This is a genomic window from Thioalkalivibrio sp. ALJ7 (genome assembly GCF_000376865.1).
Lineage (GTDB): Bacteria > Pseudomonadota > Gammaproteobacteria > Ectothiorhodospirales > Ectothiorhodospiraceae > Thioalkalivibrio.
Genome location: NZ_AQXQ01000005.1, coordinates 1 through 57,400 on the forward strand (window position 1 = coordinate 1; position 57,400 = coordinate 57,400).

A 57,400-nucleotide genomic window follows, 5' to 3' on the forward strand; every position below is an offset into this window, starting at 1 on the left:
CTGGACGGGGCGCTGACCCAGGTGAACAGCCTGCGTGCGGAGCTGGGTGCGGTGCAGGTGCGGTTCGAGTCCACTATCGACAACCTGAGCGTGAGTTCCGAGAACCTGTCGGATGCGCGTTCGCGGATCCGGGATGCGGACTTCGCGGCGGAGACGGCGGAGCTGACCCGCGCCCAGGTGCTGCAGCAGGCGGGTACCTCGGTGCTGTCGCAGGCCAATGCGGTTCCGCAGAACGTGCTGGCCCTGCTGCAGTAAGCTCGATCACTCGGGCTTCTGGTTGAGGGTGGATGGCGAGGTCGCCATCCACCCCTTCTGAAGAGGACAGCGATATGAGTGATGGAATCGGCAGTATCACATCACCGCTGGTGGCAGTGAACCCGCGCGGGGGCGAGGGGGCGAAGGCCCCAGGTCCCGGTGCGGGTCCTGTTCGTGGCGAGGGTCGGCCGGAGGCCGTCTCGCGTGCGGGCAGTGTCACGGAATCATCAGCTCCTAGTTCCACCGGACCTGCGATCGAGGCCATGGACATGGACGAGGTCAATCAGGTGGTGGAGTCGATCAATTCCTACCTGCAATCCACCAAGCGGGCGCTGGAGTTCAGCGTGGACGACACCAGTGGCCGCACGGTGATCACGGTAATGGATGGTGACCGGGAGCAGGTAATCCGGCAGATCCCGCCAGAGGCTGTGCTGGCCCTGGTGGAGCGCTTCCAGAGTGATCAGGAACTGGGTGGTACAGGCCTGGTGGATCAGGCCTGATGCCGTCCGGGGCGCGCCGCCCCGGTACGCATGACGGTGGCCAGAAGGGCCGGTCCCGGGTTCGGGGTCGGCCCTTTTTGGTTGTGTTGGCGGAGGGTTGCCGGACGCACGGCAAACAACTGCCGGCTGAGTCTAAAGCTGCGGGTTTTCCGGCCGTTACAGGCGCATAAAGAGGGCTAATCGAGCCCTCATTGCCTCAGCTTACGGGGCTTACAGGGAGGGGATAATGTCCCAGATCATCAACACCAATGTTCTGTCGCTGAACGCGCAGCGCAATCTGGGGAATTCCCAGGGTGCGCTGGCCCAGAGTCTGGAGCGTCTGTCCTCGGGCCTGCGGATTAATAGCGCCAAGGATGACGCGGCCGGTCTGGCCATTTCCGAGCGTTTCAGCACTCAGATTCGCGGTCTGAACCAGGCGGTGCGCAATTCCAACGACGGGATTTCGTTTGCGCAGACGGCTGAGGGCGCGCTGGGGACCGTGGGTGATGCGCTGCAGCGGGCACGCGAGCTGGCGGTGCAGGCGGCGAACGATTCCAACTCGGCCTCGGACCGTCAGGCGCTGAACGACGAGGTTCAGCAGCTGATGTCCGAGGTCTCGCGGATCGCCAACAGCACCGAGTTCAACGGTGGCCGTGTACTGGATGGCAGTGTGCAGGACCTGTTCTTCCAAGTGGGCGCGAACCAGGGCCAGACCATTGCGGTCAGCGGCGTGGACTCGAGGACCTCCGAGCTTGGTACAACCGAGGCGATCTCCGCCGCGCGATTCAGCCAGGAGCAGATCGAAGATGGATTCCAGTTCGTCGGACCTTTTGAGATCGTTCTTAACGAAGACGGGGCATTCACCGGTGAGGTGGTTACAGCGAGTTTTACTGGGCCGACCACGCTGGACGAGGTAGTGCGCGAGATCAACAGCGCGATCCAAGATGCCGCAGCAGGGAATAGCACTATCACCGATGCCGGCTTGAGTGCGGCTCTGCGCGTAGACAATGAGGGCAATACGGGGATCGTGATCAACGGGGCCTTTGATGCTGAATTCGACGTGCGCGATGACATTACGGTCACGGATTTGGACGGAGGTGCCCTGGCATATCCGGTCTTCGGTGATCCGGTGCCTGCAACCCAGGTCAACCTGAACGACATCGACGTAATCACCCGCGAGAGCGCTAGCCAGGCGATCGGTGCGCTGGACGGTGCGCTGACCCAGGTGAACAGCCTGCGTGCGGAGCTGGGTGCGGTGCAGGTGCGTTTCGAGTCCACCATTGACAACCTGGGTGTGAGTGCCGAGAACCTGTCGGACGCGCGTTCGCGGATCCGTGATGCCGACTTCGCGGCGGAGACGGCGGAGCTGACCCGCGCCCAGGTGCTGCAGCAGGCGGGTACCTCGGTGCTGTCGCAGGCCAATGCGATTCCGCAGAACGTGCTGGCCCTGCTGCAGTAAACGGGGCCGTGCGGGCCTTTGAATGATGGCCCGCACGGCCCCGGCACCGCTGGCGCCAGTCGAGAGCGCTGCCCCGGTTTCTATAGGCCGCATCCAAACGGGTGTGGCCTTTTGGTGTTGCAGCGGCGAAGATTTTTCGAAGTAGGGGATCAAGATTTGCGCTAGGCTGTCGTTATAGAAGGTGTACGTGCACAGAGGCGGTCGAGACGTCGACCTGCGAGGAGCAATACGATGGCAATCAGTGCGATGGGTGTGGGGTCCGGCCTGGATCTGAACCAGATTGTAGGCGACCTGCTGAACGCCGAACGCGTTCCCAAGGAGGAGCGCTTCAACCAGCGCGAAGAGCGTATCGAGGCGCAGATTTCGGCCTTCGGAAACCTGCGCAACGGGATCGAACAGCTCCAGGGTTCGCTGCTGTCTCTGTCTGGATTCGAACTGAATCAGACGGCCTCGATCTCCGACGAGAGCGTGGCAACCGTGAGTGCCGATGGCACCGCCGACAATGGCGCCTTCTCGCTGCAGGTGAACCAGCTGGCGCAGGCCCAGGCGCTCGCCACCACCGCTGGGGATTTTGCGGACGGTGATGCCGAGGTCGGGGCTGGGCAGCTGCAATTGCAGCTGGGGGATAGCAGCCCGGTGACGATCAATGTCGAGGAAGGCGACACGCTGCGCGATGTGCGCGATGCCATTAACGAGGCCGGCGCGGGCGTGCGTGCGTCCATTGTGAACGATGGTAACGGCGCGCGGCTGGTGCTGAACGCCTCCGAGACGGGGGCGGACAACACGATCTCGCTGACCGCGACCGAGGACCCGGCCGGTAGTGGCCTGTCGCGCCTGGATGGCAGCAACTTGGTCGAGACACGTGCGGCGCAGAATGCCGAGGCGGTAATCGACGGCGTGACCGTGACTAGCGCCACCAACACCCTGGACGACACCATCGAAGGCGTCACGATCGAATTGCAGGGCACCTCCGCGGCGCCGGCTACAGTCTCGGTGCGGGAAGATCAGAGCGCACTGCGAGAGGCTCTGCAGGGCTTTGTCGAGCAGTACAACACGCTGGTCGGACAAACCCGAGAACTGACGTCCTACAACGTGGAGGACGACGAGCCGTCGGTGTTGACGGGTGACAGTACCGTACGCGGCGTGCGCAGCCGCTTGAGCGAGGCCCTGCTGCAGCCGGCCGGAGTGCCGGATTCTGGGGTGCAGACGCTGGCCGAGCTGGGGATCGTCTCGAATCGCGATGGGACGCTGAATTTCGACACCAGTCGCTTTAATCAGGCGATGGATAACAACGACTTCGAAAGTATTTCGGAGGTAGTGCGTGAAGTCGGCGGGCGCATGGAAGAGGTCACCCGGACCTTCGTCGCACCGGATGGGCTGATCGGGAACCGTACCGACGGGCTGCGTGGCGACCTGGAGCGCATCGAACAGCAGCGGGAGCGGCTGGATGTCCGTCTCGAGCGTATGGAGAGCCGCCTCGTGGCACAGTTCTCGCGCATGGATACCGCCGTCGCGCAGATGCAGAGTACGGGTGACTTTCTGACCAGCCAGCTGGCGAATATGCCGCTGGCCCAGAACAATTCTCGTCGATAGTCGCGCCGCTTGGGCGAACGGATAACGGAGAGCAACACATGTACGGACCGGGCATGAATCGAGCGGTGAACCAGTACCGGCAGTCGGGCGCGCTGGCCGAGGCCCAGGTAGCGGACCCGTACCGGCTGATCCAGATGCTATTCGAGGGCGCGCTGGAGCGGATTGCCGTGGCCAAGGGTGCGATGCAGCAGGGCAATGTGGGCCTGAAAGGCGAGAAGATTGGCAAGGCGATCGATATCGTTGAGTCGCTGCGCGCGGTCCTGGATCACAAGCACAACCCTGAACTCTCCGGAAATCTGGATGCGCTCTATGAGTACATGAGCCGCCGCCTGTTGGAAGGCAATGCCCAGAACGATCCGGCCGCGTTGGACGAGGTGGCGAAATTACTCCGTGAGATCAAGTTCGGCTGGGATGAAATCCCGCCCGAACAGCGTCAGCGCAAGGCCGGGTGACGTTGAAGGTGTTGACCGAACCTCTTGCGCGTGCTGTCGTGCACTGATGACGCTGACACACGATTCCGATTCAGAAGCTGACAGCGCAACGCTGGAAGATGCAGTCGAAGCCGTCCATCGACTAATGGCTCAGGCGGTTGAGGAAGAGGAATGGGACCGCCTCGAAGACCTTGACCTAAAGGCTCGCATACTGATCGATCGTGCTTTCAGTGCGGAGCCGGTCCCGCTTCGTGATGACAGCGGGCTGACCCTGCGCGAGGCGTTAGAAGCGCTTTCTCGCTTTTATCAGGAAACCTTGCCTGAGCTAGCCGACCGCCGCAGTAATGCGGGGCGTCAGTTGCGCGAGTTGCGGGCCGGGCGGCGGGGTACCGACGCCTACAAAAGCACGCGCCAGCACTCCATGCGCTCTGGGCCCCTAAAGCCCGGTGAGTGAACGGCATCCGAGCGCCGTATGGCGTTTCTCTATGGCGTTGGCCATAGCCCTGATCAACGGTTCGCGTTGAGGGGACGCCTGACCCCGTCGTTCCTGCTGACTTTCCCAGCGTTATAACCTATATCCCGGACCGAAGGCACGAGGAGGAGAAGAGCCATCGTGTTGAGGTGCGCGTGTCGACGGGTGAATGCGGTCTTGGTATCAGACACCGTGGTTGGCGCGACGGACGGTTTGGACGCTGGGGAGGGATTGGAGGCGGTCGAAGAGGTTACTGAGTTCGCCGAGGTCGCTGTATTCGGCTTCCAGTTCCATGCGGACGCTGCGGTCGTCGCGGTCGGTGCGGGTGTTGACGCGGAGCAGGTTGATGCCGCATTCGGAAAAGGCGCTGCCGACCTCGCCGAGCAGGCCGGGGCGGTCATGGGCTTCCAACTCGAGCGTGATGAGTTCGCTTTCAGGCTCGTCACCCCAGGAGACAGGGATCAGGCGGCCGCGCTTTTCGTCCGGCAAGTGAAGGATATTGACGCAGTCGCTGCGATGGACGGAGACGCCCGCACCGCGTGTGATGAAGCCAACGATGGGGTCGCCAGGATGCGGATCGCAGCAGCGCGCGCGGGTGGTTAGCAGGCCGCCAACGCCGCGGATTCGGATGTCGTCCTGTGCCTCGCGTGGCCCCTGCGGTGCTGTGTGCGTTTCCTGCTTCGGTGTGGCGGGTTGTCCTTCTGGCTCCGTCGCCGCTTTTGCTCGGGCCTCGCGGAGCTGTTGGGCGATCCGTCCGGCGATCTGTGCCGTGGTGATGTCACCAGCGCCCAATGCGATCAGGAGCTCGTCGAACGTCTGGTACTTCATCGCGCCGGCCAGGGCGTCCCGGTCGAGATCGGCGCCGCAGCCAAGGCGGTGGCATTCGCGATCGAGCAGGTGCTTGCCAGTGGCCAGGTGTTCGTCCTGGTGCTGCTGGCGGAACCAGGTGCGGACCTTGGAGCGGGCGCGGGCGGTATTCAGATAGCCGAGGTTGGGGTTGAGCCAGTCACGGCTGGGGCCGCCCTCCCGGGTGGTCAGGACCTCCACGCGTTCGCCTGATTTGAGCCGGTAGGTGAGGGGGACGATGTGGCCGTCCACCTTTGCGCCGCGGCAGCGATGGCCGACCTCGGTATGCACGGCGTAGGCGAAATCCAGGGGCGTCGCGCCCTGGGACAGGTCCAGAACTTCGCCCTGGGGGGTAAGAACGAACACGCGCTGGTGCAGGGGCTCGCTCTGGATCTCGTCCAGCAGGTTCTGGTCGGAGCTTTCCGCCGATTCCAGCAGCTGGCGCAGGTTGGCAATGGCGCGGTTGAGGGCCTGATCCTCGCGCCCGCCTTCCTTGTAGCGCCAGTGGGCGGCGACCCCGAGCTCGGCGAAGTCGTCCATCTCGCGGGTGCGGATCTGCACTTCGACGACCTTGCCCTCGGGGCCCACCACGGCGGTATGGAGCGACTGGTAGCCGTTGGCTTTCGGATTGGCGATGTAGTCGTCGAACTCGCTGGGCAAATGGCGCCAGTCGTTATGCACGATACCGAGCACGGTATAGCAGGTCGCCAGCTGTTCGACGATCACGCGGGTTGCGCGTAGGTCGTAGAGTTCGGAGAGCGAGGTCCGCTTGCGCTGCATCTTCTTCCAGATGCTGTAGATGTGCTTGGGCCTGCCAAATACACGAGCTTCGATCCCTTGGGTCTTCAGGCGGTCCTGAAGGGTTTGGGCGAACTGTTCGACGTAGGTCTCGCGCTCGGTGCGGTTTTCCTCCAGGCCCCGGGCGATATCCCGATAGGTTTCCGGCTCCAGGATTCGCAGGGCGAGGTCCTCCATTTCCCACTTGAGCTGGCCGACGCCGAGCCGGTTGGCAAGTGGGGCGATGACATCCAGGGTTTCCTGGGCCAGGACGCGAGCGTTGTCATCTGGTTCGCGCACCAGCAGTCGAAGGTGTTGGACGCGGAACGCCAGCTTGATCAACACGGCACGTACGTCGTCCACCATGGCCATCAGCATTCGCCGCAGGCGTTCCGCTTGCTCGGGGCGACCGGCCGGTGTTTCGAAGCGACGACGGACCAACGCCGCGACGTTTGTCGTCAGCCGGGCAATGGCCGTTCCGAAGCGCTGCTCGAGCTGGGCAGGCTTAAGCGCATCCGCGAGATAGACCGGGACCAGCAGCGTTGCAATCAGCGTTTGGCGATCCACGTTGAGGTGGCGCAGGATCTCGGCCACATCCAGGGGGTGCGACTCGAGGCCGGAGGTCTCCACCGTTTCGAGGGCCCGATCCAGTGCCTCGGCCAGTTGTTCGCCGGAGGCGTCTTCCAGGGGTTGATGGCCCGCGAAGTGTCGCAGCAATGCGTCTCGGTCGAGCCCCTGGAGATCCGTGTTGGTCAGCAGCGAATGGCGCATGAAGGTTGTCGTCGGAGCGAAGGGAGAGTCGTATTGTACGGAACCCCGAAGCCTGGTGAGTGGCTTGCGAAGGAGAATGGCGGCGGTCAGGATCGGGGGTATGGTCAATCTGTTCAAGATTCTGCTTCTCTTGGGGCTAGGCTACGCCCTGGTGGTCGGGCTGATGTTCGTGACCCAGGACCGCCTGGTGTATATGCCCTCCAGCACGATTTCCGGTACACCCGAGCGCGTGGGGCTGGACTATGAAGATGTTCACCTCACTGCGGAGGATGGTGTGCGCCTTCATGGCTGGTTCCTGCCCGGGCCCAATGATGATTCGCCGGCACTGCTTTTCCTGCATGGCAACGCCGGCAATATCGGGCATCGGCTGCACTCGCTGCAGCAGTTCCACGAGCTGGGCATGGCGGTATTGATTATCGATTATCGCGGCTATGGGCGAAGTGCCGGGCGCCCTGATGAGCAGGGGACCTATGCCGATGCGCGTGCAGCCTGGCGCTACCTGGTAGAGGAACGCGCATTCCCGTCCGAGGCGGTAGTCCTGTTCGGGCGCTCGCTGGGTGCGGCTGTAGCGGCGGACCTGGCGACGGAGGTGCAGCCGGGTGCGGTGATCCTGGAATCCGCGTTTACCTCAGCGGCGGACCTGGGTGCCCGCCACTACCCCTGGCTACCCGTTCGGGCGTTGCTGCGTCACCAGTACGACGCCCTGGATCGTGTGGAAAGGATCAAGGCACCCATTCTTCTGGCCCACAGTCGAGAAGACGAAATCGTCCCCTTCAGTCACACCGAAAGGCTGCAGGCTGTAGCGCCGGATGCCCGGGTACTGGAGATGCAGGGTGGTCACAACGACGGGTTTTTGGCCACTGGCGAGGCCTATATCGAGGGACTTCGCACGTTCTTGCAGGAAGCGGGGCTCTCACTTGCCAGCCCCTGAAAGGTGTCATGAACGGGGCCCGTGTCTCCGGCGCAGGAGATTGGTAGACTTCGCGGCTGTTTTGGTCGGAATGGATGCCCCTGGCGCCACGGAATGAGCGAACCCACCGTAACCAGCCCGTTGAAGGTGACGTATTGCCGAGACGATTCTCCGGAATCGGCTACGGCATCCGTGGTCATACGGTTTGGGGCGGCCAGTGGTGTCGAGTGCCTACCCGAGCGGATAGAGATTCAAGTTGGGTTGCAGCCGTTGGGGCGTGATACCGATTGGTTGGAATGCTGGTCACTACCGCACGGGGCCGCTTGCGATACGGGGGAGATCGGTGCGCTGACCTACCTCCGAAGCGGGGGGTGCCTGATTGGATGTTGGTTTCATGCCCTGGATGCCACGACCGACCCCGAACCTCTGACCGAGCGCGCCTACCAAGAGATTCTGGCAGGTTGCCAGGCGTTGGGCTTCGAGCACCTGGTGCGGGTCTGGAACTACTTTCCCGCGATCAATGAACCGGTCGCCGAACAGGAACGGTATCGAGGATTCTGCAGCGGCCGTGCACGGGTGTTCGAGTCTCTACCGGAGTACGAACGAAATCTCCCAGCGGCGACCGCCATCGGTACGCATGCCGACGGTCTGCTGATTTACTTCATTGCCACTCAGGAGGCGGCGGCTCGCATCGAGAACCCGCGCCAGGTGAGCGCCTACCGCTATCCGCGACAGTATGGTCCGCGCAGCCCGTCATTCGCGCGTGCCAGCCTATGGCAGTCGGGTCCCGAGTCGGCCGAACTGTTCATCTCGGGCACGGCGAGTATCGTAGGACATGAGAGCCGTCATGCTGGCGATCTAGAGGCGCAGATTGATGAGAGTCTGCGCAATATCGGGGTGCTGTTGGAGGAGGCTGCGACGCACCATCCTGTCGGCGTCGAAGGGCCGAAAGCGCTCTCGATGCTCAAGGTTTATCTGCGTCATGCCAAAGATGCGCCTGCCGCCGAGCGCCACCTGCGTACCCGTCTCGGTGATGACGTACCGTGCCTGTTGTTACATGGCGATATCTGCCGAGAAGAATTGCTGGTCGAGATCGAGGGCCTTTACTCCGAGCATCGTCCGGAACCACTGGCGTCGCCCTGAAGCGCCGCAGTCCCCTCAAACATTGATGTCGGATGGGTTGTGCGCGCCGCTGGGGCCGCAATAACCGGTCCCAAGCCTGGGAGCATATGGAATGCCGCAATCGACGAAGAAACCACATCCGGTCCTGAAGGATTACTACGGGGACGAGGAGAGTCGTCGCGCGTACGTCGACGACCTGTTCGACCGTACCGCGCCTTACTACGATCGAATCCTGCGCGTCGGTTTCTTTGGTACGGGGCAGGCCTACCGTCGCTTTGTGCTGAAGAAATCCGGGTTGAAGGCCGGGATGAAGGTGCTGGATGTAGCCACCGGGACCGGGCCGGTGGCGCAGGAGATCCGCAAGGTCGTCGGCGACGATCATCTGACCTGTGTGGATCCCAGTCGCGGCATGATGGATATCGCCCGCACCAAGATGGATGCCACCTTCATCCAGAGTCTGGGCGAGCAAATGCCCTTGCCAGAACGCGAATTCGACCGGCTATACATGGGCTACGGGCTGCGCCACGTGCGCGATCTGCACGAGTTGTTCAGCGAATACTTCCGGGTGTTGAAGCCCGGTGGTCGCTGCACGATCCTGGAAGTCTCGCGCCCACGGACCAAGCGCCAGTTTGCGCTCGCGCGTTTTTACTTTCGTGACTTTGTCCCGTTCGTAGGCAAGGTCCTGACTCGAGATCCGGACGGGCACCTGCTGATGCGCTATTTCTGGGACACGATTGATCAGTGCGTGCCGCCGGAGGAGATCCAGGACACCCTGCGCGCGGTCGGCTTTGAGGATGTCCAGCGCGACGTCCAGCTCGGCGTGTTCAGCGCTTATACGGCCACACGCCCGGCCGAATGATCCAGGTGGTCCGTTGGCATGTCTGAAAGTGAAGGCCGCACCGGGTTTCAAGCGCAACGCGATCGGTGCCTGGATGGGGGAGGCGCTTAAGCGGCAGGCGCAGGCTCCACCGGAGAAAGGTCGTGCCAATCAGGCAGTGTTGAGCGGCTGGCAAGCGAACTGGGAACTTCCAAGACGGCCATCCAACTCGTGGCCGGTGCGCCGCCGCGCATCAAGACCGTGTCGGTGGATGGCGGGTCTGAGGCGGATCTTCGCCGCGCGCTATCCTGAACCTGAACCCCTATTGCTGGGTACCGCCAACTTCGACAGGAATTACGGATGAATCGACTGACGATTACTCGACCGGACGATTGGCACCTGCACCTACGCGACGGGGATGTGCTGGCGTCGGTGTTGCCGGATACCGCGCGTCGCTTCCACCGCGCGATCATCATGCCTAACCTGAAGCCGCCCGTGACCACGGTGGAGGCGGCCGCGGACTATCGCGACCGGATCCTGGCGGCCCTGCCGGATGAGGCCGATTTCGAGCCATTGATGACGCTGTACCTGACCGAGGGCACCACGCCGGAGATGATCGAGGCGGCGAAGGCCTCGGGTTTTATTCATGGCGTGAAGTTGTACCCCGCTGGGGCCACCACCAATGCGGCCAGTGGCGTGACCGATATCCGGCGTTGTTACCCCGTGTTCGAGGCTATGCAACGGTTGGATCTGCCTTTGCTGGTTCATGGTGAGGTGACCGATCCGGATGTGGATATCTTCGATCGGGAGGCGGTGTTCATCGAACGCCATCTGGAACCCCTGATCCGTGATTTTCCAGACCTGCGGGTTGTGCTGGAGCACATCACCACTGAATCGGCCGTGCAGTTCGTCCAGGATGCGCCCGCGAACGTGGGATCCACCATTACGCCCCAACATTTGCTATACAACCGCAATGCGCTGTTTGCAGGTGGTATGCGCCCGCATCACTTCTGCCTGCCGATCCTGAAGCGTGAACGCCATCGCAAGGCTCTGGTGGAAGCAGCGACCAGTGGACACCCGCGTTTCTTCCTGGGGACCGACAGCGCACCGCATCCGCGTCACGCGAAGGAGTCGGCCTGTGGTTGTGCGGGCATCTATTCGGCCCACGCAGCCATCGAGCTGTATGCCGAGGTGTTCGCGGCAGCGAACGCCCTGGACCGCCTGGAAGGGTTTGCCAGCCACTTCGGCGCGGACTTCTATCGCCTTCCGCGCAACACCGACACGCTAACGCTGGAACGTGCGCCCTGGACCGTGCCCGAGGCCGTCCTGTTCGGGCACGATCCCGGCGTGCCGTTACGCGCGGGGGAGTCGATCGGTTGGCAGCTAGCCCGGTAGCTGGGCGAACGAACCCTGTTCGCCATGGATGGTCAGCAGAGATAGACAAGTGAATTGAAACAAGAGGATGGACACATGACCGAACCCAATGTGCAACGCGGAACCCTGTGGTTCTGGATGGCCATCAGCTTGGGTGTGGCTCTACTGATTGTCGCACTGGGCGTCGGGCTGGAACCGGCCGGTGCCGCCATCCTGCGCGCGCCTCTGAGTTCGCCGGCCGCCGGAGCGCTGGGCTTTGGCCTGCTGATGGTCTGGGCGGCGTATGCCTATGCCTTGTCCGCGGGGCGCGCCGCGGGTAGCCAGGAGATGGGGGTGGTCATCCTCAACCTGGGGCTCCCGGTGGCGCTGATCCTGCTGTGGCGGGCTGAACTAAACGCCCTGGCGTTTTTCGTGGCGCTGGGTTGGGCGCTTACGCTGGGTGGCATGGCCATGCGCCTGTTCCGCCGAGAGGCCCTCGCGGGAATCATGATGCTGCCACTGATCGGTGTCAGCATGACGGCGATCCTGTTGTCCTTGACGCTTTGGATGGTGCCTGCTGCGACCGGGAACACCTGAAGTCTAAACGGACCGCTCTGGATGTTGCTGACCGAGGTACAAAGCGAGGCTCGATTGGCCAACGCTGCGCAACGCGGCGAGTTTGACGGCTTGCCCGGAGCCGGGCGGCCCCTGGTGCTGGATGACGATAGCGCAGTGCCGAAAGAACTGCGCATGGCCTATCGGGTGATGAAGAACGCGGGCTACGTTCCCGAGGCCGTACGCCTGCGGGGCGAGGTGGCCTCGGCTGAGGCCATCCTGCAGGCTGCGGATGATGACGCGGCGCGCCAACAGGCCGCGCGCCGCCTGCGTCTGTTGCTGGATCGCCTGAATCGCAGCGAAGAAGGGCGCGGGATGATCTCCGAATCGGGCTATTTCCAAGCCCTGTGTGAACGGATGGATGGTCCCGAGCGATGATGAGTCCGCTCCACGGCCCGGTGCGGGGTCGGGGCGCGACCATCGACCCAGATGCCCGCTTTGAACCGACCCGCCGCGAGGCCTTCGACGACGGTTGGGTAGGCGACGATGATGCCCCAACACCGCTGCGCACTGAGGTCACGGTCGAGCATCCGCGCAGGGTCCTGTCGTGGAATCAGTCGCCGGATGTCCCATTCGAACTGTCGCTTAACCCGTATCGGGGCTGTGAGCATGGATGTTCCTACTGCTTTGCGCGCCCTGCGCATGCCTATGTGGGGTTGTCACCCGGTCTGGATTTCGAGAGCCGGTTGTTTGCAAAAGTCGGTGCCGCCGACTGTCTGCGGCGAGAGTTGGCGCGGCCATCGCACCGTGTAACGCCCCTGGCACTGGGGATTAACACGGATGCCTACCAACCCATCGAACGCGAATGGCGGATCACGCGAGAGATTCTCGAAGTGCTGGCCGCCACCAGGCACCCGGTTTCCATTGTCACCAAGTCCGCCTTGGTGGAGCGCGATCTCGACCTGCTGGCGCCGATGGCCGAACGCGGGCTGGCGCAGGTCGCCATCTCGGTAACCACGCTGGACCGCGGACTTTCGCGCCATCTTGAGCCGCGCGCAGCCGCGCCCCAGCGACGCCTGCAGACAATCGAACGCCTGACGGCAGCTGGAGTGCCTGTGAGCCTTCTGGTCGCGCCCCTGATTCCGGTGCTCACCGATGGTGAACTGGAAACGCTGCTGGATGCGGGGGCAGCGGCGGGCGCGGTGGGCGCGGGCTATGTCCTGTTGCGTCTGCCCCGCGAGGTGGCACCAGTGTTCGAGGACTGGTTGCGGACCCACTATCCGCTAAAGGCCGAGCACATCCTGCAGCGTCTGCGCGAGGCGCACGGAGGCCAACTGTATGATTCGACCTTCGGGCACCGGATGCGTGGCGGTGGTCCCTATGCCGAGGTCCTGCGCCAACGATTTCGGTTGGCACGGCGGCGGGCCGGTCTCGCCGGGCGCCTGGTCGAGCTCGACTGCACCCAGTTCGAGCCGCCCATCGACAGGGCCAATAGACGCGACGACAACCAGATGGATCTATTCTGAGACCGATCGTGGGCGGGCCGATTTCGACGTAACCGGCAGCGTCTTGCGGCCAATCTGGTTTACAGTAAGTACCTCGCGAACAAAGAACGAGTCATGCCGGACACGACCATAGCTAAAAATCGCAGCGTGGCTTGGTGGGGGCGCCGGGCCCTTTCTTCAGGTCAGCACGGACGCTGGTCCATCGGGCCGCTGGACTTGTGGCTGCTCCACGGGCCACAGGAGTGGCAAATGGTGACGGAGCGTCCTCGTGACCCGGCCGATGCGACCCTCGCGGTCGATGTGCCGTGCGCGGATGAGTTTCCCGCCGATGCAAAGGGGTTGCTTCGCTTCGCGGGCGCCGCGGCCGATGTGAAGCCGGAGTTGCGAGTGGCACTGGCCGATCGGCCCATGGTGAGTCGGCCGCAGAATCCGTTTTATGTCCCCGCGCAGGGGCAGGTCACGCTTTACCTGAGCTCGCCCGTCTGGGTGCAAGTGCATCTGGGTGATGCCATGGTGCAGGAATTTCCCGTCTACACGCCCTCGGATACCTGGTTCGGGCCAAGCACCGTGAATGGGGAGCTTTGTTATGCGACCCGTACCCAGGCCCGGCTTGAGTTGGCCGATGTACCCGAGCGGCCGCATCGTGTCGTCACGCCCCTGACGGTGGTGAACAAGGCGCCCGATGCCTTGTTTCTGGAGCGAGTCAATCTGCCGGTGCCGCGGTTGCCGGTCTATGCCGACGACCATAATCGGCTGTGGACACCGGCGGTCCGGATGGAGCGGGAGGCCGACCGCGACATGGCGGCGATGAAGATCGACTCCACCCCCCCCGCGGCGGCGAGCGGGGCCCAGCGTATTGCCGAGCCCCGAGAGATCGGGGGGCGGCACTTGATGGTCCGGGCGTTTAGCGCCCTGTTCCAATAGGGAGCATTCGGCTGCGATGAACGAATGGCTGCAAACCATCCAGGCCTTTGTTACTAGCGAGGCCTTTGTTGCCACGCTGAGGGCGGCGGTCTACCTGCTGGTGGGGCTCCTGGTGGCACGACTGGTGTCGCGCGGTCTGGGCCGTTTGCTAGAGGACAAACTCGACGCGCAGCAGATCATGCTGGTGCGACGCATCAGCTTCTACCTGATTGTGCTGCTGGTGCTGGCCTCGGCGATGCGCGAGTTGGGCTTCGATCTGACGGTGCTCCTGGGGGCCGCGGGGATCCTCACGGTCGCACTCGGCTTTGCATCCCAGACTTCGGCCTCGAACCTGATCTCCGGGTTGTTCCTGATCGGGGAACGACCGTTTTCCGTGGGGGATGTCATCAAGGTCGGGGATGCGACCGGGGAGGTGTTGTCGATAGATCCGCTGTCGGTGAAGTTGCGCACCTTCGACAACCTGATGGTGCGCGTGCCTAACGAAAGCCTGGTCAAGTCCCAGCTCACCAACCTCAGCCGTTTCCCGATTCGCCGCCTGGATATGCAGATTGGCGTGGCCTATCACACTGATCTCAAGCAGTTACGGGATGTTCTGATGGAGGTCGCGGAAGGCAACCCGGTGTGCCTGGAAGAGCCTAAACCGTTGTTCATCTTCCTTGAATACGGCGACTCCGCGTTGAAGATTCAACTTTCGGTCTGGGCACGACGGGAGAAGTTTCTGGACCTGCGCAATTCCATGCATCTGGATGTGAAGGCGGCCCTCGACGCGGTCGGTATCGAGATCCCGTTTCCGCAGCGCACACTGGGCGGGCTTTCCGCCGGTGCGCTGCCGGTGCGAATCGTGGATAACGTCCCCGAGGCGGAGCTGCCGGATGCAGTAGCCGATCCTGATGCAGCGGACACGCCCAGCGCCAGCAATCGAGACTAGGCCGTCCTGTTGAGAGACCGGGTTCGGGTACCGGTGGCCGTTTGCAGGGAAATCAAGGGTTGGGACGGGGTGTTGTGTCCAGGTTTAGGTCGACCCACACTGGGTCGTGGTCCGAGGCCCGCCAGGGGCCGTCCGCGGGACGACGGCCGTCGAATCCCAGGAATACCGGTTCATCCGCGTTCACCCTCCAGGTGTCGCCGTCCTGTACCCGTTCGTGCATCGGGGCTGGGCCCAGTAGGTAGTCGAGTTGTCCGGCCTTGCCTCGGAAGACATAGCTGTAGGCTTGTGTGGGGTCGGAGTGAACAAGATCCCGTTTGCCCGCCCGATGCAGCACTTGTAAGGGGTCTTCGGCGGCGTAGGCGTTGAGATCGCCCAGGATCAGGACCGGTACTTCGGAAAATTCACCGCGTTGTTGTTCCTCAATCCATTGGATCAGCCGTTCGGCTTGTTCCGTGCGGCGCAGATTCCAGCATCCCTGGCCACGATCGATGTCACCCGAGTCAGGGCAACCGCTCTTGGCCTTGAAGTGCACGGCTACTGCCCCAAAGCGCAGTTCGCTTTCCGCATGTTCGAACCAGCCGAGCAACGGCGGGCGGTGATGGACGGGGTCCTCATCCGCGGTTGTATCAAGCAGCCGGACTTGCTCGGGCCGATAGAGGAGCGCGACCTTGATGGCATCCGTCCCGGGAGCGGGGTGGGCAATGGCCGAATATTCGCCGCGCGAACGCGTTGATGCGTTCAAACGCTCCAGGAGCCCTTCCCGGGCGGCGGTGGCGTTCTCCAGTTCCACTGCGGCCAGCAGGTCCGCATTCAATGCATGAATCAGGGCATCCAACTTGGCAGTCTGGCGCTCACGTTCGGACGGGTTGCTTGCACCGCGTTCACCGAGCGTCACGAAGTCGTTCTCCAGGTTGGCGGTGGCGATGCGCAGCCGGTCCAGCGCGGGCGCCGGGGGCGGATCGGGGCGCTCGCCGGAGTTCCAGGCGGGCGTTGCGGTGGGATGAATGCGATGTCGGCCGAAGGCGTGCGTCAGGATGCCCTTCAGGCCCTCGACCGTGCTGCCGGTGCGGCGAGTGCCATACTCGTCCAGATAGGGGATGGGATCCGGCTGCGCTCGATAGCTGCCGTCGTCGAGCTCAATGGTCCGATTGCGGTGGGATGGCCCTGTATCTTGGCCGGTTTGCCCCGGATGCCGCAGGCGGCCATCGGCGGCAAGCGTAAGGGTCCCGTAGCGCGCCAGTTCGCGATTGGACGTCACCGTCAGCGTTTGCGGAAAACGGACCTTCAGGTCCGAAAAGGTCTCCAGGCGATGCGCATCCTCGGGCAAATGCAGTTCAATCGGTTCGGGCCGGCCTTCGTAACCACAGGAATGGACGGCGTTCACATGCGAGATCTGCGGGCGCTCGTGATGGCGGTTGAATTCGCCGTGCACCTGCAGCCGCTGTCCCGGACGCACGGGTGTCTGGCGGGGGGCGTAGACGAACAATCCGGTGGCCTCCTTCCCGGTGCTTTGCTGGAGGTAGAAGCCACCCAGCTCGTCTTCGTCCATGAACACGCCGGAAGCGATGCCTTCCGCTACTACGGGTTCACCTTCGGAAACGATCCCATCGCGTAGGTCGGAGAGGTCTTGGAGAGGGGCCGCCGTGGTAGGGCAACTGACGCGGGCATCGGCCATCGCCGCGCCCGACAGGAGCAGACCAATGGACGCAAACACCAGGGCGTGGCGGGTGCCACTGGTTGGCGTGGGGGAGGTTGCTGAGTGCGGCCGATCCATGGCGCTTTCGCTTGTTTGTCAGGCGCTCTTGTCGGGATTGAGCAATTGGAACAAGTAATCAGGCGATTGCGTGACGTCCGCGATTGTATACCCGTCCAGCACGGCGAGAAAGGCATCGCGTGCGTCGTTCAGGACGCCCCGCAGCTGGCAACCGGGGAGAATCGGGCATATCGGGTTCTCGCACTCCACCACGTTCAGGTTGGGCTCCATGTCCTTCACCACGCTTCCGACGTTGATCTCGGCCGGCTCGCAGGCCAGCGAGATTCCTCCACCTTTGCCGCGGCGCGTAATGATGTACCCCTTCTGGCCAAGCTGATGGACGATCTTGACCAAGTGATTGCGAGGGATCGTGAACTGCTCGGAGATGTCGCTCACGGTCACGCGTTGGTTACGCGGTTGCACCGTGAGGTACATCAGGACGCGGAGGGAGAAGTCGGTGTAGCGGGTGAGCTGCATAGGTTTGGCGTCGTCAGATAGTGTGAGAGTTGAAGAATATGCTGGAACGTATATTTACAAGAACCTTAATGGTTCCGGACCCCCGTCACAAGGTCGTGCGTTCACGCGGCGTGAGAAGCGCACCTGAAGATGCCTCTTCAGAATGGCGCATCCAGGCCCGAGCCCGCCGCGATCACGGACACAGAGGGGATGGTATGGAACAGGGTACTGGGTGGTTGAGCCGGCTTTCTCTCGCCGGTCGCTTTTCGCTGGCATTGAGCGGCATCGTCGGCGTCTTCTTTCTGATCGCGGCCACGGCTGTGTTCTGGCATACGGCCGCGCTAAAAAGCGGCATGGAACACACCCTTGCTGGGGTGATGCAGGGACATCCCACCTCCCCGGCGTTGGAGGCCGATGTGGCCGAGCAGGTGGAGCGATTGCTGACCCTGGCAGCCTGGCAGGTCAACGCGATGATGTTGGGCGTGGCGATCGGCGTGATCGTGGTGGTCTATCTCCTGTTTCTACTTATGATTCGTCGGCGCCTGGCGGGCCTGGCCACCCAATTCGGGTCGGTATCAGAGGGTGAGGGTGACCTGCGTCAAAGGATTGCAGCGCCACGCAACGACGGGATCGACCGACTTGCGCGGCTGTTCAATGCCTTTATCGAGCGCCTGCAGCGCATGGTCTCGGAGATGGTCGAGCATGCCCGTGAGTTGGGCGACTCCGTGGGCACGCTGCACCGGGTAGCGGAGGAGACCAACCAGGAGGTACAGCAGCAACAGGCCCGCTTGGGGCAGGTTGCGACCGCGATGAACCAGATGACGGCCTCGGCCGAAGAAATCGCACGGAACGCCCGCACCGCATCGGAGGCGGCCGATCAGGCCGAAACCGAGACCCGTGCCGGTTCCGATGTGGTGGATTCGACGGTACGCACCATGCGTGAGCTTGCGGACGAGATCGGCACGGCGAACGAGCAAGTGGCGAACCTGCAGGCCGAGTCCGACCGTATCGGTTCTGTCCTTGACGTGATCCGGGGGATTGCCGAACAGACTAACCTCCTGGCCCTGAATGCCGCGATCGAAGCGGCACGCGCGGGTGAGCAAGGCCGCGGATTCGCTGTGGTCGCGGACGAAGTGCGCACGCTTGCGAATCGCACCCAGGAGTCCACCACCGAGATTCAGGCCATGATCGAGCGCCTGCAGGCCGGTGCCCACTCCGCTGCCAGCGCAATGGAACGAAGCCGAGAGCGTGGAGTGGCGGGTGTCGACGAGGCCGCCGGCGCCGGTGAGGCCCTGCAGGCCATTCGTTCCGTGGTGGAGCGCATCCGTCATCTAAACAACGAGATTTCTGGCGCCGTATCGCAGCAGGCGGAGGTGGCGCGCGAGGTGGATAGCACGCTCACTGAGGTCAGCCAGGGTGCGCAGATGACCGCCAGCAATGCCGAAGCCACTGCGACCGAGACGGATGCTCTGGTCGGGCGGATCGAGCGCTTGCGGGGCCTGACGACCCAGTTTCGCGTCTGATCCGCGTCTGCGTCGGGTTGCGACGCGGGTTCCGGCGTCGCATTAGCGGTTTGCGTATACTGCGGCCCGCCTCGAGATTACGGAGCTGCACCTGCAATGACAGTCTGGGTCGCCACCCTGCTCGGGATCGTGCAGGGCATATTTATGTTCCTGCCCGTCAGCTCGACGGCCCACCTCGTCCTGACCCAGCACTGGCTCATTCGCCAGGGCGAACCGCTCCCGCCGCCGGAAAGCCCGGAGATGATTCTGTTCGACCTGGTCGTGCACGTGGGCACGCTGGTCTCGATTATCTTCGTGTTCCGGCACAGCCTGACCCGTCTGACCGGTGGGATTGCGCGCGAAAGTTGGCAATGGGCGTCCGCTCGCGGTTCGGCGGGACGCGAGATGCTCTTTCTCCGCTTGGCCCTGTTGTGCGGGCTTTCAGTGTTCGCGACGGCGGTGGTGGGTTTTACCCTGAAGGCTGGATTCGAGCAGGTGTTCGCGCACCCGACGCTGATTGCCGGAACGCTTAGCCTGACCGGGGTTCTTTTGTGGTGGACCGACCGCCTCCAGCGGCGCCCGCTGGGCCTGCGCCAATTGAGCCCAAAAATTGCCATGATTATCGGCGTCGCCCAGGGTTTCGCCTTGATTCCGGGACTGTCCCGCAGTGGCATGACCATCACCTTCGCCCTGTTCTCGGGCCTGAAGCGGCGCTGGGCGGCCGAATACAGCTTCTTCCTGGCGATCCCGACCATTCTCGCGGCGACCGCCGTGCAATCGTTGGATGTCCTGAACGGGGAGGGCCTGGGCGAACTGAACTGGACCGTTCTGGCGGTTGGGTTTGTCGTGTCGGCCGTGGTCGGGGTCATCTCCTTGAAGATGGTCCTGTTCTTCCTGTATCGAGCCAATCTGAAGGTCTTCTCGTTCTACCTCTGGGCGCTGGCTCTGCTGGTCCTGTTCGGTTTCCTCGACGTCGATATCATGTACGGCTAGAGCGGGCCGGGGCGAATGCGGAAAGACTACGCATCGCCTATTCCGGCCCGCGCAGCACGGCCAGTGGTGCCTGATCGAGGACCCGACGGGTTCCTAGCCAGCCCGCCAGGGCGATTCCCAAGGTGCCACCGCCAATCCCGTAGACGAAGGTTAGCGGGTTGATGCTGTATTCGAACTCGAACACCTGCCACGCGAGCAGGGCCCCGACGGCGGTGGCGATGATCGAGGCGAGTAGCCCGGCCAGGAACCCTAGCGTGCCGAACTCGGCCAGAAGACCATTGCGGATATGGTCACGGCGTGCCCCCAGGGTGCGCAGCAGTGCGGTCTCGCGTCGTCGCACGTCACGGGTGGCCTGTACGGCGGCATAGAGCACAGTCAAGCCCGCGATCAGCGTAAACAGGAAGACGTACTCCACTGCCCGTGTCGCCTGGTCCATCACGTCGCGGACCTGCGCCAGTATGGCGCTGACATCAATCGCCGAGACCGCCGGGAATTCCCGCAGCCACTGGTTCTGTGCGGAGCGCTGGTCCTCGGGCACATGCATCGCGGTGATGAACGTCCTGGGTTGTTCGTCCAGCAGGGCAGGGGGCCCAATCACGAAGAAGTTGACCTGGAAGCTGTCCCAGTCCACCTCGCGAACACTGACAATGGGACTTCGGATTGCCTGGCCTCCCACCCGGAAGGTCAGGTAATCCCCAATGGACAGATCGAACCGTTCCATCAAGCCGGACTCCACCGACCAGCCGGTATCAGGGCCCTCTCGGCCCTCCCCGAACCAGTATCCATCCACCACTCGGTTATGTTCGGGTGGGGTGTCGGCATAGGATAGATTGAACTCCCGGTCGACCAGTCTTCTGTCGCGATCATCGTCGTAGTCCTCTGGACGCACGCGTTCGTCGTTGATCTCGATCAGACGCCCTCGGATCATCGGGTCCAGTTGCGGGCGTTCGAGTCCGGCCTCCTCAACACGATCGGCAAAGGCCTGTTCTTGCCCCGGCTGGATATTGATGAAGAATTGATTTGGCGCATCCTCCGGAATGCTGGCATCCCAGGCCTGCAGCAGATCGACCCGAACGATGGCCAGCAAGAGCAGCGCGAGGATGCCGATGCTGAACGCGACCAGTTGTACCGCGCTCAGACCACCACGCCGGGAAAGATTCGCCAGACCAAAGCGCAATGCCATACCACCCCGGTTGCGCAGAGGGCGCAGGGCGAGCACCAGGCCCATTCCGAGTACGGCCAGCACCGCGATCGCAATGGCCGTACCCACCAACACCCAGGCGGCCAGGCGTGGGTCCGCCGCCTGCCAGTACAGCAGACCGCCGAAGGCCACGATGGCCAGCGCCCCGGACAGCCAAACCGAGGTTGGGGGAAGGCCCAGCTCGCGGCGCAGCACGCGCAGCGGGGAGACCTGTCCAATGCGCAAGAGGGCGGGCAGGGCAAAGCCCACGGCGGTAATGAGCCCGACGCCGAGGCCGGCGATCACCGGGCGTGCCCCCGGCGGCGGCAGATTGCCGTCCAGCCAACCCCCCAATAGAGATGCGAGTACAAACTGTGCAGCAAAGCCGATGGCCAGGCCTGCAGCGGAGGCCAGCACCGCCACCACCACGACACGCCCGAAATAGGTCAGCAGGACCTGGCGTCCACTGGCGCCGAGCGCCCGCATCACCGCGGCTGGGTCAGCCCGTCGTTGCGCAAAGTGGTGGGCGGCGACCGCAATGGCGGCACCGGCCAGCAGTACCGCCATCAGCGACGCAAGCCCCAGAAAGCGTTCGGCGCGTTGGATGGCCGTGCGCAACTCCGGGTTGGCGTCTTCCAGCCCCAGCAAGCGCTCACCAGAATCCAGGTGCTCCTCGAGCCAGCCACGGAACGATGCAATCTCACCGCCAGACCCGGCGGCAAAGAATTCATAACGGACGCGGCTGCCGGGTCCAACCAGTCCGGTAGCCTCAAGGTCTTCGAAGGCGAGCATGACCCGCGGCGCAATATCCAGAAGATTACTGCCTCGATCCGGCTCGTGGGTGATGACGCCCGTGACTTCGAGATCGATATCACCGACTTCGATGCGGTCACCGATTTCGATCCCGAGGGTCTCGAGTAATGCCGGTTCCAGCCAGGCGGTTCCGGGCTCGGGACCGTGTTCACGGGTGATCTCCGGGGACTCCCGGTCGGGCCGAATCCGGGCCTCACCCTTCAGGGGCCACGTCGCCTCCACCGCGCGCAATGCCGCCAGGCGCGACGCGTCAGCCTCGGTAAAGACCACGCTGGGAAGCGAGGCGGTTTGGGCGGTTTCGAGACCGCGGTTGGTCGCCTCCTTGGCCCACTCGCCGGGCAGTGGGTTATCGCTGACTACGGCCAGATCGCCGCCCAGCAAAGCGGTGGCCTGCTGAGCCATGCCGCGATCCACTCGATCGGTGAAGAATCCAACGGCCGCAACGGCGGCCACCGCAACGACGAGCGCTGCCGCGAGGACCCGCAATTCGGCGGAGCGCCATTCCCGCCACGTCCCCCGAAAAAGGGCACGTAGCGGGCTGCGGCGCGGGGTTCGGGCGCCGGTCATGCGAGCACACCGTCCTGAATGGAGATGATTCGATCGCATTGATCCGCCAGTTCCGGGTCATGCGTCACCAGGACCAGCGCAGTCGCCGGACCGGCTTCTCCGGGGTGGCGGGCCAGGCCAAACAGCAGTTCGATAATGCGGTGGCCGGTGCGGCCGTCCAAATTGCCGGTGGGTTCATCCGCAAACAGGACGGCAGGGTGATCTACGATCGCCCGTGCGATTGCCACCCGCTGCTGCTCACCGCCGGAGAGCTGGTGTGGGTAGTGATCCGCACGCTCGGCTAGGCCGACCCGGTCCAGCGCCTGTGCCGCCCATTGGTTCAGGGTGTCCTGACTTTCGCTCGCATGGGCCGCATTGAGCTCCAGGGGCAGCAGGGTGTTCTCCATGGCGGTCAATGCCGGCAGTAGCTGGAACGACTGGAATACGAAACCGACACGTCCAGCACGCAGGGCGGCACGCCCATCCTCGTCCAGCTCGCTGATGGTTTGCCCGAGCAATCGAACTTCTCCGGCACTGGGAGCGTCCAGACCTGCAAGTAAGCCGAGCAGTGTCGACTTGCCGGAACCCGAGGCACCCAGTATGGCGACCGTTTCGCCCGCCTGGACCGCCAGGGATATGCCGCGCAGGATGTCGAGGCGGCCGCTGGGCCCATTGATCCGCTGTTCGAGGCCCCGAGCCTCCAGTACATACGATGAGGATGCATCCATGTTGCGTGTTCCCTTGGTGATGACGTGGGTCGTGATGGCCTTGGTTGCGTTGCTATGGAGTCCTGTTGCCGCCGCGAATTCCCCTCAGGGCGAAAATCGTTCAACGGATCCCCCGCGTATCCTGGTATTTGGCGACTCCCTTAGCACGGCCTACGGCATGTCGGACGCGGTCGGGTGGCCCGCGCTGCTGGAAGAGCAGTTGGATGGGCGCGCCCATTCATGGGAGGTCGTGAATGCCTCCATCAGCGGTGAGACGACGGCCGGGGGACGAACCCGCTTGCCCGAGATTCTGGAGCGCGAGGCCCCGGACCTGGTGATCCTGGCCCTTGGCGGCAATGACGGATTACGCGGACTTTCGCCACAGACAATGCGCGAGAATCTCGAGCGCATGGTCGATGCCATCGAGGCGGCGGGCGCCGAAACCTTATTGCTCGGGATTCGCATACCGCCCAACTACGGGCGCCGGTACACCGAACGCTTCGAGGCCGTTTATGCGGATTTGGCGCGGGATCGGGGCTTGGTGTTCGAACCGGGTTTTCTGGACGACTTCGTGCTGAAGGAGGGAATGTTAATGGATGATGGCATCCATCCCAGCGAAAAGGCACAGCCGTATCTTCTCGACGTGATCTGGCCGCATCTGGAGCCGATGATTCGGGGTGTGGAGGCATGCCGCAATGTGCAAGACAGCAATGGTGAAGCGTAAGGGCAGACTCAGTCCTCAAGCAACGCGCGCAGTTCGGCGACGACGTCCTCTGGCAGAAGCTGACGGAGCACCGGGTGCAGGTCACGGTCGACTTCGGACAACATCGGCAGGGTCCGGATCTCCGAATGGCGGCAGAGCGGATTGCCATACTGATTGGCCTGGATGCTGCGTTCAGCCCCCATTTTCATCAAGGCGACCCCGGGTAGCCCGCGCGGGCCTTCGTCCAGCACCTCGACCAGTTCCACCACGCAGCCGTCGACCTCACCTTGAATGCCAATCAGCGGGGCGAGAATGTCGATCATTCGAGTGGACTGTTCGGTCGTCAGCATGTCCATTGCCGTACCTTACGACCGATGCGGGCGCGGCGCCAGCGCGAGACGGATACGGACCCAGAAAAGGTTGGTGTCCCCGGCAGGATTCGAACCTGCGACCTGCCCCTTAGGAGGGGGCTGCTCTATCCAGCTGAGCTACGGAGACTCGGACGAGAGTATAAGGGCCGGGCGTAATTAGGCCCAAACGGCTCAGCCCTTGGATCTGAGCTGGTGGTGGGCCCAGGCAAGAAATTCTTCCAGTGTCGCCTCGCCAACGCCAGGCGTACCGGGCCCAGCGAGCTGGCGATAGCGTATATCGCGCCCGGTCCGCTCTAGCACTCGGCGCACTGCCCAGTCCGCATCACTGGCTCCATTGCTGAAACAGGCCCCGGGTTGGATCGCGTCAGGCGGTATCGGATCAGGTGCCAAGTGGTGACGACGCGCCAGGAGATAAAGTCGCGCCAGGTCATCCTCGGAGAGATCAAGGTAGAGATTAAGCTCGCGCATCGCGTACTCGAGGTCGTCCCGACCCAATCCGGCCTGTTCCAGCGCCGCCAGAGGAGGCGAGCCGCCTTTGTCCGGGACTGGATTCAGGCTGGCCGGGTAGCGCCGCCAGGGAAACGGGTAGTTGATGGCCACGGCCACGATCATCATCAAGCCGACGCTGGTCAGCACCGGGTGCAACAGAAACCATGGTCCCAGCGCCTCCACGGACTCACCACCCAGCACGGCGTAGAGTGCAGTTGCCCCGCCGGGCGGGTGCAGGCAACGCAGGTAGTGCATCAGCCAGATGGCGACCCCGACTGCCACCGCAGCGGCCAGCAGGGGGTGGTTTACGCCTTCGCGCACCAGCACACCCACAATGGCGGCGACGCCATGTCCACCGATTACGTTCCAGGGCTGGGAGAAGGCCGCGCGGGGCGCAGCGAAGAGCAGGACGGCCGTGGCCCCAAGCGAGGCGAGTATCAGGCCGTTGATGCCGTTGTCGGTGACGGATGCGGCAACCTCCAGGGAGAGGTAAAGGCCGATCACACCGCCCGTGAGAGCAATGAACTTGTCCTTGTGATTGGTGGTGTCGAGGAAATCGCCCAGCAGGTTTCCGCGCCCAGTGCGCAAGCCCGTCTCCAAAAGGAGTGTATTCAATATATCTTCGTGATATGACGGGTGCGGGTCAAGCCCTGTTGCGGACAAGGGGGCTTCCCCAATATCTGCCAAGGCGGATCGTACTTAGGCTCACAGCGACCTTCAGGGCGCCTCGGATTCCAGGATTAGGGAAACGCGCCGGTTCTCGGCTCGGCCCTGAGGATGGTCATTGGCGGCTACCGGGAGGGTGTCGGCGCGGCCGACGGCCCGCAGCTTGGCAGGAGATAGATCGTTGGCCACCAGGTAGCGCACCACACCGCTGGCACGGGCAGCGGACAGTTCCCAGTTGGAGGGGAAGCGTTCAGTGGCGATCGGGAGGGCATCGGTGTGTCCCTCGACGGTGATCACCCCAGGGTGCTCTTCCAGGATGGGCAACAGTTCCTGAAGCAGCTGTTCGCCGTCCGTCCGAAGTGCCGCCTGAGCGGTCGCGAACAGGATGTCGTCACGGATGCGCAGCTCCAGTCGGCCCGGCTGTTCGACGACATCGACCCCCTGTGGGGTCCGGGCTCGAAGTTCGGTGATGTCTTCGGCCGTGTGTCCTGGCGCGTCTTCCAATGCGTCCTGGCGGGCACCACCGTCCTCGGCCTCCTGGGCATCCGTGACGTCCGGCAGCCCCAGAAGGGAGGGGTGCACCAAGGGGTCGACCAGGGCGCTACGGTCCGGGTGAGCCAATGCAATCGGGCTGGCCGATACCGCTCGCGGGTCGTCGTCGCGTGGGTCCATGAAGGTGAGCATGATTACGAAGATCACGATGACCAGGGTCAAGACGTCGAGATAGGTCAGGACCCAGGCATGTTCGTCATCCCGTTGGCGCTCGCCAGGGTAGGAGCCAAGAAAGGCCTGATCGGGACGCGTGGCGGCATGAGCATCCATCTCCGCCTGCAAGGCGGCACGGTCCGAGGTGGGGTAAGGGCGACCGGGCATTGGATCAGCGCCGTTCGTCGGATGATTCGTTTGCGTGCGAATCGACGGTCGGTTCTTCCTCGCCATTGGGTACGGTCTGGCGAATCTCGTCGCTATGGTTCTCCATGAACGAGCGCAGGGTTTCGCGGATGTAGCCAGGCGAGCGGCCCTTGCGCATCAGCATGATGCCTTCCAACACCATGGTCATCAGTACCACGCGTTCCTCGGTGCGGCGTTCCAGCTTGATCGCGATTGGGCGAAAGACGAGGTTGGCCAGCAGGATGCCGTAGAAGGTGGTGATCAGCGCGATACCCAGATTCACCGCGATCACGGTGAAGTCGTCGTTTTCGGTGGTCAGCAGGAGATTAATCAGCCCGATCAAGGTGCCAAGCATGCCGAACGCCGGGGCGTAGGTCGCCATAGTGCGAAACATCTGGGCATCCGCCTGTTCGCGCGCCCGTAGCCGGGCCATGCGCCAGTTCAACAGGTCAGAGACGTCGTCCATCGGCGTGTCGTCGATCACCAGCTGAATGCCGGTCCGCAAGAATGGATTGTGGATCTGGTCCAGACGGTCCTGGATCCGACGAAGGTTCTGGGAAAACCAGTAGCGCGAGACCTGCACGATCTCTTCAAGATCCTGGGCTACGTCGTAGCGTTCTTCTCGGATCGCGTTGGCCCCCGCGCGGAATACGCGCATGACCTCGTGGAAGGGGTAGCTCATCAAGGTGGCGGCAATGGTGCCACCGAGCACGATGCCCAGTCCCGGCAGGTTCAGAAAGGCGTCGTAGTCCTGTGAGGAGAAGGCAATAACGCTTCCGAAAACCAAAAGGCTGCCAACGATGCCGAGCAGTGTAGAGAGGTTCATGCCTGATTCCGGGGAGGTAGTGACAGCAAGGATAAAACAGCGCCATGTCCGGCGTCTGCCGGTCGCCCGCACCTGCGTTCCCGCGTACACTCGGCCCAATCAAACGCAACCGGAGTCGCGCGCAATGGACACGAAATGGGTGGTTCTCGGGATCCTGGTCCTGCTGGTGGTCTGGGGGGTGTGGACGTACAACCGCCTGGTGACCGGTCGCAACCGCTACAAGAATGCGTTTGCCCAGATCGATGTCCAGCTCAATCGACGCTACGACCTGATCCCGAACCTGGTCAAGGTCGCCGAGCGCTACATGAGTCATGAGCGGGATACGCTGGAGGCCGTTATTCAGGCCCGCAACCAGGCGAAGGACAGCCTGCAGCAAGTGGCCGGCGACCCGACCAATGCCGAGGCCGTGCGTCAGCTGTCGAGCTCTGAGCAGGGGCTGTCCGGCGCGCTGGGGCGCTTGTTCGCCTTGTCCGAAAGCTATCCGGAGCTGAAGGCAAACGAGAACATGATGCAGCTCTCCGAGGAACTGACCAGCACGGAGAACCGGGTCGCCTATGCCCGCCAGGGTTTCAACGATGCGGTCATGCAATACAACATCCTGCGCGAAATGTTCCCCAATAGCCTGATTGCGAACAATTTCGGGTTCCGGTCGGCGCAGCTTCTGGAGATCGAAGACCCACAGAAGCGCGAAGCGGTGCAGGTGAACTTCTCCTGATGCGGCCCGTGCAGTTACCAGTGGGCTTGAATAGATGGTTGATGGAAGGATTCGCCGGCCCATGAATTTCTTCGAACATCAGGATCGGGCCCAGAAGCGGACCCGCTGGTTGCTGGTTCTATTTGGGCTGGCTGTGCTGGCAATTGTGGCCGTAATGAATGCCATCGTGCTGGTGCTGTTTGGTCAGGCCGAGCCCGGACCGGCAGGCGAGCCGTGGCTGACCGGCGAGTTCCTCGCCCGCAATGTCGACGTGATGATCTGGACGACCGTGCTGACCGTTGGCCTGATCGGACTGGGGAGTCTCTACCGCACCATGGGTCTGCGCGACGGGGGCGGAGCCGTGGCTCGGGAGCTGGGTGGGACCCGTGTGGATGGCGACACCCGCGATCCGCTGCGGCGGCGTTTGATGAACGTGGTGGAGGAGATTGCGATCGCCTCCGGTGTACCGGTGCCCGAGGTCTACGTGCTGGAGCAGGAGACCGGGATCAACGCCTTCGCAGCCGGGTATTCGCCGGACGATGCTGCGATTGCCGTGACCCGAGGGGCGTTGGAGCAGCTTGACCGCGACGAATTACAGGGCGTGGTGGCGCACGAATTTGGCCACGTGCTCAACGGCGACATGCGCCTCAATATCCGGTTGATGGGGATGCTGTTCGGCATCCTGGTCATGGCCCTGATCGGACAGCGGGTCTTGTTCGCCATGCGTTTGTCGCGCAATAACAGGAATGCCGGTGGGATTGTCGCCGCCGGGTTGGCGTTGATGGTGGTGGGTTATATCGGCCTGTTTTTCGGCCGTTGGATTCGGGCTTCCGTCTCGCGCCAGCGCGAGTATCTGGCGGACGCCTCGGCGGTTCAGTTCACGCGACAGCCGGAGGGCATTGCCGGTGCACTGAAGAAGATCGGGGCCGGGCAGGGAGGCATGCGGGCAGACACCGAGGAGGTGGGGCACATGCTGTTTGCCTCAGGTGCTCTGGGCCAGATGTTTGCGACCCACCCGCCACTGGTGAAGCGTATCCAGGCGATCGAGCCCGGTTTCGAGGCCAGCGAACTGGAGAAAGTCCGCGAGCGCATGGAACGAGAAGCGCAGTCGCGTCGAGCCGAGCAAGAAGCTCAGGCCGAGGCAGAAGAACACGACCGCCGCAAGGACGCGGGGCCTGGCGGCCTGCTGCTGAACCCGGAACAACTGATCGAGAACATTGGCGATCCCGGGATTGCGCAAATCCTGGGTGCAGGGCTTCTAGTGGCAGCCATGCCGGGTCCCTTGGAACGCGCCGCGCATTCCGACGCCTGGGGTGTCGAGGTCTTGTTGTATTTGCTCATCAGCAGCAACACGCAAGTGCGAGACGATCAGCTGCTTCGCATTACCGCCGTGCGAGGTGCCGAGAGCGAGTCGCGGGTGCGCAATTTGTTGAATGCGGTGCCTGAACTCCGCCCGGATCTGCGGATCCCTCTCCTGGAGATGAGTTTTCCGGTCCTTCGCCATCGTCCGCAACCGGAACGCGAGACGTTGGTGGGACTGGTACAGGATCTGATTCGAGCGGACGGGCGGGTATCGGCCTTCGAGTATGCACTGGGCCGTCTGGTACAGCGCCAGCTGCACGACCTGGCGCAGCCCGCCCGGTCGGGCCCTGGTGGCCGCCGACGTCTGGACCGTTTGCTGCCACAGGCCCACGATGTGCTAGCGGTGTTGGCGCATCACGGTCATCCCGATGATGCCGAAGGGGCGGCTGCGGCCTTCCGTACCGGGGTCGAAGCGCTGGCGGCGAAGTTTGGCCCACAAACGGGACACCTCTCGGCACTCGAGCGAATGCAGGACGATCAGGGGTGGCCTGCGGTGCTGGACGCGGCCCTGGAGGCCCTGGACGAACTGCGGATCGGCGACAAGGAAGTACTCATCTCCGCCATGCTGGCGACCGTGACCCACGGCGGACGGACGCTGGTGGCCGAGGTTGAGTTGCTGAGAGCGATGGCGGCGTCCCTGCACGTGCCCCTGCCGGTGGGAGAGTCGCCGACCGGCGAGTCCGCCACAACCGCGTCGGAATAATCGCGTGCGCCCCCCAGCGCTGGCGGGGTATCATGCGCCCGCTCCGGGGGCGTGGCGGAACTGGTAGACGCATCGGACTTAAAATCCGCTGGCCGCAAGGCCGTGCCGGTTCGATTCCGGCCGTCCCCACCAAATTCCAGAACCTGTCGTTTGCATGTCTGGGGAATCTTTCTCTACGACGGTTCGTTTGCCAGCGTCTCCCTCGTGCGTCTTCTCGGTTGGGGCACAGTAATCCGCTTGGGGTGAGCCCAGCGTTGGCTGGGTCCGACAGGGGAACCTGTCGGCGCTTTCCGCGTCTGGTAGAAGAGCGCATAGTGTAACTCTGTGCGTACCTAAAAAGCCCCGCGCATGCCCGAGAGCACCCAGACGACGGAAGGGACCGGCTCGCAGGTGGAACATTCCGCCCGCGTACGCACCGTAGAGCCTCTGATCAGCGGCCCGATGGTCGCCGCCCTGACCAGTGCGGTGCTGTTCGTTTTGTTATTCCTCGCGATTGATCTTGGCTGGAAGCAGCAACTCGCCGAACGCTATGAACAGACGGTCGCGTCCGAGGCCGCTAGTCTGCGCACTCGGCTGGAAAGTGTGCTTAACGCTTCGGTGCATTCCACCATTGGTCTGGCGGCATATGCCTATGTTCACCCGGACCTGACCGAAGAAGATTTCGCGCGCGCTGCCGACCGCTTGTATCGTGACCAGCCAGACCTCTTTCGGTCTCTGACCCTGGCGCGGGGCGAGAAGCTGGCGCTGGTCTATCCGCGCGAAGGCAATGAAGGCGCGATTGGTCTGAACCTCGCACGACACCCGGAGCAGGGCGCCTCTTTCCAGCGAGTGCTGGACACCCGGAAGACCGTTGTGGCGGGCCCCTGGTCGCTGGCACAGGGCGGAAAAGGACTGTTGGTGCGCGCCCCTGTGTTCACGGAAGCCCCGGAAGATACCCCCGTCACAGTGAATCCGTGGACGTTATCCAGCGTCGCACTGGATTTCGACACAGTGCTGGAGCAGGGGGGACTTTTGCCGCAACCAGAGGGCCTTCAACTCGCGTTGCGCGGACGCGATGGTCTGGGTACGAGTGGCGATATCTTCTACAACCCGGATGGAATTGACCCGGACGGCGTGTCCTTACAGCAAACGGTCAGTTTTGCGGGAGGGCAATGGGAGATGCTGATCCGCCCGTTACCCGAGCCGGAGGCGACCGCTCGACCGGCCGCCTGGTGGGTGATGGGGGTGATTGGGCTCCTTGCGGTCAGCGGCTACACGTATCGGGTGGGCCAGGGTATCCAACAGCGGCGTGTTGCTTTGTCTCGCTACCAGGCATTGGTCAACCGCTTGGAGGACGCCACCCTGGTGGTGACGGGGCAACGCATCCTATGGGCCAATCCGGCATTCACGCGTCTTACGAACCAAGCGCCGGAGCCCGGAAAGGCACTGGTCGATCTCGATTTCATCCATGGCGATGACCGGGCGCGATTGCCGGAGGGGCTGGATTTTTCCAAAGCGCGTGAAGAGCCAAAGGGCCGCGAGATCCGCGTACGCACAGGTAGTGGGAAGGAACGTTTTCACCTGTTGCGTTGGGTTCCGATTGACTGGGAAGGCCAACAAGCGTTTCTGTTGAGCTTTGTGGATGTCCATGACAACCGCATGTTGTTCAATGCCTTGAGTGAGTCTCGCGATCTTCAGGACGCCTTGTTCGAGGCGATGCCGGGCGACGCGCTCGTGATCGATGAGAATGGACTCGTGCGGCGGGCTTTCGGGGAGGCACGGCGGGGCGATGTGCCCGCACGCGATGCCGTAGGTCACCTGTTGGAGGAACTCCTGCCGCCGGAGGTCGCGAAACGATTTGCGGGGGTGGTCCGGGAGGCATTGCGCGAGGGTACATTGCAGGAAATTCAGTACCGACTGACCCCCTGTGGGTTCCATGGGGGCGAGCGGCAGGATGGCGGTGGGGAGACCCGCTGGTACGAGGCTCGGGTGCGGCCGATCGATACGCCTTTTGAGGGCGCCGCGGCTGTGGTGTGGCACGCCCTGGATGTGACCGAGCGCAAGCATCTTGAGGAGCGGATGCAGGCGTTGGCCTGGGAGGACCCGTTAACGGGGACCGCCAACCGGGCCGCACTGGATCGAGCCTTCCCCCGTCTGGCCGCGCGAGCGGATCGTCAGGAGGCTCAGCTTGCCCTGCTGTTTATCGACCTGGATCGTTTCAAACCGGTGAATGATGACTACGGTCACGCGGTGGGTGATGAACTGTTGCGTCAGCTGGCGGAGCGGTTGACGGCCAGCCTGCGGTCGGATGATCTGCTGGTGCGTCTGGGTGGCGACGAGTTCATCGTGTTGAGTGCGCCGCTGCAACATGCCGGCGAGGCTTCGATCCTGGTCGAGCGCATACAGGCCGCCTTTCAGCGGCCATTTGAGCTGCACCCTGGCCATATGGCACCGGTCGAGAAGAGCCTGTCCTGCAGCATCGGTGTCGCGTTCTATCCGGAGGGTGGCGCACGTTTGGCCGATCTGATGATGGCCGCTGACCACGCGATGTACCGGGCCAAGGCGGCAGGTCGCAACGACGTGGCCTTTGCCACGAACCCCGACTAGTCGCCGCTGGCTTCGATATCCAGTCTTGAGGGGCTTAGGCGAGCCGCGACCGCCGTCTCCAGAGGCTCCACAAGGCCCAGAAGGTGATCTGCAAGCCACTCACTGGCCAGCGGTGCGTACAGCAGGCCGCGCGAGCCATGTGCCACGTTCATTAGCACGCGACCGTTCGGGTCCAGTCGGCTGGTACCCACCAGCGGTAGACGGTCTCGCACAACTGCGCGTTCGCCGACCCATTGATCCAGTACCTGAGTCTTGTCCGCCTCGTCTAACCCCGGGACCCAGTTGAGGTGGCGAAGATTGGCTGCGTCATCTTCGGCCAGTGGGCCCTTGTCCGTTCCCAAGTGGTTGGTCGTGCCTTCTGTCCGCCGGTAGGTGGCCCCAATCCATGCGGTCCCGCCACCTTCGGGGATGCAGTACCCCTGTCCCGTTGCCACGTAACCGCCCCAGTCCGGAAAAGGGGCGCGGATTCGAGTCATCTGACCCATGACCGTCGAGATGGCGGATTGCTCCGGGCAGAGAGGCCCGCCGGTCCCAGCGGCGTTGGCGAGCACGACCGCATCGAATCGTAGCGGCTGTTCATCCGGGGTTTCGAGCATTACACCCGCTCCATCGTCGCAGGGATTCAGCGACAACACCGCTTGTTTGTGGATCGCCGGCAGGTCTTGCGCGGCCGCGCGACAAAGCGCACCCATATCGACCGCCAGGCCGTGGGGATAGAACAGATGGGGTGCCGCGGCGCATCCCGGACCCTCTGGATTAAACAATAGGCCGGTCGCTTCGGGACCCGCCTTGAGCAGGCGTGCCACCCGTTTCTGGCCGTGGGCACTGATGCCATGAAAGGCGACGCCGGTCGCCAGCCGCAGGCAGGGACCATGCGGATCCTCCAGGCGCTGGATGAGGGCCCGGGTTTGGCGCATCCCGGCGATGGCCAGGCGATTGAGTTCGGGATCGCGCGGGTGCAGGTTCGGCAGGAGCACGGCGGCGGGGTTACCCGATGCACCGGCCGCGATACCGGCCGGATCAAACAGGTCAATGCGAACCCCGCGACGATGCAACGCATCGGCCATGCATACACCGGCAAGACCACCCCCAACCACGGCCACATGCTGGATCGGGTGGACGGCGGGCCCAGGGCACGTGGTTTTGAAACTCCCGAGCAGGCGCTCGCGCTTGCGTCCATGACCCGCCACCCGGTGCACGCTGAATCCCACGCTCTCCAGGTCCCGCCGCACTTGTCCGGCTGCTGTGTAGGTCCCGAAGGTGGTCCCGGGACCGGAAAGCCTGGCGACTTGCCGAAAGACCCCGGTATTCCAGAGCGCCGGATTGCTCCGGGGCGCGAAGCCATCGAAAAACCAGGCATCGACTCGGCCTTGAACCTGCGTCAGCAATGGGGCCGCTTCGCCCAGCCCAAGGGTTAGCACGGCCCGCGCGCCGGGAAACTCGATCCGATGCAACCCAGGTATGGGCGCCGGATACTGATCACGCAGGGCGTGGCTGTCGGCGTCATCCAGCCCCAGGTGTCGGTGCAATGCGAGCAGGTCTCCCGGCGACAGTGGGTGCGCCTCAAGGCTCAGGATCGACAAGAAGGCGTTAGGAGGAGCGTGGCGGCGCCACTCCTCAAGTGCCAGCAGAACGTTTAGGCCGGAGCCGAAACCCGTCTCGCCGATAGAGAACCGTTGTGCGCCCGCGAAACGGCGAGACAGATCATTGGCATCGATGAAGACCTCACGCACTTCCGCCTGTGGGTCAAGGGAGCCAAAATAGCCATCTCCGTAGTCGACAGCGAAGGGGCGTCCGTCACGCCACTCGAGACGTGCCCAGTCAAGCAAAGGGCGAGAGGGGGAGGTCATGCAGGAGCATTACCCGGGTGGGTCGCTACGCCTTCGCGCGACGCACCCGTGGGGTACGGAAGGATTATTGGGTCAGTTCATCGAACGGCGTGAAGGCGACCTGCTGATTGCGAATGCCGTTGTCCATCTGCGCGAGCAGGGTGTTGCTAATGGACTTGAAGCGGTCGAGTTCTTCCCCTTCAAGGGAGTCACTTTCCGGCAACTCGACCCGCATCGGGTTTTGCGGACGGCTGTTCACATGGATCTCGTAATGAAGATGCGGGCCGGTGCTACGCCCCGTATTGCCGGACAGGGCAATGCGGTCGCCGCGTTCCACTCTCTGCCCGGGGCGTACAAGCTGACGATCCAGATGCAGGTATCGGGTGGAATACCCCTGGCCATGTTCGATCTCGATGAACCGGCCGGCGTAGGGATGGTTCTCGACGCGAGTCACGCGTCCATCCGCAGGTGCCTGGATAGGCGTGCCGATCGGCATCGCGAAGTCCGTGCCATGGTGCGGCGCGACTTGCCCTGTGACGGGGTGGCGTCGGCGCGGGTTAAAGCTGGAGCTGATGCGGTAGTTGCCAGCAAACGGGCGCCGATCGAAGGGCGGCAGCAGGCTTTCGCCTTCAGGGGTGTAGAAACGCCCGTTGACATTGCGAGCTGCGCGAATCTCGATCCGCTCGCCTTCGTAGTCAAACGCGAGCAGGCGGAAATTGAGGGGTGTGTCATCACCTACCAGGGTTTCCTGCTCGACCAGCAGGGTAAAGCGGTCTCCTGTCCGCGCGTGGGTGCGGACCGGGAGGTAGCGGTCCAGTAGCACGGAGAGGGCATTGGCGGCGCGAGGCGAGATATCAGCACGCTCGCTCAACGCCGAGGCGATGTTGCCATCGATTTCGGCGTTGATGATCAGGTGGCTGACCTCGCGACCGTTTTCGACCTCGGCGCGTTCGAAGTCCCAGCCATCCGTCTCGCGGACCCATTCGTGCCCGCTGGCACGATCGGTCCACAGACGCATGTGCGTCAGATAGCCTTCTTCGTCCACCTGCCACTCGAGCTCCTGGCCGGGGCGTACACGATTGAGGATCGAGGTGTTGTCGTCGTCATCCAGCAGACGGTACAGCGTCGCCAGCGGCAGGTCCCATTCGCGTTCCCAGAGATCGGTCAGGCGCTCACCTTGCTTCAGGGTATGACTGTGCCAGTCCGAGTCGTCGCCATCCTGCTCAGCGACATCGGTATCACCGTCCAGGTCGAAGGTTTCGTAGGAGGTCGCAGACTCAGCGTCCGGATCGATCGTGTCATCGTCGAAGCTCGACGAGGATTCATCCAGCCTGTTGGTGGCGAAGGCGACGGTCTGGGCAGCCGGTTTGAAGGCGCCGTTCTGTGTCTGGGGGATGGGGCTGCTGCCACGTTCTGGGTGGTCGGCTGGAGCGAGTGAAGCCTGGGCTGCGGCTATTGGCGTGCCGGATCCAATTTGCAGGGGCTGGGAGGTCTCGGCAGGGTGGGAAGCGAGAAGGAGGCCTGTGCCGACCAGGACGGTTAGACCGGCGGTGCCCGCTAGTAGGAAGTGCGATGCCTTTTTGTTGCTTCCCATATAGCCCATGCCCCAGAGAGTTTTCGCTTTATACCACGTTTTTTCTGCCAATAAACAGCGCTGCAGGGCGGTTTTCCGGCGTTTCGCTCCCCGCGAGCCTCAGGATCGGATACCGACCCCCCGATTCAGCAGTGTCAGCGCGACCCCATAAAGGACCGCGATAAACCCCGAAATGATGGCAAAAGACATGGCCAACGGGAAGTCGCTGTGGCCCAGGCTGCCGTAGCGGAAGGCATCCACCATGTAGAGGATGGGGTTCAGCATGGACACGCCCTGCCAGAACTCCGGCAACAGGCTAATGGAGTAGAACACACCGCCCAGGTACGTCAGAGGCGTCAGGATGAATGTGGGCACGATGGCGATGTCGTCGAAGGTTCGGGCGAAGACGCCGTTGATCAAGCCTGCCAGGGCGAACAGGATTGAGGTCATGAGCACAATGACCAGCATCACGCCCGGGTTGTGGATGCTTAACGGGCTGAAAAACAACGAGACTAGCAATACGGCGACACCGACACTGAGCCCCCGGGCCACGCCCCCGAACACGAAGCCGAGGATGATCACGCTGTTGGGAACGGGCGAGACCAGCATCTCCTCGATATGGCGCTGAAACTTGGAACCGAAAAAGGACGAGACCACGTTGGAGTAGCTGTTGGTGATCACGGCCAGCATGATCAGCCCGGGGACGATGAAGTCCATGTAGCGATAGCCTTCCATGTCCCCGATGCGCTCGCCGATCAGGCCGCCAAAAATAATGAAGTAGAGCGCCGTCGTTATCACCGGAGGCAGCACGGTTTGCACCCAGATACGGGCAAAGCGCAGCACCTCCTTGGTGACAATTGTTCGAAACGCGGTCCAGTAGTCGCGCAGGTGCAAGCCGCTCATGCCTGGTTCTCCGGCTGTTCGGTCGTGCCGCTGGCACCTAGGGAAACACTGATCAATGTGCACGCTCGCGCTCGAGTCGCTTTTGCGTGCGAACAAGGCGCGGTGACTGCCGTGCAGTCATTCTGCACAAGGGAACCACAACGCCGTGCGCGCGCAAAAGAGGCCGAGCCCCTTCGGGGTTGGCACCCCAGGCTCCCCGGTCCTGCGTTGCGCCACTTGCGGGTAGAACCACTACCCGCTGCGCACCGCGCTTTGTCTCGTGAAACCTGGAGTGCCAACGCGAGCGTGAACATTGATCAGTGTTTCCCTAGAGTCAGATGGCTCGGTTCCAGCCCATTGCGGGTCATGCGAATGAACAACTCCTCCAGCCGGTTGGACTTGTTGCGCATGCTTTGGACACGAATCCCGGCCTGATCCAGCACGCGGAACAGATCGTTCAGATGCTGGCCACGCTGGATATCCGCTTCCAGGGTCATCTCGTCCACCTGCCGCAAGGCGACGGCGGCGTCATCGGGGAGCCCCTTCGGAGGCTCGCTGAGATCCAGCACCATGGTTTCCGTCTCAAGCTTTGCCAGGAGGCGTTTCATGGTGGTGTTCTCGATGATGCGGCCGTCATCGATGATCGCAATGTTGCGACAGAGGGATTCCGCTTCTTCGAGGTAGTGCGTGGTCAGGATGATGCTGCGACCGTCGGAATTGATACGGGTCAGGAAGTCCCACATCGACCGGCGCAGCTCGATATCCACCCCGGCGGTCGGCTCGTCCAGGATCAGCAGGCGTGGCTCGTGCACGAGGGCTCGGGCAATCATCAGCCGCCGCTTCATCCCGCCGGACAGGGTGCGGGCCATGTCCTTGCGCTTTTCCCACAGCCCGAGCTCGTGCAGATAGTGCTCGCAGCGCTCCCAGGCCTCGCGCCGAGGAATCCCGTAGTACCCGGCCTGGTTGACCACGATCTCGCCGATCGGCTCGAAGTTGTTGAAGTTGAACTCCTGCGGCACCAGACCGATGGAGCGCTTGACCGCCTGCAGATCGCTATCCAGGTCGTGCCCGAACACCTTGACCGTACCGGCGGTCTTGTTGATCAGGGAGGTGATGATGCCGATAGTGGTCGACTTGCCGGCCCCGTTCGGGCCGAGGAGGGCAAAGAAGCTACCGGGGGCGACCTCAAGGTCGATGCCTTTCAGGGCCTCGAATCCGTTCTTGTAGGTCTTCTTGAGCCCGCGAATCTCCAGCGCTGGCGTCATCGTCACATCCTGTAAGGCGAGGGGAACACGACCCCGAAGGGTCGACAAGGCAGGTATTATGAAGGCTTTGATTCGTTTTCGAGGAAAGCCCCGTGGATTCTGATTTTGTTGCGTCGTCCGATACCGCCATCCCGCTGATCCCGGTCAGTCGCGAGTCGCTCCCGGTCCGCCTTGAGAGTGCACCCGAGAGCTGGCGCAAATGGGTCGAGGCCTCGGATTTCGAGGCGGAACCGGGCGCCACCCTGCGCATCCCGGACGCCGAAGGTGGCTTGGCCGCGGTTCTCGCGGGGTTTGATGCGGAAACGCCAATCTGGATGCTGTCTGCCGCTGCCGAGACCCTGGGGACGGGGGACTACCGTTTGGAGACCGACTTCCTGAACGCCGATGTGCAAAACCTCGCGGCGATCGGCTGGGGTTTGGGACGATACCGATACGATACCTATCGTGAGGCGCAGGCGCGCGCCCCTCGCCTGGTCTGGCCGGAAGACGCGGATCAGGGGCGGGTGCAGGCCTTTGTCGATTCCATCGGCCTGACCCGCGACCTGATCAATACGCCGGCGGCCGACATGATGCCGGCCAATCTCGTTTTGAAGGCCCGGGAGCTGGCTGAGGAATTTGGCAGCAGCCTGCACGTGGTCAGCGACAGCGACAAGCTGGAAAAAGACTTTCCCTGTATCCAAGCGGTCGGGGCCGCGAGTGAACATGGGGCGCGGGTGATCGAAATGACCTGGGGGGCGCCGGATGCGCCTTCGCTGGTATTGGTGGGCAAGGGCGTGTGTTTCGATTCCGGAGGTTTGAACCTGAAACCCGGCAACTCCATGCGCCAGATGAAGAAGGACATGGGCGGGGCCGCCATCGTGCTGGGCCTGGCCCGGCTGATCATGGCGCACAACCTGCCGGTGCGGCTGACGGTCCTGATCGGGGCGGTGGAGAATGCAATTGGCGCCGGGGCCTTCCGTCCGGGCGATGTGCTAACGGCACGCAACGGCAAGCGTATCGAGGTGGACAATACGGATGCAGAGGGGCGACTGGTACTGGCCGATTTGCTGGACCGCGCCGCTTCGTTCCATCCCGATGTCCTGGTGGACTTTGCCACCCTTACCGGGGCCGCTCGGGTAGCGGTTGGAACCGAGATCAGTGCTTGCTTCACCCAGGACGAGGGTTGGGCCCGGGCTCTGGTAGAGCCCGCACGCGAATGGGACGATCCGGTCTGTCAGTTGCCTCTGCACGCGCCTTATCGCTACCTGTTGGACAGCGACGTCGCTGACATCGTGAATAGTTCCACCGGGGGGTATGCCGGCGCGATCACCGCCGCGCTGTTCCTGCAGGAATTCGTGCCGGACGACACGACGTGGATGCACTTCGACATCATGGCGTTCAATGTCCGCGCACGCCCTGGGCGTCCAAAGGGCGGCGAGGCGATGGGGCTGCGGGCCCTGTTCGCGGCGTTCGAATCCCGTTACGGACAGGTCGGTTAGGGCGTCGCATCTGCCGCATTGGAGGTTGCGGGCCCGTCGGATGCGCTACACGAGCCGCAGGTCGCTACGCGCACGTATGATCTTGCGCAGGGCAATAAGATACGCAGCCGTGCGGTAGTCGAGGATCTCGCCGTTACTCTCCACTTCGCGGACCTCGTGCATCTCGCGAAACGCCTGGCGCATGCTGTCGTCGAGGCCCGAGCGCACCAGGTCGATCTCTTCGGCACCCCGAACGATGGAATCGCGCATCCAGTCGGGTACGGTCTGGTTGGTCATCATTTCGATTGCGCTGACGATGTGTTGGCCCTGGGCGTGATCGTATCGCCGCTCCATTCGACCGAAGCGGATGTGAGACAGATTCCGGACCCATTCGAAATAGGAGACGATGACGCCACCGGCATTCACATAGATGTCCGGGAGGATAGTGATGCCGCGCTCGCGCAGGATGCTATCCGCTTCGAAGGTGCATGGACCGTTGGCCGCTTCCACCACCAGTCGTGCCTGGATGTTGGGTGCGTTGTCGCGATGAATGGCGCCTTCCAGCGCTGCGGGAATGAGGATGTCGCAGTCCGCCTCCAGTAGGCGATTACCGTTGCGCTCGAACTGCACACCGGGGTATCCCTCCAGTGTTCCGGCGTGTCGCAGGTAGTCGGCGACCGATTCCACATCCAGCCCGTCCGGGTGATAGATGCCACCGTCGACGTTGATGATTCCCACAATCCGCGCGCCCGCTTCGGCCTGCAGGAAGCGTGCGGCGTGCGAACCGACGTTGCCGAAGCCCTGGATGATGATGCGCTGGTCGCCAAGGCCCCCTTGCAGTCCGGCTTCGGCGGTCGCTCCGGTTTCCCCGAAAAAGGCCTGCAACGCATAGAGAACGCCGCGCCCCGTGGCCTCTAGACGGCCCCGGATTCCACCCATCTCCACGGGCTTTCCGGTTACACAGGCGGCGTGGTTGATGTCTTCTGGATGGCGTTCGCGGTACGTCTCCATGATCCAGGCCATTTCGCGCTGCGACGTGCCCATATCCGGTGCCGGCACGTTCTGCGCGGGACTGATGTAACCGCGGTGAATCAACTCGTGGGCAAAACGCCGGGTGACGCGCTCCATCTCGGCTTCATCGTACTGACGGGGGTCGATTCGCAGGCCGCCCTTGGAGCCGCCGAACGGGATGTCCACAATGGCGCATTTATAGGTCATGAGCGCGGCCAGGGCTTCCGCATGTGGTTGGTCCATATTGGGCGCGAACCGAAGGCCACCTTTCACGGGGAGACGATGGCTGGAATGTACGGCGCGCCAGCCGGTGAAGACCTCGATGCGATCCCTGAACCGGATCGGGAAGCTCACCTGAATGACCGATTCGCAGGTCTTGAGAGCCACGCGCCCACCCTCGGGAAGCTCCAGGTACGCCATCGCCCGGTCCACCATGTGTGAGACACTATCTTGAAAGGTTTCAGGTGCTTCGCTTTCTGACATGAGGAAATCTCTATCTTGGTTTGCATCATCGCGGACAGGGCACGGTGAGGATGATAGTGACTGAATTGGGCACAACGCCGGATCCGCGGTTCTCGGTCGCGCCAATGATGGACTGGACGGATACCTGGTGTCGCCAGTTCCACCGCCTGCTGACGCGGCGGGCATTGTTGTACACCGAGATGGTGCATGCCAACGCGGTGATCCACGGGGACCGGGATCGGCTGCTGGGCTATGCGCCGATCGAACACTCGATCGCACTGCAGCTCGGCGGTTCGGAACCGGCGACCCTGGCCGAGGCCGCTCGCATCGCCGCCGATCGTGGCTACGACGAGATCAACCTGAACGTGGGTTGTCCCTCGGACCGGGTGCAGTCCGGCGCGTTCGGTGCCTGCCTGATGGCGCAACCGGCCCTGGTCGCCGACTGTATTTCGGCCATGCAGCAGGCGGTGGATGTCCCTGTCACGGTCAAGCACCGCATCGGGATTGATGATCAGGATTCGGAGGCGGACCTTCACGCCTTTGTCGAGCGCGTCGCGGCGGCTGGCTGCCGCCACTTCGTGGTCCATGCCCGGAAGGCCTGGTTGCAGGGCCTGAGCCCAAAGGACAACCGGGATGTGCCGCCGCTGGACTACGAGCGAGTGTATCGGTTGAAGGCCGAGTTCCCCGACCTGACCGTTGTGCTGAATGGCGGACTCGATGACGTTGCGTCCGCAACGGCCCATCTGGACCGCCTCGATGGGGTGATGTTTGGTCGCCTGGCCTATCACCAGCCCTGGACCCTGTCGGTGGTGGACCGGCTCTATTTTGGGGCGGACCGCGATCCGCAACGCGGTGAGGTCCTGGAGGGCATCCTGGCGATTGCTGAGGGGATGCGCCGCGACGGGGTGCCGCTGGCACGGCTCACTCGGCACATCCTCGGGCTGTTCCACGGCGAGCCGGGTGCGCGCCAATGGCGGCGGACCCTGACCGAGGGGGCCCATCAGGCGGATGCGGGCCCCGAACTGATCGAGCGCGCTGCCGAGGCCTGCTGGCCGCGGGCCGCTTAAGGCATCGCGACCGGTCGGCGACGCGGCCAATCAGGTAACGCTGGAAGTCACTCGGTGTCCTCGTTGAAGGCGAGCCATCCAGCCTCCAGGCCATCCTCGAGAATCTGCCGGATTGCGGGGATCGCCTCTTCCCATTCCGAGATGGTGAAGGATTCCGCGCAGCAGAAGGCCTCCAGTACGTCGGGTGCGACGGCCTGGGCGGGATAGTCGTTGCCGGCGATACACAGGACCGGGCCTTCCGGTCCCTGAAACCAGGCGCGGCGTACACCCGGGTGAAAGGTGAAGCGCTGTGACGGACCGGCAGAATGAGCGGTGCGCGGATCGGCGGGCGCGAGTTCCACGTTACCGGCAGGCCGGGTCAGAAAACGGCCCAGGTAGGCATCCAGGTCGTGGTCGTCGGCGGCCAGCAAGGCGCGCAGGGCCTCACGCAGTTCGCGTCGGTCCCCCGCGGGGATCTCGGCCGCGTGCAGGGCAGGGTGCCGGCCTGGGTCCTCGAAGCGGGCCTGGTCGCCGACCACGTTGGCCCGTTCTTCCAGGAACCCGGTCAGGACATCAAGGATGGTGGGTGCGCGAAAGCCCACCGACCAAGTCATGCACTCGTCATCCAGCGACACCCCGTAATGCGGCAGATTCGGAGGTAGGTAGAGCAGGTCGCCCGGGCCCAGCTCCCAGGTTTCGCTGGGCTGGAAATCGCGCAGGATGGCCAGAGGAAGGTCATCATGGCAGTCCACGGGCCCCGGCGGGTCCTGGATCTGCCAGCGGCGATACCCGGCGGCCTGGAACAGGAAGACGTCGTATTGATCGACATGCGGCCCGACGGAGCCCCCCGGCGGGGCGTAGGAGATCATCAGGTCATCCCGGCGCCAGCGCGGGATGAAGTCAAAGCGGGCGAGGAAATCCGCTCCCCCGGGCCAGAAGCGCTCGACGTCCGTGACCAGCAAGGTCCAGTCGCGCTCAGGGAGCCCGGCCAGACGCCGTTCGTCGAAGGGGCCGTACTCGACATCCCAGTCCTGACGGTCGACGTGCCCGCTGATAATACGGCTGGCCGCATCCGGGTCGGTCGCCAGCCCGGCCAGATCGTCCGGTTCGATGGGATTTTCGAACCCCGGGATCGCCCCACGAATCAGCAATGGGCGCTGCTGCCAGTACTCCCGCAGGAATTGGGCGGGCGAGAGCCCGCCCAGCAGGGGCAGGGGTTGATCCGGGTCGGGGGCCGGCATTCGGGATTATTGATCGCGGGCGAGGCGATCGGCGATGCCGGTATAGGTGCCTGGCGTCAGCTCGCGCAGGCGGGCGCGTGCCTCTTCCGGGATCTCCAGGCCATCGATGAATGCCGCCAGGGCCTCGGGTGTGATCCGTTGCCCTCGGGTCAGTTCCTTGAGCTTCTCGTAGGGCGACTCGATCCCGTAGCGGCGCATGACGGTCTGCACCGCCTCGCCGAGGACCTCCCAGTTCTGGTCCAGGTCTTCCGCGAGGCGTCCGGGCTCGATCTCCAGCTTGCCGAGGCCGCGACCAAAGGCCTTGTAGGCGATCAGCGACCAGGCGAATGCGAGGCCGATATTGCGCAGCACCGTGGAATCGGTCAGATCGCGCTGGAAACGCGATACGGGGAGTTTTCCGGCGAGGTGGTCGAACAGGGCGTTGGCCAGCCCCAGGTTGCCCTCGGCGTTTTCGAAGTCAATCGGGTTGACCTTGTGCGGCATGGTGGAGGAGCCGACTTCACCGGCCACGACCTTCTGCTTGAAATAGCCCAGCGAGATGTAGCCCCAGATGTCCCGCGAGGCATCCAGCAAGATGGTGTTTGCACGCATGAAGGCGTGGAACATCTCCGCCAGGAAATCATGCGGCTCAATCTGAGTGGTGTGGGTGTTCGGTTCCAGGCCCAGACCCTCAATCATCCGCTGTGACAGGGCGGGCCAGTCGACCTCGGGGTAAGCCACGGTATGGGCATTGAAGTTGCCGACAGCACCATTGATCTTGCCACGGCAGGCCACGCCCGCGATCTCGGCGCGCTGGCGTTCCAGGCGCGCGACCACATTGGCGAGTTCCTTGCCCATGGTGGTGGGCGAGGCGGGCTGGCCGTGGGTGCGGGCCAGCATGGGCTGATTCGCAAAGCGTTCGGCCAACTCGCTCAGGGGCTTCAGTACGGTATCCAGCGCAGGCAGCATCACCCGGTCGCGGGCCTCGCGGACCATAACGCCATAGGCCAGGTTGTTGATGTCCTCGGAGGTGCAGGCGAAGTGGACAAACTCGATCTGGCTTTGCAGATCCCCGCGATCCGACATCTGCTCCTTGATGTAGTACTCGATGGCCTTGACGTCGTGGTTCGTCGTCGCTTCGATCTCTTTGACCCGGGCACCCGCGACCTCGTCAAAGCTAAACGCGATTTCGTCGAGAAAGGCCACCGCCTCGTCCGTAAGCGCCGGGACTTCCGAAATCGCGGGCTCCGCCGCCAAGGCTTTCAGCCAGGCGATCTCGACCCGCACACGGGCTTGCATCAGCCCCTGCTCGGAAAAATAAGGCGCGAGGTCACGGCTATGCCGGGCATAGCGGCCATCAACAGGGCTGATCGCAGTCAGGGACGTCAGGGACATGAGCATTCCGGGGTCGGGTTCGGGACAGGCGGCGCAGTATACTAAGCCGTTCCATTGCAATACAGCGTTGTGCAAGCCGCACGACCGCGCCGAGCAAACCAGGAGGAAGGCATGTCGAAGCCCGCAATGCGTCAGGAACAGGACAGTCTCGGACCGGTGGAGGTCCCGGAGAAGGCCCTGTGGGGCGCCCAGACCCAGCGTGCGGTGGACAACTTCCAGATCAGCGGCCGGGCCCTGCCGGCGGCCTTTATTCGGGCTCTGGCGCAAACCAAGGCAGCCTGCGCCGAAGCGAATCAGGCGCTGGGGCAGCTCCCGGAGGCGGTGGCCGGTGCCATCGTCGCGGCGGCCGAAGAGATCGTCAGTGGCGAGCATGCCGAGGCTTTTCCGGTTGACGTTTACCAGACCGGGTCCGGCACCAGTAGCAACATGAACATGAACGAGGTGCTTGCCCGCTTGGCCTCCACCGACGCGACCTCGGTGCATCCGAACGATCACGTAAACCGCTCGCAGAGCTCCAATGACGTGATTCCCACCGCTTTGCACGTCGCCGCCTCGACCGAACTCGAACAGCGGCTATTCCCCGCGCTACGCCATCTGATTGCGGTGATTGCACGCCGTGAAGGCGAGCTCACCGGCGTGGTGAAGACTGGACGCACTCACTTGATGGATGCCATGCCGCTGCGGATGAGCCAGGAGCTTTCCGGTTGGCGGACGCAACTGGAGTTGGACCTCGAGCGCATTCGCGACACGCGTGTCCGGGTGAACCGGCTGGCGATTGGCGGCACGGCGGTGGGGACCGGCATCAATGCCCCAGCGGAATTTGGCGATCGTGTCGCCCGCCGTCTGGCCGAGCGCACCGGGATCGAGTTCGTCCGAGAAGCCAACGGCTTTACCGCCTTGGCCAGCCAGGACACTGCAGTGGAACTCTCCGGTCAACTGCGGACTGTGGCGACCAGCCTGATCAAGATCGCCAACGATCTGCGCTGGATGAACTCAGGCCCGCTGGCCGGCCTGGGCGAAATCGCCTTGCCGGCGCTGCAACCCGGGAGTTCCATCATGCCTGGCAAGGTGAATCCGGTGATTCCCGAGGCGGTGATTATGGCGTCCCAGCAAGTGGTGGGTCTGGATGCCGCGATCGCAGCGGCCGGGCAGGGTGGCAATTTTCAGTTGAACGTGGGGCTGCCTCTGATCGCCGACAACCTCCTGCATCAGGTGGGTCTGTTGGCCCGCGCCGCGGAACACCTGGCGGATCGGGCGATGGCAGGGTTCACCGTGAACGAAGCAGTGTTGAAAGAGGCCCTGGACCGGAATCCGATCCTGGTGACGGCACTGAATGCGGAAATCGGTTACGAGGCGGGTGCGCGCATCGCCAAAGAGGCCTACGCCAGCGGTCGCCCGATCCTGGATGTTGCCGAGGAACACACCGATATCCCGCGCGCACGATTGGAAGCGCTGCTGGATCCGGCTGTATTGACGGATCCACAAGACGACTAGCCTTCTCGGCCAAGACGCTCCTCGGCACCTGATCGATTGCGTTTGCTTCAGGCGGTTTCGGCGGGCAGTTCCACGCCCTGGCGGAGCAGGGTTTGGAAATCGTCGAATGGAACGGGGCGAGAGAAGTAGTATCCCTGGGCCGTATGGCAATCCAGATCCTGCAGGATCTCCGCCTGGCGCGGTGTCTCCACCCCTTCTGCGATCACGTCCAGGCCCAGGGTTCTGGCCATGAGCACGATCGCGCGGACAATCTGGGAATGCTCCTCGCCTTGATCGAGATCCTTCACGAAGGAGCGGTCGATCTTCAGGGTGTCGGCTGGCAGCTGCTTGAGCTGCATCAGAGAGGCGTGCCCGGTCCCGAAATCGTCGATCGCCAGCGACATTCCCGCCTGGCGCAGTCGCTGGAAGACCCGTACGGCACCCTGTGGATCATCCATGATGGTGGTTTCCGTCAGCTCCAGTTCGATGCAACGCGGCGGGATGCCCATCTGTTGGATGATGCGATGAAAATTACCCGCGAGATCCGGTTGGCGCAGTTGCCGGGCCGATACATTGATCGCCACGCGGAGCAGTGAGTCAGCGCTCGTCGAGTCGGCGTTCATCCCGAGCGATTTCAGATCCTTGCAAACCTGCTTCAGGACCCATTCGCCGATCTCTTCGATCAAGGTCATGGCCTCCGCAAGTTCGATGAAGTGACTGGGGGGAAGGAGGCCCAGAGTCGGGTGTTGCCAACGGATCAGCGCCTCGGCGCCGATGATGCGGCCGGTTGCGAGTTCAACCTTGGGCTGGTAATGCAGCACGAGCTGATCGTTGGCGATGGCCTGACCGAGTTCGTTTTCCAGTTCGAAATGGCGGAAGGTTCGGGAATTGAGGTCCTGGGTGTAGAACCGGAATCCGTTGCGCCCCCGCTGCTTGGCCTCGTACATCGCGGCATCGGCATTGCCCAGCAGCGTGTCCGCATCCTCGCCGTCGTAGGGGTAGACCGCAATCCCGCAGGAGACGCTGCTGACCACGGGTTGGTCGAAGATCTGCCGTTCGGTTGCCGTCTTGCGCACGATATCGGTGACCAGCCGGACAACCCCTTCCAGCCCTTGGGTATCCTCCACCAGGATGCCGAACTCGTCTCCACCCAGGCGTGAGAGGGTCGTGCGCAAATGGCGACCGGAACGTTCGCGGGCATGGTCCAGCACCGCGGAGAGATCCTGGGCGACTTTTCGGATCAGCTCGTCGCCCGCCCGGTGGCCGAGCGAGTCGTTGGTCCGCTTGAAGTTGTCCAGATCCAGCAGGATCAGCGCCACGTGGCCCACGCCGGTCGTATCGGAGTGGCGTTCCATCGCTTGGGATAGGCGGTCGCTGAACAGCATCCGGTTCGGCAGGTTGGTCAGCGAGTCGTGCGACATGTGATGCAGCAGTTCGCGTGACTGGCGCTCGGTGATCCTCTGCAGCGCCTTTTGCCGCCGATCCATGATCTGGAAGAGGTCGGCGCTTTCCAGCGCATAGGCGGTATTGAACAGCACCATGGTCAAGGTCGAAAGAATCATTTCGTAGCGCTGCAGCTCTGACTGACAGAAGCGCGCCACGAACATGCCGCGAATACGGGTGCGCGTCGAGATCACATGCAGCATCACGCTCTCGCCTTGCACAGGCGAGGGGAGGCAGACGGGATGATTCTGGTGCAAGGCCCAGGAAAACTGGCCGTCCAGGATTAGTTGTTCCACCGTTTCGGACAGATCCGGTTGCAACGCCCCTGGGCGTTCCTGGTGGACCAGATTGAACGAGCAGTCATTGTCCAGGATGTACACCGCCAGGTCCTGCGCAGGAAGCAACCGTCGGATCGACTCGACCGTGTTCTGGATGATCAGTTCGGGACTGCGGTTGCGCTCGGTGTCACCAAAGATCGCGGTGGTCGACGCAAGGACGTCCATCGCGTAGGCATTGGCCTCCAGCGCCTCCTCGAGGAAGCGAATCCGCGCATGAAGGGCGTTGACCTCCTCGGGCGTGCGATACGAAGGGCTCATGCAACTGCGTCCTTTGTCTGCATACGGCTCAGTCGAGGAGGATCGCCTGCATCTGTTCAAGATGCTTACGGGCGTGGCCGATGATGTCTTCGTAAACTGGCATCTCCAGACCGATACGATCGAAGGTCTCGGGCGCGACCGGGGGTACGTAGCGTTCACCTGAAGAGCCCAGGCGGAGCGAATTGGCGATGCTGTCGGCTACATGCACGATCGCGGTCTCGACAGGGAAGGTGCGCGCGTCCGCCGGGGCATGGTGATATCGCGTCACTTCGACATGCGCCGGGCCCATGCCCCAATGTTCGAGTAGGGCCGAGCCAATCGCCGCATGGTCGAAGCCGAGGAGTTCACGCTCCGCCTCGAACAACAGACACTGATCCCGTTCGCGGATGTTGATCAGGTCTTCGGTACGAGTGCCGAGGCGGATAAACAACAGCAGCCGACCCAGGTCATGCATGATGCCGTAAAGGTACAGGCGCTCGATGTTCGCCTCGCGTCGGAAACGCGCGATGGAGCGGCTGAGGACTCCGACCGCAATGCTGTGGCGCCAAAACGACTCCATGTCGACGCCAATTACCGGCAGGCCGCGGAAGTGCTGGATCACGATAGTGGACATCACGATCTGCCGCATTTGCTGCATGCCGATGATCGAGACGGCACGGTGCAGGGTGTCGATGGGTTCGGGGAAGCCGTACAGCGACGAGTTCGCCATCCGCAGCGTCTTGGCGGCAATGGTGGGGTCGAGTTCGACTGCTTCGGTGATGCCGGCCACGTTAGCGGTCGGATCGTTAAGGCGTGTAAAGATCGTGTTGTAGCTGCCGGAAAAGCTGCAGAGCGCGTCATCCTGATCGAGAAACTCGTCGACCGTCATTCTGGACTCCGACGTTTATGACCGCGACGCATGAGCTCGTCGAGCAGCTGCGTGCGAGCGATCTGGTAGAAGCCATCCATGGGGTGGCGCGAGGCGTCACAGTGGCGAAAGCGCTCAGCCAGAATGGTGTCTGCCTGCGCTTCCATCTCCGGGGTTGGATAGGCCTCGGCAACCTGCTCGGTCGCCTTGTCCTGGGCATCGTTCGCCGCATCCTGCTCGTCTTCGACGACCTCGACCGTACTGATGCCCCAAGACAGCAACACGCGGATCTGCTTGTCCTGAAGCACCATACCAGCAGGGATCAGAAGCCGGCCGGACCGATCATGCACGGCCGTTGCCAGCGTCTGCCCGGACTGTATCGCCTCCGTGGAAATCCGCCGTCCCATAGGCAGACCTTATGCCGAAGCCGCGAGCTGGCGCAACACATAGGGCAGGATGCCACCGTGCTGGAAGTAGTCCACTTCCTGCGGCGTGTCCAGACGCACGCGGACCGTGAATGTCTTGCGCTGGCCGTCATCGCCTACTGCCGTGACCGTGGCTTCTCGGGACGTCCCGTTCTCCACGCCGGTGATGCTGAAGGTCTCGCGGCCGGTCAGGCCGAGACTGGCTGCGTTCTCACCCGGAAGGAACTGCAACGGGAGTACGCCCATGCCAACCAGGTTGGAGCGGTGGATGCGTTCGTAGCTTTCGACAATTACTGCCTTCACGCCCAGCAGCAGCGTGCCCTTGGCGGCCCAGTCACGCGAGGAGCCGGTACCGTACTCCTGTCCCGCGATTACGATCAGGGGCGTGTCCTCTTCCTGGTATTGCATCGCGGCGTCGTAGATCGACATGGGCTCGCCATCCGGCAGGTGCTGCGTCACACCGCCCTGGGTTCCCGGCGCGAGCAGATTACGCAGGCGCACGTTGGCAAAGGTGCCACGCATCATCACCTCGTGATTTCCGCGCCGTGATCCATAGGAGTTGAAGTCGGCCGGCTTCACCCCTTTGGACTCGAGGTAGCGGCCCGCCGGGCTGTCCTTGGCGATGGAACCGGCCGGGGAGATGTGGTCCGTGGTGACCGAATCCCCCAGCAGCGCGAGCACCCGCGCGCCCTGGATGTCGTTCCAGGGTTTCGGTGTCATGCTCATCCCTTCGAAATAAGGCGGGTTGCGCACGTACGTGGAATCTTCCTGCCAGTCATAGCGCTGGCCCTTCGGGGCCTCCAGGTTCCGCCAGCGATCCTCTCCGGAATAAAGATCGCCGTAGGCGCTGGTAAAACTCCCGGCGCCCACGTGATTCGCGACTTCCTGGCGCACCTCTTCGGTGGTCGGCCAGATGTCCTTCAGGTAGATCGCGCGGCCTTCGGCGTTCTCGCCGATCGGGTCGTTGTACAGATCGATGTTGCTGCGACCGGCCAGGGCGTAGGCCACCACCAGCGGCGGCGAGGCCAGGAAATTCATCTGCACCTCGGAATGGATGCGCCCCTCGAAGTTGCGGTTGCCGGAGAGCACCGAGCTGACGATCAGATCATCCTTGATAATCGCCTCGCTGATCGGTTCCGGCAGTGGGCCGGAGTTTCCGATACAGGTGGTGCAGCCGTAGCCGACCACATGGAAGCCCAGGTGCTCGAGATCCTTCAGGACCCCGGACTTCTGCAGGTAATCGGTCACCACGCGCGAGCCGGGGGCCAGCGAGGTCTTTACCCACGGCTTCACTTGCAGGCCGAGTTCACGGGCCTTGCGGGCGACCAGGCCCGCACCCAGCATCACCGACGGGTTGGAGGTGTTTGTGCAGGAGGTGATTGCGGCAATCACGATGTCGCCGTGATCCAGGGTAAAGGTCTCGCCATCCATCTCGATCGCGGTGTGGTGCGGCTCTTCCGCCTGGTGTTCCACGCCCACTGCGGTATGCCCACCCTCGGCGGCGAAGCGCTCGGCCTCGGCCGGCTCGTCGGCACCGCTTTCGCGTTCCTTGAGCATCGTGTCCAGGTGGCGGCTGATGGTCGTGCCGGCCTGGCTCAACGGGATACGGTCCTGCGGGCGCTTGGGTCCGGCCAGGCTGGGCTCCACGGTGGACAGGTCCAGCTCCAGCAGATCGCTGTAGCGGGCCACCGGCGCATTGTCGTCACGCCACATGCCCTGGGCCTTGGCATAGGCCTCGATGAATTCGATGTGTCCGGCCTCGCGCCCGGTCAGGCGCAGATAGGTCAGGGTTTCATCGTCGATCGGGAAGATGCCGCAGGTCGCACCGTACTCCGGCGCCATGTTGGCGATGGTCGCGCGGTCGGCTAGCGGCAGGTCGGCCAGGCCGTCGCCGAAGAATTCGACGAATTTTCCCACCACGCCTTGCTTGCGCAGCATCTCGACGATCACCAGCACCAGGTCGGTCGCGGTCGCGCCTTCGGCCAGCTTGCCGGTCACCCGGAAGCCCACCACTTGCGGGATCAGCATGGAGATGGGCTGACCGAGCATGGCGGCCTCGGCCTCGATGCCGCCCACGCCCCAGCCGAGCACGCCCAGGCCGTTGATCATGGTGGTGTGTGAATCGGTCCCGACCAGGGTGTCGGGGAAGGCCATGCACCCGCCCTCGGCCTTGTCGTCCACGAACACCGTGCGCGCCAGGTACTCGAGGTTTACCTGGTGGACGATGCCAGTATCCGGGGGCACAACCTTGAAGGTGTCGAACGCCTGCTGCCCCCACTTGAGGAAGCTGTAGCGCTCGCGGTTGCGCGAATACTCGAGTTCCGCATTCAGATTCATCGCGTTCGCGTTGCCGTGGGCATCCACCTGCACCGAGTGGTCGATCACCAGCTCCGCCGGCTGCAGCGGGGTGATCTTCTTCGGATCGCCCCCCAGCGCCTCCATGGCATCGCGCATCGCGGCCAGGTCGACGACTGCAGGCACCCCGGTGAAGTCCTGCAGGAGCACGCGCGCCGGACGAAAGGCGATCTCCTGGGATGGCTCGGCCTTCGGATCCCAGTCGAGCAGCGCCTCGATATCGGCGCGGCGCACCGTGCGCTCGTCTTCAAATCGCAGCAGGTTCTCCAGCAACACCTTCAGCGCGAAGGGCAGGTCTTTTGCTCGCGGGTCGTCGGTGATCGGCACATAACGGCACTCGTGGCCGCCAGCGGAGAGGGAGCGGGTATTCTTCGGATCTGCGTGGCTCATGATGCGTCTTCCGCGGTCAGGTGTTGAGTCGATTGAGGATGTTGTTGGCTTCTCGAATCAGCCGCTTACGGCCGAAAAGCAATTTCCAGCGCGAACCTCCGGCCTGGCGCCAGAGGACCGCAGCCCGAATCCCGGCCAGCAGCAGCGCACGGATGCGCGCGGCGGTTTCCGGGTTCGAGAGGTTGTTCTGTTCGCCCTGCACGATGATGCGTGGGCCGAGTTCGGAGATGGTCTCCTTGTAGACCTCGGCGAGTCGGGCGATCACGCTTTCATGCGCGATATGGAAGTAGTCGATCTGGCGTTGCGCACCCTGCAGCCCGTCGGTCAGCTTTTGCAGCATGTCGTCGCGTTTTTGCAGCTTGCGTTCGAGAAAGATCAGCCCGATGGCGTAGCGGGTGATCTCCATATCCGGCGGCTTGCTCCCGTTTTGCAGTTGGCTCTCGATCCGTTCCAGGCCGCTGCGCAGGCTGACGGCCTCGCGATAGACCGCTTCCGGCGTCTCCGCGTCGAAGGCGAACAGACTCCCGACCAGGACTTCGAATTCGTATTCGTCGCAGCTGCCACGCCAGGCAAGATCCTTGACCAGGCTTGCGCACTGGAAGAGGGCTGCCAGCGCCAGGGTGCGGTTATGATCGGAGCGGTCCAAGCCAGTGGATTCCTTGGGTGGGTCGATCGGGTCAACAGGGAGCCGCCACTATACCGGAAGTGGCCTCCCATACTCACGGATGAGGCGACGATTGGCCCGTTGTTCGGGTGGCGATGACCGCGCCGCCGAGACAAACATCGCCACGATAGAAGGCGATGGACTGCCCCGGGGTCGCTGCGCGCTGTTGGATATCGAAGACCACCGTCGCCCCAGCGGCATCCAGTGCCTGGATCCGACAATCCTGCAGGGGCTGACGATGCCGTAATCGGGCCTGCAGGGGTTCGTCCAGCCCTGGGGCGCCGTGGATCCAGTGCACCGGTTCGGTGGTCAGCGACGGGCTCATCAGCAGGGGATGCTGCGGGTCCTGCGCGACCACCAGGGCATTGCCCGGCAGGTCCTTGTCGACGACATACCACGGGGCCTCCGCGAAGCCGTCGATCCCCCCGATCCCGAGGCCCTGGCGTTGCCCAAGGGTATAGAACATCAGGCCCTGATGCCGACCGACGACCCGCCCATCCGGCGTTCGCATCTCGCCCTCGGGGGCCTTGAGATACTGGGCCAGGAAATCGCGGAAACGGCGCTCGCCGATGAAACAGATGCCGGTGGAATCCTTGCGGGCATGATTAGGCAAGCCCAGCTCGCGCGCCCGCTCGCGGACCTGCTCCTTGGGGATGTCGCCCAACGGGAACAGGGCGGGGCGCAGCTGCTCCTGGGTCAGGGTGTGCAGGAAATAGGTCTGGTCCTTGTTGGTGTCCGCGGCAGTACACAGTTCGCTGTAGTCCGCGTGGTGGCGCACCCGCGCGTAATGCCCGGTCGCGATCCAGCGAGCGCCCAGATCGCGGGCGTGATCAAGGAACGAACGAAACTTGATCTCGCGGTTGCAGAGGATGTCCGGGTTGGGGGTGCGGCCCGCTTCGTACTCATGCAGGAACTGGGCGAATACCCGTTGGCGGTAGTCCTCGGCGAAGTTGGCCTTGTGGAGCGGGATTTCGAGACAGTCCGCGACCTCGCGGGCCATTGCGTAATCGGCCTCCGCGGCGCAGTACTCGGCGTCGTCGTCATCCTCCCAGTTCTTCATGAACAGGCCTTCGACCCGGTAGCCGGCCTCCAGCAGGCGGCTAGCCGCGACGGCCGAATCGACGCCGCCGGACAGGCCCACGATGACGCGCTCGCCGCGGCTCATGGCGTCGTTGCCGCCCGAACACGTCCGGCGACGGCCTCCAGGGGGAATCGGGTGCCGTCGAGATAGCGCCGGATGCTCCGCAGTACCAGCGGGCTGCGCAGGGACCACTCGCGCTCGGCGGCCTCGGGTGTGAGCCAGTGCAGGGCTTGGATGGCGGGATCACGAGGTCCAGGAGCAGGCGAATCGGTGACTGGGCCACAAAAGGCGACACGCAGGATGACGCCACCGGTGGCAAGTTCCAGGAGTTCGCAGCCCAACGTCGCCTCGGGCGTGAAGTCCAGGCAGGTCTCCTCGCGAACCTCGCGGATCACGGCTTCGATCAGGTCTTCGCCGCCTTCCAGGTGGCCCGCGGGCTGGTTCAGTACCCGGCGTCCGGCGTCGGTTTCTTCGACGAACAGGAAGTGGCCATCACGCTCGATGACGGCGGCTACGGTGATATGGCAGGGGAGGCGGTCGGTCATGGCGCGGATGATAACGCAGGCCACCGGTGAGACCGGCATGCCGGATCAGTCGATCGCGGCGTTGTCGGACACCGGAAAACCCGGGCCCCTATGTATAATCGGGGTGAACGCACCGAATTCACCGATTGAAGTTCCGCACAAGGAGTTGGCATGGCCTATCAGCACATTCAGGTCCCGGAGAAGGGCGAACGCATCACCGTCGACGACCAGGGGAAGCTGCAGGTACCGGATCATCCGGTGATCCCCTATATCGAGGGTGACGGGATTGGTGTGGATATCACCCCGGTGATGCGCCGGGTCACCGACGCGGCCGTGGAAAAGGCCTATGGCGGGAAGCGGGCCATCGAGTGGATGGAGGTCTATGCCGGGGAAAAGGCGACGAAGGTCTACACCGATGACTCCGGTCTGCCGGATGAGACCCTGGAGGCGGTGAAGGACTTCCGCGTGTCCATCAAGGGCCCTCTGACGACCCCGGTCGGCGGCGGCTTCCGTTCGCTGAACGTCGCCCTGCGCCAGAAGCTGGACCTGTATGTCTGCCTGCGTCCGGTGCGCTACTACGATGGCACGCCAAGTCCGCTGAAAGAGCCGGAGAAGACCGACATGGTCATCTTCCGCGAGAACTCCGAGGACATCTATGCCGGGATCGAGTTCGAATCCGGCACGCCGGAGGTGAAGAAGGTCATCGACTTCTTGCAGGGCGAGATGGGCGTGACCCAGATTCGGTTCCCGGACAGCGCGGGGATTGGTGTGAAGCCGGTATCCAGCGAGGGGACCAAGCGCCTGGTGCGCAAGGCCATCGAGTACGCGATCGACAACGATCGCCCATCGGTGACCCTGGTGCACAAGGGCAACATCATGAAATTCACCGAGGGCTCATTCAAGGCCTGGGGCTACGAGCTGGCGCGCGAGGAGTTCGGCGCGAAGGACCTGGACGGTGGCCCGTGGCAGACCTTCAAGAACCCGAAGACCGGTAACGATATCGTGATCAAGGACGTGATCGCCGATGCCTTCCTGCAGCAAATCCTGCTGCGCCCGGAAGACTACTCGGTGATTGCCACCCTGAACCTCAATGGCGACTACATTTCGGATGCGCTGGCCGCCCAGGTGGGTGGCATCGGCATCGCCCCGGGTGCGAACCTGTCGGATACCACGGCGATGTTCGAGGCGACCCACGGGACCGCGCCGAAGTACGCCGGCCAGGACAAGGTGAACCCCGGCTCATTGATCCTGTCAGCTGAAATGATGCTGCGGCATCTGGGGTGGTCGGAGGCCGCCGATCGGGTGGTCAAGGGCATGGGCGGCGCGATCAGTGCGGGAGAAGTGACCTACGACTTTGCGCGTCTGATGGACGGTGTCGAGCCGATTGCCTGCTCGGCATTCGGCGAGGCGATGATCAAGCACATGTAACCGGGTCGGGTGGTCGGAGTGTCCGTAAGGGCACTTGGCCTCAGCCCGGAACCATTCGAGGATGGAAGGCACCCAAACGAGTAACCGCTGAGTTCGTGAGTTCGACCGATGAGTGATGACAAGCCCCAAAACCCCGATCGAGACGACTCGGTAACGGTCGAAGAATCGAGGCCGGAGCTCAAGCCACCACGACAGTACAAGGTGGTGTTGCTCAACGACGATTTCACGCCGATGGAGTTCGTGATCGAAGTGCTGGAGACGTTCTTCAGCATGGATCGCGAAAAGGCCACCCGGGTGATGCTGCACGTGCATACGCGCGGCAAGGGAGTATGTGGCATCTTTACCCGAGACGTAGCCGAGACCAAGGTGGCGCAGGTGAACGACTACGCCCGCAGTCATCAGCACCCACTGCTTTGCTCGATGGAGGAGGCCTGACTCCCATGCTCGACAAGGAACTCGAATTCAGCCTGAACATGGTCTTCAAGGAGGCCCGCGAGAAACGCCACGAGTTCGTGACCGTGGAGCACTTGCTGATGGCGCTGGCACAAAATCCCAGCGCGGCCACGGTGCTGCGGGCCTGCGGCGGCGATCTTGATCGCATCCGCGACGAACTGGAAGCCTATATTGACGAGAATACGCCGCGCATCCCACCCAACGATGCGCGCGAAACACAGCCCACACTGGGGTTCCAGCGGGTGCTGCAACGGGCGGTGTTCCACGTACAGTCCAGCGGACGCAAGGAGGTCTCCGGTGCAAATGTCTTGGTGGCCCTGTTCGGCGAGCAGGACAGCCAAGCGTTGTATGTGCTCGGCCAGCAGAACATCTCGCGCCTCGATGTAGTCAATTTCATCTCCCACGGCATATCCAAGGTGGGGGAGGATGAACTGGGCGCACAGCCCGGTCCGAACGAGTCACAGGCCGAGCCGGTGGAAGGCGAGCGCGAGGAAAAGACCAACGCGCTGCAGCTCTACGCCACCAACCTCAATGACAAGGCACGCAAGGACGAGATCGACCCGCTGATTGGTCGCGATCACGAGATCGAACGCACCATTCAGATCCTGTGCCGCCGTCGCAAGAACAACCCGCTGCTGGTGGGTGAGGCCGGGGTGGGCAAGACGGCGATCGCCGAGGGGCTGGCACGACGTATCGTTGATGAAGAGGTCCCGGAAGCGATCGAATCGGCCACCGTCTACTCCCTGGATCTCGGGGCCCTGGTCGCCGGCACCAAGTATCGCGGCGACTTCGAGAAGCGCCTGAAAGGCGTGCTCGCGCAGCTCAAGAAGGAGCCCGGCGCGGTGCTATTCATTGACGAGATCCACACGATTATCGGCGCGGGTGCGGCTTCCGGTGGGGTCATGGATGCCTCAAACCTGATCAAGCCCGTGCTCGCCTCTGGCGAGTTAAAGTGCATCGGTTCGACCACCTACCAGGAATATCGCGGGATCTTCGAGAAAGATCGCGCCCTGGCCCGTCGCTTCCAGAAGATTGAGGTACCGGAGCCAACAGTGGACGAGACCGAGCAAATCCTGCGTGGTCTCAAATCCCGCTTCGAGACGCACCACAACGTGCGTTTTACCAAACCGGCACTACGTGCGG

49 protein-coding genes, 2 tRNA genes and 2 pseudogenes (1 of these 53 cut by a window edge) are annotated in these 57,400 nt (G+C 63.2%); 29 read left to right on the plus strand and 24 right to left on the minus strand.

Features of this window, described 5'->3' with window-relative positions; translation table 11 throughout:
• The 6 genes and pseudogenes from D002_RS12995 to D002_RS0100970 all read left to right on the plus strand — a co-directional run.
• Positions 1-255 (plus strand): flagellin (locus D002_RS12995; protein ID WP_018140043.1); only part of this gene is annotated, 255 nt, incomplete at its 5' end.
• A 230-nt stretch (positions 256-485) separates the two neighbouring features.
• Positions 486-755, plus strand: a pseudogene (locus D002_RS13915) (flagellar protein FlaG); the annotation flags it as partial.
• A 226-nt stretch (positions 756-981) separates the two neighbouring features.
• Positions 982-2,193, plus strand: a complete 1,212-nt coding sequence (locus D002_RS0100955) for a flagellin (protein ID WP_018140045.1) — start codon at positions 982-984, stop codon at positions 2,191-2,193.
• Positions 2,194-2,424: 231 nt separating this feature from the next.
• On the plus strand, positions 2,425-3,786 hold the full coding sequence (gene fliD, locus D002_RS0100960) for a flagellar filament capping protein FliD (RefSeq protein WP_018140046.1): 1,362 nt from the start codon (positions 2,425-2,427) through the stop codon (positions 3,784-3,786).
• Positions 3,787-3,824: 38 nt separating this feature from the next.
• A complete protein-coding gene (gene fliS, locus D002_RS0100965; protein WP_018140047.1) occupies positions 3,825-4,238 on the plus strand; it encodes a flagellar export chaperone FliS in 414 nt (137 codons plus the stop codon).
• Positions 4,239-4,284: 46 nt separating this feature from the next.
• Positions 4,285-4,671 carry a flagellar protein FliT gene (locus tag D002_RS0100970; protein ID WP_026181423.1) on the plus strand — a complete coding sequence of 129 codons (387 nt, stop codon included), beginning with the start codon at positions 4,285-4,287 and terminating at the stop codon, positions 4,669-4,671.
• 201 nt (positions 4,672-4,872) lie between these two features.
• Here the strand turns inward: D002_RS0100970 and D002_RS0100975 are convergent, their stop codons facing one another.
• The gene (locus tag D002_RS0100975) at positions 4,873-7,083 is read right to left on the minus strand and encodes a bifunctional (p)ppGpp synthetase/guanosine-3',5'-bis(diphosphate) 3'-pyrophosphohydrolase (protein WP_018140049.1); all 2,211 of its coding nucleotides are present in this window, start codon (positions 7,081-7,083) and stop codon (positions 4,873-4,875) included.
• A 100-nt stretch (positions 7,084-7,183) separates the two neighbouring features.
• Here D002_RS0100975 and D002_RS0100980 point away from each other — a divergent pair, with 100 nt between their 5' ends.
• The 10 genes and pseudogenes from D002_RS0100980 to D002_RS0101020 all read left to right on the plus strand — a co-directional run bounded on the left by D002_RS0100980 (position 7,184) and on the right by D002_RS0101020 (position 15,197).
• Positions 7,184-8,014 (plus strand): alpha/beta hydrolase, encoded by an 831-nt coding sequence (locus D002_RS0100980; RefSeq protein ID WP_018140050.1) that lies wholly within the window; start codon positions 7,184-7,186, stop codon positions 8,012-8,014.
• Positions 8,015-8,107: 93 nt separating this feature from the next.
• Positions 8,108-9,136, plus strand: coding sequence for a hypothetical protein (locus D002_RS0100985; RefSeq protein WP_026181424.1), 1,029 nt, complete (start codon positions 8,108-8,110; stop codon positions 9,134-9,136).
• 91 nt (positions 9,137-9,227) lie between these two features.
• Entirely contained in the window at positions 9,228-9,974 is a 747-nt protein-coding gene (locus D002_RS0100990) for a class I SAM-dependent methyltransferase (RefSeq protein ID WP_018140052.1), read from the plus strand.
• A gap of 13 nt (positions 9,975-9,987) precedes the next feature.
• Positions 9,988-10,244, plus strand: a pseudogene (locus D002_RS13820) (DUF167 domain-containing protein).
• Positions 10,245-10,292: 48 nt separating this feature from the next.
• Positions 10,293-11,327 (plus strand): dihydroorotase, encoded by a 1,035-nt coding sequence (gene pyrC, locus D002_RS0100995; protein ID WP_018140053.1) that lies wholly within the window; start codon positions 10,293-10,295, stop codon positions 11,325-11,327.
• A gap of 75 nt (positions 11,328-11,402) precedes the next feature.
• Positions 11,403-11,882 carry a hypothetical protein gene (locus tag D002_RS0101000; RefSeq protein ID WP_018140054.1) on the plus strand — a complete coding sequence of 160 codons (480 nt, stop codon included), beginning with the start codon at positions 11,403-11,405 and terminating at the stop codon, positions 11,880-11,882.
• A gap of 21 nt (positions 11,883-11,903) precedes the next feature.
• Positions 11,904-12,278, plus strand: coding sequence for a DnaJ family domain-containing protein (locus D002_RS0101005; protein ID WP_018140055.1), 375 nt, complete (start codon positions 11,904-11,906; stop codon positions 12,276-12,278).
• Positions 12,278-13,366 carry a PA0069 family radical SAM protein gene (locus D002_RS0101010; protein WP_026181425.1) on the plus strand — a complete coding sequence of 363 codons (1,089 nt, stop codon included), beginning with the start codon at positions 12,278-12,280 and terminating at the stop codon, positions 13,364-13,366. Before D002_RS0101005 ends, D002_RS0101010 begins: the two co-directional genes overlap by 1 nt.
• Positions 13,367-13,459: 93 nt before the next feature.
• The gene (locus D002_RS0101015; protein WP_051068443.1) at positions 13,460-14,269 is read left to right on the plus strand and encodes a hypothetical protein; all 810 of its coding nucleotides are present in this window, start codon (positions 13,460-13,462) and stop codon (positions 14,267-14,269) included.
• A 16-nt stretch (positions 14,270-14,285) separates the two neighbouring features.
• The gene (locus D002_RS0101020) at positions 14,286-15,197 is read left to right on the plus strand and encodes a mechanosensitive ion channel family protein (protein ID WP_018140058.1); all 912 of its coding nucleotides are present in this window, start codon (positions 14,286-14,288) and stop codon (positions 15,195-15,197) included.
• 52 nt (positions 15,198-15,249) lie between these two features.
• Here the strand turns inward: D002_RS0101020 and D002_RS0101025 are convergent, their stop codons facing one another.
• Positions 15,250-16,971, minus strand: a complete 1,722-nt coding sequence (locus tag D002_RS0101025) for an ExeM/NucH family extracellular endonuclease (protein WP_018140059.1) — start codon at positions 16,969-16,971, stop codon at positions 15,250-15,252.
• A gap of 18 nt (positions 16,972-16,989) precedes the next feature.
• Positions 16,990-17,427, minus strand: a complete 438-nt coding sequence (locus D002_RS0101030) for an Rrf2 family transcriptional regulator (RefSeq protein ID WP_018140060.1) — start codon at positions 17,425-17,427, stop codon at positions 16,990-16,992.
• Between the two features lie 194 nt (positions 17,428-17,621).
• Here D002_RS0101030 and D002_RS0101035 point away from each other — a divergent pair, with 194 nt between their 5' ends.
• Positions 17,622-18,929, plus strand: a complete 1,308-nt coding sequence (locus D002_RS0101035) for a methyl-accepting chemotaxis protein (protein ID WP_018140061.1) — start codon at positions 17,622-17,624, stop codon at positions 18,927-18,929.
• Between the two features lie 96 nt (positions 18,930-19,025).
• Entirely contained in the window at positions 19,026-19,901 is an 876-nt protein-coding gene (locus D002_RS0101040) for an undecaprenyl-diphosphate phosphatase (protein WP_018140062.1), read from the plus strand.
• Between the two features lie 37 nt (positions 19,902-19,938).
• Here the strand turns inward: D002_RS0101040 and D002_RS0101045 are convergent, their stop codons facing one another.
• Both D002_RS0101045 and D002_RS0101050 read right to left on the minus strand, forming a co-directional pair.
• Complete coding sequence (locus tag D002_RS0101045) at positions 19,939-22,461, minus strand: ABC transporter permease (RefSeq protein ID WP_018140063.1); 2,523 nt, start codon at positions 22,459-22,461, stop codon at positions 19,939-19,941.
• On the minus strand, positions 22,458-23,168 hold the full coding sequence (locus D002_RS0101050) for an ABC transporter ATP-binding protein (protein ID WP_018140064.1): 711 nt from the start codon (positions 23,166-23,168) through the stop codon (positions 22,458-22,460). Before D002_RS0101050 ends, D002_RS0101045 begins: the two co-directional genes overlap by 4 nt.
• Here D002_RS0101050 and D002_RS0101055 point away from each other — a divergent pair.
• Positions 23,167-23,871 carry an arylesterase gene (locus D002_RS0101055; RefSeq protein WP_018140065.1) on the plus strand — a complete coding sequence of 235 codons (705 nt, stop codon included), beginning with the start codon at positions 23,167-23,169 and terminating at the stop codon, positions 23,869-23,871. The two genes, D002_RS0101050 and D002_RS0101055, sit on opposite strands and share 2 nt — an antisense overlap.
• A gap of 8 nt (positions 23,872-23,879) precedes the next feature.
• Here the strand turns inward: D002_RS0101055 and D002_RS0101060 are convergent, their stop codons facing one another.
• The 5 genes from D002_RS0101060 to D002_RS0101080 all read right to left on the minus strand — a co-directional run bounded on the left by D002_RS0101060 (position 23,880) and on the right by D002_RS0101080 (position 27,093).
• On the minus strand, positions 23,880-24,206 hold the full coding sequence (locus D002_RS0101060) for a hypothetical protein (protein WP_018140066.1): 327 nt from the start codon (positions 24,204-24,206) through the stop codon (positions 23,880-23,882).
• Between the two features lie 65 nt (positions 24,207-24,271).
• Positions 24,272-24,348: transfer RNA gene (locus tag D002_RS0101065), tRNA-Arg, on the minus strand.
• Between the two features lie 44 nt (positions 24,349-24,392).
• Positions 24,393-25,298 (minus strand): HPP family protein, encoded by a 906-nt coding sequence (locus D002_RS0101070; RefSeq protein ID WP_018874901.1) that lies wholly within the window; start codon positions 25,296-25,298, stop codon positions 24,393-24,395.
• A 129-nt stretch (positions 25,299-25,427) separates the two neighbouring features.
• Positions 25,428-26,249, minus strand: coding sequence for an OmpA family protein (locus tag D002_RS0101075; RefSeq protein ID WP_018140068.1), 822 nt, complete (start codon positions 26,247-26,249; stop codon positions 25,428-25,430).
• Positions 26,250-26,253: 4 nt separating this feature from the next.
• Positions 26,254-27,093 (minus strand): motility protein A, encoded by an 840-nt coding sequence (locus D002_RS0101080; protein WP_018140069.1) that lies wholly within the window; start codon positions 27,091-27,093, stop codon positions 26,254-26,256.
• A 124-nt stretch (positions 27,094-27,217) separates the two neighbouring features.
• On the opposite strand from D002_RS0101080, the gene D002_RS0101085 reads away from it, so the two are divergent.
• From D002_RS0101085 to D002_RS0101100, 4 genes are all read left to right on the plus strand, one after another.
• The gene (locus D002_RS0101085) at positions 27,218-27,808 is read left to right on the plus strand and encodes a LemA family protein (protein ID WP_018140070.1); all 591 of its coding nucleotides are present in this window, start codon (positions 27,218-27,220) and stop codon (positions 27,806-27,808) included.
• Between the two features lie 61 nt (positions 27,809-27,869).
• Entirely contained in the window at positions 27,870-29,852 is a 1,983-nt protein-coding gene (locus D002_RS0101090; RefSeq protein ID WP_018140071.1) for a M48 family metallopeptidase, read from the plus strand.
• 45 nt (positions 29,853-29,897) lie between these two features.
• A tRNA-Leu gene (locus D002_RS0101095) sits at positions 29,898-29,984 on the plus strand.
• Positions 29,985-30,200: 216 nt separating this feature from the next.
• A complete protein-coding gene (locus D002_RS0101100; protein WP_018140072.1) occupies positions 30,201-32,438 on the plus strand; it encodes a diguanylate cyclase in 2,238 nt (745 codons plus the stop codon).
• On the opposite strand, the gene mnmD is transcribed toward D002_RS0101100, so the two are convergent.
• The 4 genes from mnmD to D002_RS0101120 all read right to left on the minus strand — a co-directional run bounded on the left by mnmD (position 32,435) and on the right by D002_RS0101120 (position 37,987).
• Positions 32,435-34,288 carry a tRNA (5-methylaminomethyl-2-thiouridine)(34)-methyltransferase MnmD gene (gene mnmD, locus D002_RS0101105; protein WP_018140073.1) on the minus strand — a complete coding sequence of 618 codons (1,854 nt, stop codon included), beginning with the start codon at positions 34,286-34,288 and terminating at the stop codon, positions 32,435-32,437. The genes D002_RS0101100 and mnmD overlap by 4 nt on opposite strands.
• A gap of 64 nt (positions 34,289-34,352) precedes the next feature.
• A complete protein-coding gene (locus D002_RS0101110; protein ID WP_026181428.1) occupies positions 34,353-35,861 on the minus strand; it encodes a peptidoglycan DD-metalloendopeptidase family protein in 1,509 nt (502 codons plus the stop codon).
• Positions 35,862-35,960: 99 nt separating this feature from the next.
• The gene (locus D002_RS0101115) at positions 35,961-36,743 is read right to left on the minus strand and encodes an ABC transporter permease (RefSeq protein WP_018140075.1); all 783 of its coding nucleotides are present in this window, start codon (positions 36,741-36,743) and stop codon (positions 35,961-35,963) included.
• A gap of 296 nt (positions 36,744-37,039) precedes the next feature.
• A complete protein-coding gene (locus D002_RS0101120; protein ID WP_018140076.1) occupies positions 37,040-37,987 on the minus strand; it encodes an ABC transporter ATP-binding protein in 948 nt (315 codons plus the stop codon).
• A 92-nt stretch (positions 37,988-38,079) separates the two neighbouring features.
• Between D002_RS0101120 and D002_RS0101125 the strand changes: the two genes are divergently transcribed.
• A complete protein-coding gene (locus D002_RS0101125; protein WP_018140077.1) occupies positions 38,080-39,465 on the plus strand; it encodes a M17 family metallopeptidase in 1,386 nt (461 codons plus the stop codon).
• 45 nt (positions 39,466-39,510) lie between these two features.
• Here the strand turns inward: D002_RS0101125 and D002_RS0101130 are convergent, their stop codons facing one another.
• Complete coding sequence (locus tag D002_RS0101130) at positions 39,511-40,938, minus strand: Glu/Leu/Phe/Val dehydrogenase (protein WP_026181429.1); 1,428 nt, start codon at positions 40,936-40,938, stop codon at positions 39,511-39,513.
• Between the two features lie 50 nt (positions 40,939-40,988).
• On the opposite strand from D002_RS0101130, the gene dusA reads away from it, so the two are divergent.
• Complete coding sequence (gene dusA, locus D002_RS0101135) at positions 40,989-41,984, plus strand: tRNA dihydrouridine(20/20a) synthase DusA (protein ID WP_081610796.1); 996 nt, start codon at positions 40,989-40,991, stop codon at positions 41,982-41,984.
• A 47-nt stretch (positions 41,985-42,031) separates the two neighbouring features.
• Here dusA and D002_RS0101140 read toward each other — a convergent pair whose 3' ends face one another.
• A complete protein-coding gene (locus D002_RS0101140) occupies positions 42,032-43,204 on the minus strand; it encodes a cupin domain-containing protein (protein ID WP_018140080.1) in 1,173 nt (390 codons plus the stop codon).
• 6 nt (positions 43,205-43,210) lie between these two features.
• Positions 43,211-44,578: an adenylosuccinate lyase gene (gene purB / locus D002_RS0101145; RefSeq protein ID WP_018140081.1), complete on the minus strand. Its 1,368-nt coding sequence runs from the start codon at positions 44,576-44,578 to the stop codon at positions 43,211-43,213.
• A gap of 111 nt (positions 44,579-44,689) precedes the next feature.
• Between purB and D002_RS0101150 the strand changes: the two genes are divergently transcribed.
• Entirely contained in the window at positions 44,690-46,072 is a 1,383-nt protein-coding gene (locus tag D002_RS0101150; RefSeq protein WP_018140082.1) for a lyase family protein, read from the plus strand.
• A 47-nt stretch (positions 46,073-46,119) separates the two neighbouring features.
• Here the strand turns inward: D002_RS0101150 and D002_RS0101155 are convergent, their stop codons facing one another.
• The 7 genes from D002_RS0101155 to D002_RS0101185 form a co-directional block, all read right to left on the minus strand.
• Complete coding sequence (locus tag D002_RS0101155; RefSeq protein ID WP_018140083.1) at positions 46,120-48,090, minus strand: bifunctional diguanylate cyclase/phosphodiesterase; 1,971 nt, start codon at positions 48,088-48,090, stop codon at positions 46,120-46,122.
• Positions 48,091-48,118: 28 nt separating this feature from the next.
• The gene (locus D002_RS0101160; protein ID WP_018140084.1) at positions 48,119-48,958 is read right to left on the minus strand and encodes an HDOD domain-containing protein; all 840 of its coding nucleotides are present in this window, start codon (positions 48,956-48,958) and stop codon (positions 48,119-48,121) included.
• The gene (locus tag D002_RS0101165; RefSeq protein ID WP_026181431.1) at positions 48,955-49,287 is read right to left on the minus strand and encodes a hypothetical protein; all 333 of its coding nucleotides are present in this window, start codon (positions 49,285-49,287) and stop codon (positions 48,955-48,957) included. The genes D002_RS0101160 and D002_RS0101165 overlap by 4 nt, the downstream gene beginning before the upstream one ends.
• A 66-nt stretch (positions 49,288-49,353) precedes the next feature.
• Entirely contained in the window at positions 49,354-52,107 is a 2,754-nt protein-coding gene (gene acnA, locus D002_RS0101170; protein WP_018140086.1) for an aconitate hydratase AcnA, read from the minus strand.
• Positions 52,108-52,123: 16 nt separating this feature from the next.
• A complete protein-coding gene (hflD, locus tag D002_RS0101175; RefSeq protein WP_018140087.1) occupies positions 52,124-52,753 on the minus strand; it encodes a high frequency lysogenization protein HflD in 630 nt (209 codons plus the stop codon).
• 73 nt (positions 52,754-52,826) lie between these two features.
• Complete coding sequence (gene mnmA / locus D002_RS0101180; RefSeq protein ID WP_018140088.1) at positions 52,827-53,936, minus strand: tRNA 2-thiouridine(34) synthase MnmA; 1,110 nt, start codon at positions 53,934-53,936, stop codon at positions 52,827-52,829.
• Positions 53,933-54,397: an NUDIX domain-containing protein gene (locus D002_RS0101185; protein WP_026181432.1), complete on the minus strand. Its 465-nt coding sequence runs from the start codon at positions 54,395-54,397 to the stop codon at positions 53,933-53,935. The genes mnmA and D002_RS0101185 overlap by 4 nt, the downstream gene beginning before the upstream one ends.
• 150 nt (positions 54,398-54,547) lie before the next feature.
• Here D002_RS0101185 and icd point away from each other — a divergent pair, with 150 nt between their 5' ends.
• The 3 genes from icd to clpA form a co-directional block, all read left to right on the plus strand.
• The gene (gene icd / locus D002_RS0101190) at positions 54,548-55,804 is read left to right on the plus strand and encodes an NADP-dependent isocitrate dehydrogenase (RefSeq protein WP_018140090.1); all 1,257 of its coding nucleotides are present in this window, start codon (positions 54,548-54,550) and stop codon (positions 55,802-55,804) included.
• 108 nt (positions 55,805-55,912) lie between these two features.
• Complete coding sequence (gene clpS, locus D002_RS0101195) at positions 55,913-56,239, plus strand: ATP-dependent Clp protease adapter ClpS (protein ID WP_018140091.1); 327 nt, start codon at positions 55,913-55,915, stop codon at positions 56,237-56,239.
• Positions 56,240-56,244: 5 nt separating this feature from the next.
• Positions 56,245-57,400: the 5' portion of an ATP-dependent Clp protease ATP-binding subunit ClpA gene (gene clpA / locus D002_RS0101200; protein ID WP_018140092.1), read on the plus strand. 1,118 nt of this gene lie beyond the right edge of the window; 1,156 of the gene's 2,274 nt are visible here — the first part of the coding sequence; the start codon lies at positions 56,245-56,247; its stop codon lies off the right edge, out of view.

Excerpts from the sequence above, each read along its gene's own strand:
- D002_RS0100955 (WP_018140045.1), top strand. The coding sequence starts at position 982 with ATGTCCCAGATCATCAACACCAATGTTCTGTCGCTGAACGCGCAGCGC.
- fliD (WP_018140046.1), top strand. The coding sequence starts at position 2,425 with ATGGCAATCAGTGCGATGGGTGTGGGGTCCGGCCTGGATCTGAACCAG.
- fliS (WP_018140047.1), top strand. The coding sequence starts at position 3,825 with ATGTACGGACCGGGCATGAATCGAGCGGTGAACCAGTACCGGCAGTCG.
- D002_RS0100970 (WP_026181423.1), top strand. The coding sequence starts at position 4,285 with ATGACGCTGACACACGATTCCGATTCAGAAGCTGACAGCGCAACGCTG.
- D002_RS0100975 (WP_018140049.1), bottom strand. The coding sequence starts at position 7,083 with ATGCGCCATTCGCTGCTGACCAACACGGATCTCCAGGGGCTCGACCGA.
- D002_RS0100980 (WP_018140050.1), top strand. The coding sequence starts at position 7,184 with ATGGTCAATCTGTTCAAGATTCTGCTTCTCTTGGGGCTAGGCTACGCC.
- D002_RS0100985 (WP_026181424.1), top strand. The coding sequence starts at position 8,108 with ATGAGCGAACCCACCGTAACCAGCCCGTTGAAGGTGACGTATTGCCGA.
- D002_RS0100990 (WP_018140052.1), top strand. The coding sequence starts at position 9,228 with ATGCCGCAATCGACGAAGAAACCACATCCGGTCCTGAAGGATTACTAC.
- pyrC (WP_018140053.1), top strand. The coding sequence starts at position 10,293 with ATGAATCGACTGACGATTACTCGACCGGACGATTGGCACCTGCACCTA.
- D002_RS0101000 (WP_018140054.1), top strand. The coding sequence starts at position 11,403 with ATGACCGAACCCAATGTGCAACGCGGAACCCTGTGGTTCTGGATGGCC.
- D002_RS0101005 (WP_018140055.1), top strand. The coding sequence starts at position 11,904 with ATGTTGCTGACCGAGGTACAAAGCGAGGCTCGATTGGCCAACGCTGCG.
- D002_RS0101010 (WP_026181425.1), top strand. The coding sequence starts at position 12,278 with ATGAGTCCGCTCCACGGCCCGGTGCGGGGTCGGGGCGCGACCATCGAC.
- D002_RS0101015 (WP_051068443.1), top strand. The coding sequence starts at position 13,460 with ATGCCGGACACGACCATAGCTAAAAATCGCAGCGTGGCTTGGTGGGGG.
- D002_RS0101020 (WP_018140058.1), top strand. The coding sequence starts at position 14,286 with ATGAACGAATGGCTGCAAACCATCCAGGCCTTTGTTACTAGCGAGGCC.
- D002_RS0101025 (WP_018140059.1), bottom strand. The coding sequence starts at position 16,971 with ATGGATCGGCCGCACTCAGCAACCTCCCCCACGCCAACCAGTGGCACC.
- D002_RS0101030 (WP_018140060.1), bottom strand. The coding sequence starts at position 17,427 with ATGCAGCTCACCCGCTACACCGACTTCTCCCTCCGCGTCCTGATGTAC.
- D002_RS0101035 (WP_018140061.1), top strand. The coding sequence starts at position 17,622 with ATGGAACAGGGTACTGGGTGGTTGAGCCGGCTTTCTCTCGCCGGTCGC.
- D002_RS0101040 (WP_018140062.1), top strand. The coding sequence starts at position 19,026 with ATGACAGTCTGGGTCGCCACCCTGCTCGGGATCGTGCAGGGCATATTT.
- D002_RS0101045 (WP_018140063.1), bottom strand. The coding sequence starts at position 22,461 with ATGACCGGCGCCCGAACCCCGCGCCGCAGCCCGCTACGTGCCCTTTTT.
- D002_RS0101055 (WP_018140065.1), top strand. The coding sequence starts at position 23,167 with ATGTTGCGTGTTCCCTTGGTGATGACGTGGGTCGTGATGGCCTTGGTT.
- D002_RS0101050 (WP_018140064.1), bottom strand. The coding sequence starts at position 23,168 with ATGGATGCATCCTCATCGTATGTACTGGAGGCTCGGGGCCTCGAACAG.
- D002_RS0101060 (WP_018140066.1), bottom strand. The coding sequence starts at position 24,206 with ATGGACATGCTGACGACCGAACAGTCCACTCGAATGATCGACATTCTC.
- D002_RS0101075 (WP_018140068.1), bottom strand. The coding sequence starts at position 26,249 with ATGCCCGGTCGCCCTTACCCCACCTCGGACCGTGCCGCCTTGCAGGCG.
- D002_RS0101080 (WP_018140069.1), bottom strand. The coding sequence starts at position 27,093 with ATGAACCTCTCTACACTGCTCGGCATCGTTGGCAGCCTTTTGGTTTTC.
- D002_RS0101085 (WP_018140070.1), top strand. The coding sequence starts at position 27,218 with ATGGACACGAAATGGGTGGTTCTCGGGATCCTGGTCCTGCTGGTGGTC.
- D002_RS0101090 (WP_018140071.1), top strand. The coding sequence starts at position 27,870 with ATGAATTTCTTCGAACATCAGGATCGGGCCCAGAAGCGGACCCGCTGG.
- D002_RS0101100 (WP_018140072.1), top strand. The coding sequence starts at position 30,201 with ATGCCCGAGAGCACCCAGACGACGGAAGGGACCGGCTCGCAGGTGGAA.
- mnmD (WP_018140073.1), bottom strand. The coding sequence starts at position 34,288 with ATGACCTCCCCCTCTCGCCCTTTGCTTGACTGGGCACGTCTCGAGTGG.
- D002_RS0101110 (WP_026181428.1), bottom strand. The coding sequence starts at position 35,861 with ATGGGAAGCAACAAAAAGGCATCGCACTTCCTACTAGCGGGCACCGCC.
- D002_RS0101115 (WP_018140075.1), bottom strand. The coding sequence starts at position 36,743 with ATGAGCGGCTTGCACCTGCGCGACTACTGGACCGCGTTTCGAACAATT.
- D002_RS0101120 (WP_018140076.1), bottom strand. The coding sequence starts at position 37,987 with ATGACGCCAGCGCTGGAGATTCGCGGGCTCAAGAAGACCTACAAGAAC.
- D002_RS0101130 (WP_026181429.1), bottom strand. The coding sequence starts at position 40,938 with ATGTCAGAAAGCGAAGCACCTGAAACCTTTCAAGATAGTGTCTCACAC.
- dusA (WP_081610796.1), top strand. The coding sequence starts at position 40,989 with ATGATAGTGACTGAATTGGGCACAACGCCGGATCCGCGGTTCTCGGTC.
- D002_RS0101140 (WP_018140080.1), bottom strand. The coding sequence starts at position 43,204 with ATGCCGGCCCCCGACCCGGATCAACCCCTGCCCCTGCTGGGCGGGCTC.
- purB (WP_018140081.1), bottom strand. The coding sequence starts at position 44,578 with ATGTCCCTGACGTCCCTGACTGCGATCAGCCCTGTTGATGGCCGCTAT.
- D002_RS0101150 (WP_018140082.1), top strand. The coding sequence starts at position 44,690 with ATGTCGAAGCCCGCAATGCGTCAGGAACAGGACAGTCTCGGACCGGTG.
- D002_RS0101155 (WP_018140083.1), bottom strand. The coding sequence starts at position 48,090 with ATGAGCCCTTCGTATCGCACGCCCGAGGAGGTCAACGCCCTTCATGCG.
- D002_RS0101160 (WP_018140084.1), bottom strand. The coding sequence starts at position 48,958 with ATGACGGTCGACGAGTTTCTCGATCAGGATGACGCGCTCTGCAGCTTT.
- acnA (WP_018140086.1), bottom strand. The coding sequence starts at position 52,107 with ATGAGCCACGCAGATCCGAAGAATACCCGCTCCCTCTCCGCTGGCGGC.
- mnmA (WP_018140088.1), bottom strand. The coding sequence starts at position 53,936 with ATGAGCCGCGGCGAGCGCGTCATCGTGGGCCTGTCCGGCGGCGTCGAT.
- D002_RS0101185 (WP_026181432.1), bottom strand. The coding sequence starts at position 54,397 with ATGACCGACCGCCTCCCCTGCCATATCACCGTAGCCGCCGTCATCGAG.
- icd (WP_018140090.1), top strand. The coding sequence starts at position 54,548 with ATGGCCTATCAGCACATTCAGGTCCCGGAGAAGGGCGAACGCATCACC.
- clpS (WP_018140091.1), top strand. The coding sequence starts at position 55,913 with ATGAGTGATGACAAGCCCCAAAACCCCGATCGAGACGACTCGGTAACG.